The organism is Altericista sp. CCNU0014, from assembly GCF_044923475.1.
Lineage (GTDB): Bacteria > Cyanobacteriota > Cyanobacteriia > Thermosynechococcales > Thermosynechococcaceae > JAAURS01.
Map to the genome: position 1 here is coordinate 5,721,781 of NZ_CP137338.1, position 57,671 is coordinate 5,779,451.

At 52.7% G+C, this 57,671-nt stretch carries 50 protein-coding genes (2 of these 50 only partly in view); 31 read left to right on the forward strand and 19 right to left on the reverse strand.

Going from position 1 to position 57,671, the window contains the following annotated elements:
• The 4 genes from R6H26_RS27170 to R6H26_RS27185 all read left to right on the forward strand — a co-directional run.
• Positions 1 to 894: the 3' portion of a WD40 repeat domain-containing protein gene (locus R6H26_RS27170; RefSeq protein WP_404787112.1), read on the forward strand. 117 nt of this gene lie to the left of the window's left edge; the window shows 894 of its 1,011 coding nt (coding positions 118–1,011); its start codon lies off the left edge, out of view; it ends in the stop codon at positions 892 to 894.
• A 297-nt stretch (positions 895 to 1,191) separates the two neighbouring features.
• Positions 1,192 to 2,550 (forward strand): vanadium-dependent haloperoxidase, encoded by a 1,359-nt coding sequence (locus R6H26_RS27175; protein WP_404787114.1) that lies wholly within the window; start codon positions 1,192 to 1,194, stop codon positions 2,548 to 2,550.
• 703 nt (positions 2,551 to 3,253) lie between these two features.
• Complete coding sequence (locus R6H26_RS27180) at positions 3,254 to 3,502, forward strand: hypothetical protein (RefSeq protein WP_404787115.1); 249 nt, start codon at positions 3,254 to 3,256, stop codon at positions 3,500 to 3,502.
• A gap of 190 nt (positions 3,503 to 3,692) precedes the next feature.
• Positions 3,693 to 5,786, forward strand: a complete 2,094-nt coding sequence (locus R6H26_RS27185; RefSeq protein ID WP_404787117.1) for a filamentous hemagglutinin N-terminal domain-containing protein — start codon at positions 3,693 to 3,695, stop codon at positions 5,784 to 5,786.
• A 181-nt stretch (positions 5,787 to 5,967) separates the two neighbouring features.
• On the opposite strand, the gene R6H26_RS27190 is transcribed toward R6H26_RS27185, so the two are convergent.
• From R6H26_RS27190 to R6H26_RS27200, 3 genes are all read right to left on the reverse strand, one after another.
• Positions 5,968 to 7,746, reverse strand: coding sequence for a ShlB/FhaC/HecB family hemolysin secretion/activation protein (locus R6H26_RS27190; RefSeq protein ID WP_404787119.1), 1,779 nt, complete (start codon positions 7,744 to 7,746; stop codon positions 5,968 to 5,970).
• Positions 7,747 to 7,895: 149 nt separating this feature from the next.
• Positions 7,896 to 8,903, reverse strand: coding sequence for a CsgG/HfaB family protein (locus R6H26_RS27195; protein WP_404787120.1), 1,008 nt, complete (start codon positions 8,901 to 8,903; stop codon positions 7,896 to 7,898).
• Between the two features lie 195 nt (positions 8,904 to 9,098).
• Entirely contained in the window at positions 9,099 to 10,454 is a 1,356-nt protein-coding gene (locus tag R6H26_RS27200) for a tetratricopeptide repeat-containing serine protease family protein (protein WP_404787121.1), read from the reverse strand.
• Between the two features lie 265 nt (positions 10,455 to 10,719).
• On the opposite strand from R6H26_RS27200, the gene R6H26_RS27205 reads away from it, so the two are divergent.
• From R6H26_RS27205 to R6H26_RS27235, 7 genes are all read left to right on the forward strand, one after another.
• Positions 10,720 to 11,310 carry a DUF3177 family protein gene (locus tag R6H26_RS27205; protein WP_404787123.1) on the forward strand — a complete coding sequence of 197 codons (591 nt, stop codon included), beginning with the start codon at positions 10,720 to 10,722 and terminating at the stop codon, positions 11,308 to 11,310.
• A gap of 29 nt (positions 11,311 to 11,339) precedes the next feature.
• The gene (locus tag R6H26_RS27210; RefSeq protein ID WP_404787125.1) at positions 11,340 to 11,639 is read left to right on the forward strand and encodes a hypothetical protein; all 300 of its coding nucleotides are present in this window, start codon (positions 11,340 to 11,342) and stop codon (positions 11,637 to 11,639) included.
• Between the two features lie 22 nt (positions 11,640 to 11,661).
• Positions 11,662 to 12,480 carry a transporter substrate-binding domain-containing protein gene (locus R6H26_RS27215; RefSeq protein WP_404787126.1) on the forward strand — a complete coding sequence of 273 codons (819 nt, stop codon included), beginning with the start codon at positions 11,662 to 11,664 and terminating at the stop codon, positions 12,478 to 12,480.
• Between the two features lie 66 nt (positions 12,481 to 12,546).
• Positions 12,547 to 13,074, forward strand: coding sequence for a tetratricopeptide repeat protein (locus R6H26_RS27220; protein ID WP_404787127.1), 528 nt, complete (start codon positions 12,547 to 12,549; stop codon positions 13,072 to 13,074).
• A gap of 41 nt (positions 13,075 to 13,115) precedes the next feature.
• Positions 13,116 to 13,376 carry a chlororespiratory reduction protein 7 gene (locus R6H26_RS27225; protein WP_404787128.1) on the forward strand — a complete coding sequence of 87 codons (261 nt, stop codon included), beginning with the start codon at positions 13,116 to 13,118 and terminating at the stop codon, positions 13,374 to 13,376.
• Between the two features lie 32 nt (positions 13,377 to 13,408).
• Positions 13,409 to 14,098, forward strand: coding sequence for a Mo-dependent nitrogenase C-terminal domain-containing protein (locus R6H26_RS27230; RefSeq protein ID WP_404787129.1), 690 nt, complete (start codon positions 13,409 to 13,411; stop codon positions 14,096 to 14,098).
• Positions 14,099 to 14,265: 167 nt separating this feature from the next.
• Positions 14,266 to 15,099 (forward strand): metallophosphoesterase, encoded by an 834-nt coding sequence (locus tag R6H26_RS27235; protein ID WP_404787131.1) that lies wholly within the window; start codon positions 14,266 to 14,268, stop codon positions 15,097 to 15,099.
• A gap of 98 nt (positions 15,100 to 15,197) precedes the next feature.
• Here the strand turns inward: R6H26_RS27235 and apcB are convergent, their stop codons facing one another.
• Entirely contained in the window at positions 15,198 to 15,707 is a 510-nt protein-coding gene (apcB, locus tag R6H26_RS27240; RefSeq protein WP_404787132.1) for an allophycocyanin subunit beta, read from the reverse strand.
• 400 nt (positions 15,708 to 16,107) lie between these two features.
• Positions 16,108 to 18,279 (reverse strand): glutamine synthetase III, encoded by a 2,172-nt coding sequence (locus tag R6H26_RS27245; protein WP_404787133.1) that lies wholly within the window; start codon positions 18,277 to 18,279, stop codon positions 16,108 to 16,110.
• A 330-nt stretch (positions 18,280 to 18,609) separates the two neighbouring features.
• Here R6H26_RS27245 and R6H26_RS27250 point away from each other — a divergent pair, with 330 nt between their 5' ends.
• Entirely contained in the window at positions 18,610 to 19,803 is a 1,194-nt protein-coding gene (locus R6H26_RS27250) for a pentapeptide repeat-containing protein (protein ID WP_404787134.1), read from the forward strand.
• A 5-nt stretch (positions 19,804 to 19,808) separates the two neighbouring features.
• Positions 19,809 to 21,179: an FAD-dependent oxidoreductase gene (locus tag R6H26_RS27255; protein ID WP_404787135.1), complete on the forward strand. Its 1,371-nt coding sequence runs from the start codon at positions 19,809 to 19,811 to the stop codon at positions 21,177 to 21,179.
• Between the two features lie 27 nt (positions 21,180 to 21,206).
• Here the strand turns inward: R6H26_RS27255 and R6H26_RS27260 are convergent, their stop codons facing one another.
• Both R6H26_RS27260 and R6H26_RS27265 read right to left on the reverse strand, forming a co-directional pair.
• Positions 21,207 to 21,824 carry an exopolysaccharide biosynthesis protein gene (locus R6H26_RS27260; protein WP_404787137.1) on the reverse strand — a complete coding sequence of 206 codons (618 nt, stop codon included), beginning with the start codon at positions 21,822 to 21,824 and terminating at the stop codon, positions 21,207 to 21,209.
• A 132-nt stretch (positions 21,825 to 21,956) separates the two neighbouring features.
• Entirely contained in the window at positions 21,957 to 22,919 is a 963-nt protein-coding gene (locus R6H26_RS27265) for an alcohol dehydrogenase catalytic domain-containing protein (RefSeq protein WP_404787139.1), read from the reverse strand.
• Positions 22,920 to 23,089: 170 nt separating this feature from the next.
• On the opposite strand from R6H26_RS27265, the gene R6H26_RS27270 reads away from it, so the two are divergent.
• Together R6H26_RS27270 and R6H26_RS27275 are read left to right on the forward strand one after the other, a co-directional pair.
• Positions 23,090 to 25,588, forward strand: coding sequence for a BRCT domain-containing protein (locus R6H26_RS27270; RefSeq protein ID WP_404787140.1), 2,499 nt, complete (start codon positions 23,090 to 23,092; stop codon positions 25,586 to 25,588).
• Positions 25,589 to 25,759: 171 nt separating this feature from the next.
• Positions 25,760 to 27,013 carry a dicarboxylate/amino acid:cation symporter gene (locus R6H26_RS27275; RefSeq protein ID WP_404787142.1) on the forward strand — a complete coding sequence of 418 codons (1,254 nt, stop codon included), beginning with the start codon at positions 25,760 to 25,762 and terminating at the stop codon, positions 27,011 to 27,013.
• Between the two features lie 5 nt (positions 27,014 to 27,018).
• On the opposite strand, the gene R6H26_RS27280 is transcribed toward R6H26_RS27275, so the two are convergent.
• Entirely contained in the window at positions 27,019 to 27,492 is a 474-nt protein-coding gene (locus R6H26_RS27280; protein WP_404787143.1) for a TIGR00725 family protein, read from the reverse strand.
• 191 nt (positions 27,493 to 27,683) lie between these two features.
• Between R6H26_RS27280 and R6H26_RS27285 the strand changes: the two genes are divergently transcribed.
• The 6 genes from R6H26_RS27285 to R6H26_RS27310 all read left to right on the forward strand — a co-directional run bounded on the left by R6H26_RS27285 (position 27,684) and on the right by R6H26_RS27310 (position 36,474).
• On the forward strand, positions 27,684 to 29,228 hold the full coding sequence (locus tag R6H26_RS27285; RefSeq protein ID WP_404787144.1) for an N-6 DNA methylase: 1,545 nt from the start codon (positions 27,684 to 27,686) through the stop codon (positions 29,226 to 29,228).
• Positions 29,225 to 30,580, forward strand: coding sequence for a PDDEXK nuclease domain-containing protein (locus R6H26_RS27290; RefSeq protein WP_404787146.1), 1,356 nt, complete (start codon positions 29,225 to 29,227; stop codon positions 30,578 to 30,580). Before R6H26_RS27285 ends, R6H26_RS27290 begins: the two co-directional genes overlap by 4 nt.
• Positions 30,570 to 31,736 carry a restriction endonuclease subunit S gene (locus R6H26_RS27295; RefSeq protein WP_404791464.1) on the forward strand — a complete coding sequence of 389 codons (1,167 nt, stop codon included), beginning with the start codon at positions 30,570 to 30,572 and terminating at the stop codon, positions 31,734 to 31,736. Before R6H26_RS27290 ends, R6H26_RS27295 begins: the two co-directional genes overlap by 11 nt.
• Positions 31,733 to 32,761 (forward strand): YhcG family protein, encoded by a 1,029-nt coding sequence (locus R6H26_RS27300; RefSeq protein WP_404787147.1) that lies wholly within the window; start codon positions 31,733 to 31,735, stop codon positions 32,759 to 32,761. The genes R6H26_RS27295 and R6H26_RS27300 overlap by 4 nt, the downstream gene beginning before the upstream one ends.
• A 301-nt stretch (positions 32,762 to 33,062) precedes the next feature.
• Positions 33,063 to 35,792, forward strand: coding sequence for a type I restriction endonuclease subunit R (locus tag R6H26_RS27305; RefSeq protein WP_404787149.1), 2,730 nt, complete (start codon positions 33,063 to 33,065; stop codon positions 35,790 to 35,792).
• A gap of 136 nt (positions 35,793 to 35,928) precedes the next feature.
• Positions 35,929 to 36,474, forward strand: a complete 546-nt coding sequence (locus tag R6H26_RS27310) for a DUF3387 domain-containing protein (protein WP_404791466.1) — start codon at positions 35,929 to 35,931, stop codon at positions 36,472 to 36,474.
• 34 nt (positions 36,475 to 36,508) lie between these two features.
• On the opposite strand, the gene R6H26_RS27315 is transcribed toward R6H26_RS27310, so the two are convergent.
• From R6H26_RS27315 to R6H26_RS27335, 5 genes are all read right to left on the reverse strand, one after another.
• Positions 36,509 to 37,342, reverse strand: coding sequence for a hypothetical protein (locus R6H26_RS27315; protein WP_404787151.1), 834 nt, complete (start codon positions 37,340 to 37,342; stop codon positions 36,509 to 36,511).
• Positions 37,343 to 37,375: 33 nt separating this feature from the next.
• A complete protein-coding gene (locus tag R6H26_RS27320) occupies positions 37,376 to 37,732 on the reverse strand; it encodes a DUF5615 family PIN-like protein (protein WP_404787152.1) in 357 nt (118 codons plus the stop codon).
• Positions 37,725 to 38,054 carry a DUF433 domain-containing protein gene (locus tag R6H26_RS27325; RefSeq protein WP_404787153.1) on the reverse strand — a complete coding sequence of 110 codons (330 nt, stop codon included), beginning with the start codon at positions 38,052 to 38,054 and terminating at the stop codon, positions 37,725 to 37,727. Before R6H26_RS27325 ends, R6H26_RS27320 begins: the two co-directional genes overlap by 8 nt.
• 193 nt (positions 38,055 to 38,247) lie before the next feature.
• A complete protein-coding gene (locus R6H26_RS27330; protein ID WP_404787155.1) occupies positions 38,248 to 39,555 on the reverse strand; it encodes a type II toxin-antitoxin system HipA family toxin in 1,308 nt (435 codons plus the stop codon).
• A gap of 32 nt (positions 39,556 to 39,587) precedes the next feature.
• Positions 39,588 to 39,839 (reverse strand): helix-turn-helix domain-containing protein, encoded by a 252-nt coding sequence (locus tag R6H26_RS27335; protein WP_404787157.1) that lies wholly within the window; start codon positions 39,837 to 39,839, stop codon positions 39,588 to 39,590.
• Between the two features lie 136 nt (positions 39,840 to 39,975).
• On the opposite strand from R6H26_RS27335, the gene R6H26_RS27340 reads away from it, so the two are divergent.
• Positions 39,976 to 42,174, forward strand: coding sequence for a DEAD/DEAH box helicase (locus R6H26_RS27340; RefSeq protein WP_404787159.1), 2,199 nt, complete (start codon positions 39,976 to 39,978; stop codon positions 42,172 to 42,174).
• Here R6H26_RS27340 and R6H26_RS27345 read toward each other — a convergent pair.
• The 3 genes from R6H26_RS27345 to R6H26_RS27355 form a co-directional block, all read right to left on the reverse strand.
• Complete coding sequence (locus R6H26_RS27345; RefSeq protein ID WP_404787160.1) at positions 42,152 to 42,286, reverse strand: hypothetical protein; 135 nt, start codon at positions 42,284 to 42,286, stop codon at positions 42,152 to 42,154. The two genes, R6H26_RS27340 and R6H26_RS27345, sit on opposite strands and share 23 nt — an antisense overlap.
• 121 nt (positions 42,287 to 42,407) lie before the next feature.
• Positions 42,408 to 42,593 (reverse strand): hypothetical protein, encoded by a 186-nt coding sequence (locus tag R6H26_RS27350; RefSeq protein WP_404787162.1) that lies wholly within the window; start codon positions 42,591 to 42,593, stop codon positions 42,408 to 42,410.
• Complete coding sequence (locus R6H26_RS27355; RefSeq protein ID WP_404787163.1) at positions 42,590 to 42,934, reverse strand: hypothetical protein; 345 nt, start codon at positions 42,932 to 42,934, stop codon at positions 42,590 to 42,592. Before R6H26_RS27355 ends, R6H26_RS27350 begins: the two co-directional genes overlap by 4 nt.
• Before the next feature lie 31 nt (positions 42,935 to 42,965).
• Between R6H26_RS27355 and R6H26_RS27360 the strand changes: the two genes are divergently transcribed.
• Positions 42,966 to 43,133: an element excision factor XisI family protein gene (locus R6H26_RS27360; protein ID WP_404787165.1), complete on the forward strand. Its 168-nt coding sequence runs from the start codon at positions 42,966 to 42,968 to the stop codon at positions 43,131 to 43,133.
• A gap of 22 nt (positions 43,134 to 43,155) precedes the next feature.
• Here the strand turns inward: R6H26_RS27360 and cobN are convergent, their stop codons facing one another.
• Positions 43,156 to 47,094, reverse strand: coding sequence for a cobaltochelatase subunit CobN (cobN, locus tag R6H26_RS27365; RefSeq protein WP_404787167.1), 3,939 nt, complete (start codon positions 47,092 to 47,094; stop codon positions 43,156 to 43,158).
• A 165-nt stretch (positions 47,095 to 47,259) separates the two neighbouring features.
• Positions 47,260 to 48,570: an ABC transporter substrate-binding protein gene (locus R6H26_RS27370; protein ID WP_404787169.1), complete on the reverse strand. Its 1,311-nt coding sequence runs from the start codon at positions 48,568 to 48,570 to the stop codon at positions 47,260 to 47,262.
• 272 nt (positions 48,571 to 48,842) lie between these two features.
• On the opposite strand from R6H26_RS27370, the gene R6H26_RS27375 reads away from it, so the two are divergent.
• The 5 genes from R6H26_RS27375 (at position 48,843) to gatB (ending at position 54,734) form a co-directional block, all read left to right on the forward strand.
• Positions 48,843 to 50,444, forward strand: a complete 1,602-nt coding sequence (locus tag R6H26_RS27375; protein WP_404787171.1) for a CHAT domain-containing protein — start codon at positions 48,843 to 48,845, stop codon at positions 50,442 to 50,444.
• Between the two features lie 314 nt (positions 50,445 to 50,758).
• Positions 50,759 to 51,631, forward strand: coding sequence for a hypothetical protein (locus R6H26_RS27380; protein ID WP_404787173.1), 873 nt, complete (start codon positions 50,759 to 50,761; stop codon positions 51,629 to 51,631).
• 28 nt (positions 51,632 to 51,659) lie between these two features.
• Positions 51,660 to 52,820, forward strand: coding sequence for a hypothetical protein (locus R6H26_RS27385; protein WP_404787175.1), 1,161 nt, complete (start codon positions 51,660 to 51,662; stop codon positions 52,818 to 52,820).
• Between the two features lie 141 nt (positions 52,821 to 52,961).
• Positions 52,962 to 53,114 carry a lasso peptide gene (locus R6H26_RS27390; protein WP_404787177.1) on the forward strand — a complete coding sequence of 51 codons (153 nt, stop codon included), beginning with the start codon at positions 52,962 to 52,964 and terminating at the stop codon, positions 53,112 to 53,114.
• A gap of 135 nt (positions 53,115 to 53,249) precedes the next feature.
• The gene (gene gatB / locus R6H26_RS27395) at positions 53,250 to 54,734 is read left to right on the forward strand and encodes an Asp-tRNA(Asn)/Glu-tRNA(Gln) amidotransferase subunit GatB (protein ID WP_404787178.1); all 1,485 of its coding nucleotides are present in this window, start codon (positions 53,250 to 53,252) and stop codon (positions 54,732 to 54,734) included.
• 89 nt (positions 54,735 to 54,823) lie between these two features.
• Here the strand turns inward: gatB and R6H26_RS27400 are convergent, their stop codons facing one another.
• Positions 54,824 to 55,879, reverse strand: coding sequence for an amino acid ABC transporter substrate-binding protein (locus R6H26_RS27400; RefSeq protein ID WP_404787179.1), 1,056 nt, complete (start codon positions 55,877 to 55,879; stop codon positions 54,824 to 54,826).
• 187 nt (positions 55,880 to 56,066) lie between these two features.
• Here R6H26_RS27400 and R6H26_RS27405 point away from each other — a divergent pair, with 187 nt between their 5' ends.
• The 3 genes in view from R6H26_RS27405 to R6H26_RS27415 are tightly spaced (at most 31 nt apart) and all read left to right on the forward strand, a layout consistent with a single transcriptional unit that may run on beyond the window.
• Positions 56,067 to 56,363, forward strand: coding sequence for a 2TM domain-containing protein (locus tag R6H26_RS27405; RefSeq protein WP_404787181.1), 297 nt, complete (start codon positions 56,067 to 56,069; stop codon positions 56,361 to 56,363).
• Positions 56,364 to 56,394: 31 nt separating this feature from the next.
• On the forward strand, positions 56,395 to 56,703 hold the full coding sequence (locus tag R6H26_RS27410; RefSeq protein ID WP_404787183.1) for a DUF3181 family protein: 309 nt from the start codon (positions 56,395 to 56,397) through the stop codon (positions 56,701 to 56,703).
• A gap of 26 nt (positions 56,704 to 56,729) precedes the next feature.
• A protein-coding gene (locus R6H26_RS27415) for a hypothetical protein (protein WP_404787185.1) crosses the window boundary here: on the forward strand, positions 56,730 to 57,671 show its 5' portion. The gene runs 765 nt beyond the window's last position; only the first 942 of its 1,707 coding nucleotides appear in the window; it begins with the start codon at positions 56,730 to 56,732; its stop codon lies off the right edge, out of view.

Consider the following 57,671-nt stretch of genomic DNA (forward strand, 5'->3'; position numbering starts at 1 on the left):
TCTTCCAGCTCAACCCCATCGCGCACCCTTCGCGGTCATTCGGCCTGGGTCTATGCGATCGCCTTTAGTCCCGATGGACGCTACTTAGCCAGCGGTAGCTATAACAAGCAAATTAAACTTTGGTCGCCCTCTAATGGCGCTTTGTTGCAAACCCTAGAAGGTCACGGCGATGCAGTGGTCGCCCTCGCTATTTCTCCCGATAGCAAAGTTCTGGCCAGCGGTAGTTGGGACAACCGCATTAAGCTCTGGCAGTTAGGGACGGGACACCTCCTGGGCGCGCTTGAGGGGCACACGGATGACGTGCAGGCGATCGCCCTAAACCACAAAGGTTCCTGTTTGCTGAGCGGAAGTGCCGATCGAACAGTCCGAATTTGGGATGTAAAGACGGGCAGGGAGTTTCGTAAATTTCGAGCTGGGGATCTCGTTAGAACGGTAGCCTTTAGCCCGAATGGAGACATGGCGATCGCCGGGGATGAAAGCGGCACTCTCAAAATCTGGCGCATCGGCGATGGCGCGCTGTTGGCAACCTTGGAGGCCCATTCCAAGGCGGTCCGGGCGATCGCTTTTAGCCCTGACGGGCAGACCTTTGCCACCGGCAGTGCGGACGGGACGATCGCGCTTTGGGATTGGAAAACGCACCTTTGGCGACAAACATTGATGGGACATGCCGGAGCGGTCTGGTCGGTGGCGTTTAGCCCAGACGGACAGACGCTCGCAAGCAGCAGCTATGACAAGACGGTCAAAGTATGGAGCTTACCTAGCGGGCAGATTCTAAACACTTTGACAGGACATGACAAAAGCGTGTGGTCAGTCGTCTTTCATCCTAAAGGGCGATCGATCGCGAGTGGCAGTGCCGACGCAACCATCAAGTTTTGGAAAGTTGGAACGCAGTAATTATTTTTTTTGACCTAATATAACTTTCATTAATTTGGTAGCTCTTTGTATGAATATTTATCACAAGTTTAGATCGATTTCGAGACAGTCAAGACTCGATTGTCAAGCCTTGAAATCAAGAAGTCCTCCAAATTTTCCAAATGAGTTGCTTTTGAAGTTTATGATAGATAACCTGATTTTTCCCTATTGCAGACTTCAGAAATTCGATCAATATTCTGAGTGAACTTAGCATTTAAGTAGGCTCAGTTTTGGTCATAAATACCGTTTAGAAATGTCTTAAAAGTTGGAATATGTCCTATGAGTATCCTTAGCCTGAACGATTTAGCCTTGGAACTAGTTGCCCGAGATTTTAGCGATGGTCACGCACCAAACAATGCTGGCCCCACAAAAACCTCGCGGGCTTTAGCCATTATTCACCTCGCAGCTTACGATGCCTATGCAAAAGTGACCGGAGCTTTAACGCCTCGCCTTGGAACGCTTCCGAATAAACCTTCAGGTCTTGGCAGCGATGATGGGACGGGGACGGTTGCCTTGCTCGGTGCCGGGCTGTTGGCTGCGGAGCAGCTTTACCCCGATTTCAGAGATTTTATTACCGAAGTCGTGACTTCAGGCGCTCGAAAGTTCAATGGCGATCTCCTCAAGATCGATGTCGGCAACAATCCCATTGCGATCGTGTACGGCAGGGCGATCGCCGATGCCTGGCTGGATGCGCGCAAAAACGACAATTCGGATTTGCCGCAGCTAGACAAGCTTTACAGCAATGCGCCAGGCAAACACCGCCCCGATCCGGTCAACCCCGGACAAAGCGCCTTAGGCCGAAGCTGGGGACAGGTGACGCCCTTTGTGCTCAATTCTGTTGTCAACGATGCTCCTTTAGGGAACCCGCCTCCGTTAAATAGCCAAGCCTATGCTGATGCGTTCGACGAGGTGGCTGTTTGCGGGCGAGACGATATCTCGCGGCGCGATCCTGCTTTTCGAGAAAAGGCCGTTGTGGGCATTTTTTGGGGATACGATGGCGCCAATAAATTAGGGACGCCTCCCCGCCTCTATAACCAGGTCGTGCGGGCTATTCCGGAGTTAGCGACGGTTGGCCACCCGCAGCAGATTAAGGTTCTGACCGCCATCAATGTGGCAATGGCAGATGCAGGGATTGCCGCTTGGCACTGGAAGTACGAGTACGATGTGTGGCGACCTGTGGTAGGGGTCCGCGAGGCCGATAAGGGTTGGGGACCGTCGGGAGGCGGCGATGGAAATACAATCCGTTCGGAGGCGAGCAATCCGTTCTGGCTTCCGTTGGGTGCGCCTCAAAGCAATCCGTTAAAGCCGCCTACGTCAAACTTTACGCCTAATTTCCCGGCGTATCCGTCAGGGCACTCTACTTTTGGCTCTGCTTGTTTTGAAACGGCTGCGGCTCTTTTGGGTAAAGCAACCCACGAAATCTTCGTGACGTTTGTCTCCGATGAGTTGAATGGCAAGACAACGGATAATTCGGGTACGGTTCGCCCTAGGCGAGAAGAGTATTTCTCGCTCCAAAAGGCGATCGCAGACAACGGAGACAGTCGAATCTATCTAGGGGTTCACTGGAGATTCGATGCCACAGGCGGGAAAGAAGTGGGGGATGCGGTGGCGAGAAAGGTTTGTGCCGCTTTCATGTAAACGATTGTAACCAAGGCACTATATTTTAATTGAGAAATGTAGTGCCTTGCGATCGCTCTTTCCACACGGAACTAGTCAAATGATGAAAGCTAAAAGGGTGAACAATCATTCTCTAGAAAATACTCAAGCGAACAAGTTGATTTCGTGCTTCTATGAGCCTTGAAGCCGTATTTTGTTAAGTTAACTCAAACGCTCCATGAGTTAGCTCGAGTATCAGGTTTTGCATGATTTGCCGACACTTGACTTTCTCCCATTGCAAACATAATGATCTAAAGGCATTATATCTACATGAGGATACAAGACTACCTTAAGGCACTGTTCCATTAAACCTTGATAAACCCGTTAAGCATGGGTACGTGGAGCTTTGAAGTTTCTTGTTCAAGAGGCCTCAAAGCCTTGCTGAATAATCTGTTTAGACTCCCGATCGCAGACTAACTATTCAGTGCGACTACCCTTTACTCTAGAAATTCAGAATAAATTATACTTTTAAACCTTTTCAGAGCAGAAAAATTAGTGTAACTTACTTATAGGCAATTAGTTGCCAAATTAAGATTCGAAAAATATCTTAACATTATGTAGCAATCCATGGCATATAAATTTATAAGTTATAGGTTAAAACTGCAAAGCGTTAAATATAGTTTTTCGAGTCAAACAAGCTAGCCGTCCGTAGAGTACAGTTCTTAATCATCCTAGGAGTTGAGACATGGGTTGCGAACAAGTCGAACAAGAATTGCTTCAATTAACTCAAGAGCAAAAGGACGAATTTTGTAAGCTTACACTTGACTTTTTTGTAAGAAATGGCCTACAGAAGTACATTCCACATATAACAATTGAAATTAAACAAAAACCTCCTTCTCCTACAAGAGATTCGATTGCGGATTTTACATGTCGAGACACACCAATCCCAGACCCTGGCGATCCCTGTTATCCTCAAATTTGGGCGCCAGGATGACACTTTCGATTTGAATTTTCCAAGGTTAGTTGGCAAACAAGGAGTATCAAGCCTGAAGCTTGATATTCCTTGTTTGCATAATTTATTTTCGAGAAAAGCTCAGATCGAAAGATAGTTTTTTGATTTCATTAGGTCAAAATCTTTGATCGAGCTAAATACTTAAGCTTGACATTATACAGGGTATTCTAATGTGACTCAAAACCATAATTTCAAGTCTTGGAAGTTAAAGTTGTTATTTTCTGCTGCAATGGTTGTGGTATCTTTTGTGCCAAATCACTTTGCTTGGGCGCAAATAAAAGAAGATAACACTCTTGGAAAAGACAGCTCTCGTGTAATACCCGATCCAACGAGTAGTAACGTTCTTAGAGTTGTAGATGGTGCAACCCAAGGATCGAACCTGTTTCATAGTTTTGCTGAATTTAACGTAAACAATAATCAAACTGTCTATTTCAATGTTTTATCTAACATTGATCGTATTATAGCTAGAGTTACAGGTGGAAATAAGTCCAATATTTTGGGAAAACTAGGTGTCAGTGGCGGGGATGCCGATCTGTTTCTACTCAATCCAAGCGGCATCATTTTTGGTCCTAATTCATCTTTAGACCTCAAAGGATCGTTTCTAGCGACGACGGCGAGCAGTTTTGTATTTGAAAATAATACTGAATACAGTGCAATAGATACTCTTGTACCTCAACTTAGTATCAATATCCCTCTCGGTTTGAGGTTTAGAAATACTGGTGGAGTCATTGAAAATAACTCCAACGCAACGGTTGGCAAAATTGGTCTTCAAGTTTTGCCTGGGAAAAGCTTAGCTCTCCTAGGGGAAAATATCCTTTTAAATGGCGGTTTTCTCACTGCAAATAGCGGACATATTGATGTAGGCAGTGTTACTGAAGGTCAAGTCGATCTGATCGATGAAAATCTAACATTTAACTATCAAAAAATTTTACCTCAAAACTTCGGAGATATTAGTATTCTTAGAGCATCTACAATTAATGTGTCTGGCACGAGAACAGGAAGAGTGGTCGGTGGTAGCCTTTATGTGCAAGGTAAAAATGTAAAAATTTCTGATGGTTCAAGGCTGTTTTCCTTGTCATTTTCTGGTAAAGATTCAGGAGGTTCAATTAAGATAAAAGCATCTGATTCTTTTGAGATTACTGGAAATATAATTCGTTCAAGTCTATTATCTACATCCAGTAGTGGACAAGGAGGTGTGGGTGGCGATATAATAATTGATGCTGAACAATTTTTTATGGGAGATTATGCAAATATTCAGACATCTTCTGTATTGTTTCAGAATTCAGTCAACCTCTCAGCAGCAAAAGCAGGCAGTATATTTATTGAAAGTACTCAAGCAAATATTAGTGGTAAAGATACATTCATTAGTGCGTCTACGAATGGAGGATCTGGAGACGCTGGGAATATTACTGTCGTCGCTAAAGGCTTCTTGAAAGTTGGAGGCAGTGCCGAAGTCAGAGCTATAAGTAATGGACAAGGAACCGCAGGGAATATTGATATCTTTGCCCGTTCGGTTTTACTAGAAAACCAGGGAATTATCAGTGCTACAACGACTGGCGGTGAAGGTCGTATTACTTTTCACGATGCAAACGATATTACTCTCCGTAACAATAGTAAGATTTCTGCAAATGCAACTAATAGTGCAAATGGTGGCAACATTATTATAAATACGGCTTTATTGTTAGCAGTTCCCCCAGTAGGATCTAATGGCAGCGATATCACAGCAAAAGCAATTGGGGGTACTGGTGGAAATATTACGATTAATGCTCAGGGGATCTTTGGGATTAGGCCGCGCAAGGCAACTTTAGGCAATCAGACGAATGACATTGATGCAAGCTCTCAATTTGGGCAATCAGGACAAGTACAAATTAATACAACCACCGACCCAAATCAGGGGCTAATCGAACTACCCGCAACAGTTGTCGATCCCAGTACCCTCGTTGCCCAGAACCCTTGCAAACGTGCATCCAGCAGCGAATTTACCCGTAGCGGTCGCGGTGGACTGCCGCCCAGCCTCAGCCAAGACCTCAACGGCCAATCAACCCAGGTCGGCTTAGTAGAGCCAGCCAACTTGAGTGCAGAAAAGCCCGAGTCTAAATCGGACTCAAAACAGGCCAGCTCTCAGCCGCCATCGTCCTCGCAAATACAGCCTGCTCGAGGATGGGTTTATAACGACAAAGGCGAAGTAGTTCTGGTAGCTTATAATTCTGCCGTCACTGGCCCTCAACGTCTTCAGTCAGCTCCAGCGGGTTGCCCCGTACTATAGAGCAAACCAATATCCTGCTGGCTGAAACCAATATCCTGCTGGCTGAGCGGAGCCGAAGCCAGCAGCAGCGAAGCCAGGTTCATCATCCCGCTATCAGGCCGCTCGTTTCGACTTCGCTCAACGAGCTAGAGTAAGATATTCGATGAAAAGCGATTTGATCGCTTACTTTAAGGCAAATCTCTCAAAAAGGGCTGTAATTAATCGAAAAATAAAGTCCCTGCTCTTGGAGCGATGTTTTGTTCGATCGAATATCGACCAACGGAATGCCCCAGTCAAAACGAGCGTTTAAGCTGTCTCCCATCTGCCACTGTAACCCCACGCCCGCCCCCACCAACGTATTCGGGCTGGGGTCAGGAGTGCCTCCGCTATTCCAACCCAATCCAAAATCGAGAAAGGGGACGATTTGCAACAGCCCCTTAATGCTCTTCACCCGCAGAATCGGGAAGCGCACCTCCGCCGAAGCCGAGACGCCATTATCCGTCAGCAGCGCATCTTGCCGATACCCGCGCACGCTCTGCTGCCCGCCCAACGCAAACTGCTCCACAGGCACCAAAGCACCGGGCGATAGTTGCAGATCGGAACGAAACACAAACAAAGTGTCTGGGGCTAATAGCCTCACGTACTGCGCTTGCCCCCGCCAATCAAAAAAACGACCGTCTGGAGGGGTATCGTTAATCGTGGCATCCAACACCCCAAAGCCAGCATTAAATTGAGAGCGCAGCGCAAATACATCTCTCGATCCTCGCCGCGTCCAATCCTGGAAAAAGCGGAGAGCAGAGATCCGCGTTCTGCCATTATCGTCAGACCCCGGCGATAGCTTAAAATCAGGCCCAAAAAACTCAGTTGTCCCAAGAAACTTGTTCCCGCTGTCTTGCCGAGAGGCCGTTATCCCCAAGGCAAACTCTTGTCTCGGCGTTTGGATAATCGGCTGCCGAAAGCTGACCTCGACAGAATAGGAATCTCCAGAAATATCCAGGCTATTAAAAGGCTCTTCAATCACCTCAGTAAAGCTCACCCCTCCCGACAGCGTCACCGCTCCATTTTTGGCATTGACGGGTATCCTGTAGCTCAGATTTAAGGCATTGCTGCCCGTCGTATTGGCGTATTCCAACCCAAATCCATCGCCAAAGCCCAGCACGTTCCCCTCATTAATGCGGATCCCCCGTCGGAAACTACCCACGCTGGGCGCTCTGTTATTGTCGGCAAAAAATTCTGCCTTAAAAGACTTGGCCTCCTGCACCTTGACCGCCAAAATCCCCGTCTCAGGCCGAGACCCTGCCGATAGATCCGCAGAGATGGTCTTAATGAGCGGGTCTAGCTGCAAGAGCTGGAGCGCTTCGAGCAGTCTGTTTTGATTGAGGGGCCGGGTCGTTGCCAACTTTAGGCGGTTGCGCACGTAATTCGGACGCAAGCGCTTTGTGCCGGATACGCGGATTTCTTCAATTCCCCCTTCAATCACCTGAATCTTGACCACCGCACCTGCTGGCGACAGCGTTTGACCTGCTGCAATGACAGCCCCGGAATTGATATATCCAGCTTCCGTATATTTTTTTGTAACTGCCGCTTCGGCTTGCAGTAGTTCCGCAAATGTAAGGGGGCGATTGGTAAATGGCTCTGTTACTGCAACTAATTCTGAATTGCTAAACGCTGTATTCCCGTCAAACTCGAAGCGCGCGACAGTGATGCTGCTCGGAAGCCCTTCTCTCTCCTCTGGGGCGGGCGTGGGGGCAGGAGGGAGGTCTAGTGGTGGCTGGGGAATGGGTTGAGGAATGGGAATGGGTTTTTCTGGCGGTCTTGGCAGAATCGGATTGGGGATAGAGGGGTCGATCCGCGGCGGTTCTGGAGCGGGTGTTTGGGCTAGGGTGCTTTTGGGAAAACAGGCTGTAACAAATCCCAGCTTCAGAGAAAGATAGAGCTGTAGCAGCAAACGCCAAGGGGATTTACTGCGAAATATTAGCATTCTAAATAAGGTTGAGCGTTTATTAAGATTAACTTTTAGATAATACTTGTTTTCTGAATTGTTAACTCGATCTGAAGATTTCCTATTCTCAAATCTTGAAGGATTCTAAATTAAAAGCCCCCCATTTCTGGAGGGCTTTGATGGGCGCTTTACTCGACAGCTTTAGCGCGATCGCCCACCCTAAAGCCACCGCCCTTGCCTGCAATCACCTTGCCTACGGAGGAAGTCGCATCCACCTCCACCAACTGCACCCGACCGATGGGCTGGGAAACCACGCGCAATACCTTGCCCGTAGAGGGATCCTTTACCGATTTAATGACGCGCTCGACCGAGAGCACCATGCCAGGGCGGAACCCATCGCGCCCGCCCTTATTAATGACGACCTGATTGCCCGTAACATCGGCAACCAAGGCATCAATTCTAGGTGCGAGCGTGGGTAGAGAGGATAGTTTGGGGGCTGCTGCGACGAGCTGAGTGCTGACCGCCGCCACCGCTTTCTCTGCCGCTTCCCCCAACACTCGGCCCCGGCTGTCAGAGCTAGAAGTCGTGCCAAACAATCCAACACCGCCCGTAGCGTCTTTCTGTTCGGACTGGCCCGTTCCTTCGGCAACTGTCAAAATCTCTCCAGTTGCAGTATTGATCAAACGCGCTGCAATTTGTACTGTTGCGATTTGCTTGCGCGAGCCACCAAAAATGCCACCAAAGGAAAACCCTTTCGATTTATCCTCCATGTCGAACTTCGTGACCGCGCCGATGAGAACCGCATCTACCCCCAAAATTCTGCCGATTTGGGCTGCCGTAGTGGGTTCGATCCGGCCTGATGCACCCAGGTTTTGCTCGGCGAGAACGGCATCGATCCTGCTGCGTTCGATCAGGATGTAGCTTCCTTCTTTAACCAACTGATTCGTTAAAAGATTGCTAATCCCCTTAGATGCTCCATCCCCCCCAAACCCCGAAAGATAACTCATATCGCTGATGCTAGAAAAATCAAAATCTAGAACGGCAATGCGGCGTTTTTCGCGGGGCTTAATCTGTTCGGTGCCCAGCGCGCCAATGCCTTGCGCGCTAACCTGCATGCGAATATCTAGAGCTGAACTGCATGCGAATCCCGATAGGGCAATGACAAGTCCGACAGTGTTAGAGATGGAGCGTTTCATTATGATTAAGGTTGAGATGATTGAGGTTGAGAATGATAGATGAATGGGACAGATTTAATGGGGCAGATTTAATGGGACGGATTGCTAAAGGTAAGACACTTATAGCACGACTGCTGGGAGCATTAAAGAAGGAGCGAACGTCGCGCAGCAGAACAGCTTTAATCTCGCGGGCCGATCGAGAATGATGGGAAAATTTTAACGATCGCAGATTTTATTGATAGACTGCTGACAGTTTCGGCCTGCAATTTTTAGAGCTTCCATGGCTTGGTCGTAATCCGGTTGATTGTTATTGCTGAGGGCAATGTCGGCAGATTTCTGCAAGTCCGCCAAGGCCGCTTGACGATTGCCCTGGTTGAGCTGGACCACGCCGCGATTGTAGTAAGAAAGCGAGTCGGGGCTGAGCTGAATGGCTTGGGTGTAGTCGGCGATCGCCCCCTCTGGATTGCCGAGTGCAGATTGCGATAGCCCGCGACCTAAATACGCAGAGCCTAACCGCGCATCCAACTGTATTGCCTGACTGAAGTCGGCAACCGCTCCGCTGTAGTCTTGCGTCAGATAGCGAACGCTGCCGCGCAGCGAATAAGCTGCCGCAAATCTAGGGTTGAGCTGCAACGCTCGCGTAGAGGACCTGAGTGCTGAGGGTAAATCGCCCTGAAGGTATTGGTTCATGGCATCCAGAAAGGCGTCGCTGCTGCCTGGATTGGGCGCATCGACGGTGGCGATCGCCAGCGGGGCACCCGCAGAAATAGAAGGAGAAGGACTCTTGTTCGGGGAGCTTTGGAGATTCAGAGGCGATCTGCCGCTGTTCTCTGGCCCTTGGGGCGTTGCGAAGGCAACGGTTTGTCCTGGGGGAGCCTTAGAGCCAACCGCCGCTAAAAAGGAATTGATGGGGATGCCCAGATTGAACCCCGTCTTCATAAAAACCCTAGCGTTTAGCTTTTCTAGGGTTTGGGTTTGACCGTCCGCCGCGCCGTGGATGCCCACCAATCGAGCCTCTCGATCGAACACCGGCCCGCCGCTCATCCCCGGCAAGGTTTTGTTGGTATAGACCAGAGAGTAGCCGCCCGTTTGCGGTTTGCTGGAGAGGGCCGTGAGTTGACCCTCCGTAAAGTTATAGGTGAGAGCATTAATCGTAGAACCTTGACCTGGAAATCCGGTGACGTAGACGGGCAAGCCTTCTTGAAGGGTGCTGGAATTACCTAAGGCTGCAATGTCGTACTTTTCGGGGCTGTTAAATTTGAGCAGCGCTAAATCCAGTCCCGGCAGTTTTTGAACGGTCTGGGCGTGAAGGGGATAGCGTTTACCCGTGACCGTGACCGCTTCGTAGCTGCCAGGCGCATCGATGACGTGGCGCGCCGTCAAAATAGTATAGGTGGAGCCATCCTGACGAATTAAAACGCCCGAACCCGTGTCCGAACCCTGAATTAAGACCGTGACGCTTTTGGCAATTTGGCCGATTTCAGCCACGCTCTTGGCAGAGACTGCGGGCTGCCAGGCGATCGCCAAAACCAGCACCCCGGCCCCACCCCAAATTTTGTAGGTTAGCTCCATGACCTTCTCATCAACCTCTTAAGGCAAATTCAAGCCAACTTTAGCAAAGGAATCTTCGCGGTACAATTGCATCCGCGAGCTGTCCGGCTCCCCAGGTCGGCCTTTGCAGTATCTGGGTTCCAACCTAGCACTGCCGCTATCTGAGTTGCCACTATTGACCCGAACGAGCGCGACAAAAGCGGCCCGTGGCGAACGGTTCTGCTCGAAAACAGACAAAGCCCCTCTATCAAGAGTAGAATTTTGGCTGTAGCGCTCTTTTGTCTGAATGTCCGTTGACCTGTTGCGATCGATTGTTTGGACAGATTATCGTCTGGCTGTTTTGTTTGGCGTCCTCTGTCCCTTGGGCCTAATGGCGTGGGCTATCTATAAAAAAGCCAAGCCCATTACGCACCTGCTCGTGATTTACTGGCGCGTTGCAAGCTTGCTAGCCATCTCCGTCTACTTGGCGATCGGTCAAAGCCCCCTCAGCTTCATCGCTGGCTTTGCAGCGCTGTTATTGATTCCCGTCAGCCTCTGGCTTTGGGTTGACCTCAACGAAGAAATTGAAGATCGGCGCGGCTTGCTGAAGCTGATGTTCAACGCTTGGCGGTGGGCCATGACGTTGTACTGCGCGATCGCTGCCGTACTTCAGGTGCCCTACCTCCAATGCGCTGGCTCTAAGGCAGCCTCCAGCGCGCCGCAATGCCAGGTTTGGCTGGAGCCAGCCCTCTTGTTCAAGTCCATGTTCCACGCGGGGACTCGGGCCGAGAAGTTGGGCTTTTTGGCCATCATGGCATTGGTCTTTTATGGCTTGTACCTCGGGTACTTCCTGATTTTTAAGCTGACCAAGCAAGGCCGTTCTGCCACTGGATTTTAGCGAATTTTACTCTTTCACCGCGCTACGCCATGACGCAACCGATCGGTAAAAGACTGGAACAGTATACCCTGGCCCATCCCAAAGAGGTGCTGCTGGTCAAGGCTGAAGTCGAAGGCGAACCCGACGAAATTAGCATTTTCAAAGGTTTTTCGAGTTCTCTCATGCGTCCGACTGCCTTCGACCCGGACGTGCCCGTTTTACCGGAAGGTGCGAAAATCCATTCGATCGATCGGCTGCTGAGTCCCTACAATCCGGCGCAGCCCCATTTTATTCAGCAGAACTTAAGCTGGGCAGATTTCTTAGCGCTGCTAGAATCCGATGGCCTCTAGGATGGGCCGGAGGGCAGACGCTGTGAGGGAAGCGGGTTCTTGGTGCGTCACCGCTCTAAAAGAACTAGCGATCGCCGCTGTGGCAGGCGCTACCTTGAGTTGCGGCTGCGCGATGCTCGCAGCACCTTCTATTGCGATCGCTGCCCCCCTCGACGCGATTCTCCAGCGGGGACGCTTGGTCGTGGCCGTGAAGGACAATCTGTATCCCTTGGGCTACCGCGATCGCGATGGTACCCTGCAAGGCTTTGAAATTGCGATCGCCAAACGGCTGGCCCAGGATTGGTTGGGTTCGGAGCAGGCAGTCGTGCTGCAGCCCGTTTCCAATGCGGAACGGTTGACGGCAGTCGCATCGGGGACGGTAGACCTGGCGATCGCCAATATCACCCTCACGCAAAACCGCACGCGCGCGGTCAACTTTAGCGACCCTTACTATCGCAACGGCACGGGTATTCTGACCCAAAGCCCAAGGTGGAACAGCCTTCAGGCACTCTACCGCCAGACCGTCGCCGTCCTCGAACCGTCCGTCACCCTCCCCTATCTCAAGTCCGCACTGCCCAAAGCCCGACTGACGGGGGTGCGGTCCTACGCCGCCGGACAACAGCTGCTAGAGGCCGACCGGGTGCGAGCGATGGTGGGCGATCGCATTGTATTGTTCGGTCTGGCTCGTCAAAATCCACGGTACCAATTTTTTTCGACCCAACTGACCGTCCAGCCCCTGGCGATCGCTTTTCCCAAAGGCATGCAGTACGAGCCCTTACGCGATCGGTTAAATAATACCCTGCGGCAATGGCAGCGGGAAGGTTGGCTCGACGCCCAGCGTCAAACTTGGGCATTGCCCTAGCGCGAGCCCCTAAATTTGATAGGCTGAGACAGGACTCCATCGTCATTACAGTAAGCAATCGCAGTTATGGACAACTCTTTAGTCGTTGTATATCTCAGTGTGCTGCTGGTGCTGCTGGGGGCAGCAGGCTGGTTTGTCTTGCGGCAGGTGTTTAAAACCCGTAAGGCGGAACTGTCCCTCAGTCGCCTGCAAAATCAGCTCGGTCAGGGCAAAGGAACTACCCAAGAGCACTTCGAGCTAGGCAGTCTCTACCTCAGCAAAAATCTAGCAATCCAGGCCGTTCAGCAGTTTCAGCAGGCGCTCAAAGCCGCAGAGTCGGAAGGCGAATCCAACCTCGCACCCATCTATAACGCGATGGGCTATGCCTACTTCATGCAGGAACAATTCGATGTCGCCATTCGGAACTACAAAGAAGCTTTAAAGCTCAAGGCCGACTACGTGACCGCCCTCAATAACCTGGGTCATGCCTACGAGCGCAAAAACTTAGTCGCCCCAGCGCTCGATGCTTACGAACAGGTTCTCAAGCACGAACCTAAAAATGGCATTGCCAAGCGGCGGGTGACGTCTCTGCGCAAACGAGTGGCGATCGCCTAAATCCCCCCAATTCTGTTGCAATAACTTGGGAGATAAAGAGAATGCCTGATGCCCTCATGTATTTGCCGGAAGATCACTTTGTCGTCCTGGAAACCAGTCAGCCAGAGCAGTTTTTGAGCGCTGCCGAACTCTTCGAAAAATTGAAGGGCGTCTTGGCGACGCGGCAGCAGGATCTCCCCCCCGATCTCCAAAAATTCCCGACCCTTGACGCTCAAGCGCAGCACCTGATGCAAACGGGCTGCGAGTTTGATTTGGATTCGGATCGCTATTTACAGTGGTATGTCGTTCGCTTAGAAAAATAAGTTAATGCGCTTAACACAGTGAGGAGGATGCTATGAATACCGCACTGCCCGCCCAATATTCTGCCGAGCAAATTGTAGCTTGGCTGCGGGGGTTAGTAACCGTCGCTTGGGCCGATGGCCAGTTTAGCGATACCGAAAAAGCGCTGATCGACCAGCTCGTCGCGACCGAGCTTGCGCCAGAACTCGGTACAGAGATTTACGAACCAATCGCCCCGGAAGACCTCGCCCGACAGCTCGGCCCCGAGGCCTCCGTGGGCGAAAATTTTCTGCGTACCGCTGTGATGGTTGCCCTCGCAGACGGCCTTTACTCTACGGCAGAGGATCGACTGCTGGAGGCATTTTGTCAGGCGCTCGACCTTCAGGTGAGCGCGTTAGAATCCCTGCGGCAGACCTTGGATGGTAAAAAGACCGCAGCAGAAACGGCGGCCCCTGGCTCCGAAGCGATCGCCTACCCCCAACAGGGTATGGACGTGCTGCTGCCCGTCCGTCATTGGCTCGACGAATTAGAGATGCACGACCCTCGCGTTGCTCGGTTTCTCTGCAAGCTCATTCCGCCCCAATGCCCCTTCGAGCGAGACGTGAAGTTATTCGGGCGCAAGGTGGTTCACATTCCGCCCCTATGCAAGCTCAATCCCCTCTACGAGCAGCTCGTCTATCTGAGGTTTAGAGCGCTGTCCTACCTGGCAGACGACTGCAAAGAAGACGTATCCAAGTATTGTTAGCTATTGTTCGCATTCATCCATTTCGCCTCGATCTCGACAACCTGCAAAACAATGGGTGTCTGTAAACTTCGCTTCACGTTGCCATAACCTTTTTCCAGTTCAATAGAGCTTTTGCAGGTTTTAGAAATACGCTGCCGTGGCTCGATCGAGCAGGAGAATAAAAGCCCATGGACCGACTTGCTGGCATGCTGAGCGTCGAACGCATCAAAATTCCCATTCGAGATTTACCCGCTCGTTTGGACGGACTGACGCTAGTACAGCTTTCCGATTTCCACTTTGATGGCGTGCGTCTCTCAGTGCAGCTCCTAGAGGAGGCGATCGCCGCCGCCAATGCAGCCCATCCCGATGCCGTGCTCTTGACGGGCGACTACGTGACGGAAGAACCCCATCCCATTTATGGATTGGCCCAGCACCTTAAATCCTTAAAGAGCAACTTGGGGACCTATGCCATTCTGGGCAACCACGATCTTTGCCAACCGACCTCTCGGCGCGTCGTGACCCACGCCATGACCGAAGTAGGGATTCGAGTTCTATGGGATGAAATTGTCTATCCTTTTGGTGAGGATTTGGCCCTCGTGGGTCTGCGGGACTACTGGTCGCCGCGCTTCAACCCACAACCCGTCTTGGCTCGGGTACCCGAACGAATCCCTCGAATCGTGCTTTCCCACAACCCCGACAGCGCCAAAACGCTGCAGCAGTGGCGCGTTGACCTGCAGCTATCGGGCCACACCCACGGAGGAGAAGTGGTTCTTCCGGGCTTTGGCCCTGCGGTTGTGGGGCTGAAGCAGATCCGCAAACACAGCCACAAGTCACTCCATCGGTGGATGAAGCCTCTCACTAAAAACTGCGACAAAGTCGTCCAAAACTGGGACTGGGCGCAGGGCCTGCATCGAGTTGGCGAGAACGTGCTGTACGTGAATCGAGGGCTGGGCACCCATTTGCCTGGCAGATTGTTCTGTCCCCCAGAAGTGACCGTGATTGTGCTCCAGGCTTGGTCCTAGAAAGCCTGACAATCAAAAAACCGGGTAAACCCCGGTTTTTTGATTCGATAACCGTGCGATGAATGCTTTCGCAAATCTAGCCCGACTTGCGAAAGCCTCTAGATATTTTGCTCGCTAAACTGGCGGCACATGTATTCAAAGGGCTGTGCCACCACGCCTACAGCATCAATGCCCGCAGCACCGACCTGCTCCTGCACGATCGCCTTCATAATTTGAATGCCCCGTACCGTTGGGCCAATGGGAACGCCCAAGGAATTATAGGTTTCCCGCAGTCCTTCTAGGACTCGCTCGTTGAGTACGTCCATGTCGCCTGCCACCAAGGCGTAGCTGGCGTAGCGAAGGTAGTAGTCCATATCCCGCAAGCACGCTGCATAGCGACGGGTCGTGTAGGCATTCCCGCCGGGACGAATCAGCTCGGGATTTTCATCGAATAGGCGCGAACCAGCGGCTTTGACAATTTGAGCTGCATTTGACGTGATGATAGATGCAGCCTGGATTCTGGCAGTGCCGCTTCCAAAGTAGGCCTTGAGGGCATCGATCGCATCTCTATCTAAGTAGCGGCCCTTAATGTCATAACTCCCGATGACAGCAGTCACTGCATCCTGCATGAGTTCTTCTCCCAACAAAGTTCAGTAATAATTATCGTGGCTTACTATACGGGCTTTCCCCTGGTTTCTAATTTTTGCAGATTTAGGTACCTTGCTTCGCAAACTTTGACGCTTAGATTACAGTACCTCATGCCTCTAAATTCAATACCAGCAAGCATTGCAGCGGTTTATCCCTGCTTTGTCGAAATCGTTAAGAATTGCTGCGCAATTCCAGCTTTCTTGAAATAAGGCGATGTCTAGACCAAAGAATACCGAGTCGTAGGGGCGTAGGGCCTTGCGTCCCTACAGAATATTTTGTAGTTTTTATTTCGGGCATAGCCTTAAAAAAGGCGATCGCCGTAAAGGGCGATCGCCGTGCTTTCCAATTAAACTGGATCGAACTGAGCGATCGATCGGGAGCCTACTTCACAAACAGCATTTCCTGATAGGTCGGCAGGGGCCAGAGGTCGTCGGCCACTTCCTCTTCCAGAGCGTCGGCGTATTCGCGCACCTTGTCCATCAAAGGCCGAATCGTCTGGGCGCTGTACTGCATGTGCTCTTCGGTCGTGGCGAAATCGTGTTTCTCCATTGCCGCACCGAGCTTGCTTACGGAATCCATCATCGACTGCACTAAGGCTGCCACTTTTTCAGCCGTTTCCTGCTCCAACGTAATGCCCAATCCTTTGAGGCTGGAAATCGTACCGGACAGTTCGGAGAGGTATCGAACCGCTGCTGGATAGATCATCACTTTTGCCATGTTGATGACGAGCTTGGCTTCCACCTCGATGGCCAGAATGTATTGCTCGGAGTAGACGTCGAATCGACTCTCGAGTTCGACGGGCGTGAGAACCCCCACTCGATTGAAGAGTTCCTCAATGTAGTCTTCTTTCAGGACGGGTAAAGCATCGGCGGTCGTGCGCAGGTTGGCTAAACCTCGCTCTTCAACCGCCATGCGGTGCCATTCTTCTGAATAACCATTGCCGCCAAACACCACTTTGTCGTGCTTTTCCATGATCTCTTTGAGAACATCATGGGAAGCCGTGCTGAGATCGGCACCGGACGACATCTTGCTTTCTAATTCATCGGCAATCCAGGTCAAAGAGTCGGCTAAAACAGTGTTCATGGCCACCAAGGGACCGGACACCGACTGATTGGAGCCGACGGCCCGAAACTCGAAGCGGTTGCCCGTAAATGCAAAGGGAGATGTTCGATTGCGATCGCCCGGATCCTTCGAGAATACGGGTAGGGTATCGACGCCTAGATCCATGAGTCCGCCCGGTTCAGAGCTTTCCGGCTTGCCCGATTTGATTTGGTCGAACACTTTTTCGAGCTGAGTGCCCAGGTAAACCGAAATAATGGCGGGTGGCGCTTCGTTGGCACCCAGACGGTGGTCGTTACTGGCGGTTGCGACCACGGCGCGCATCAGCGGCCCGTATTTGTGAATGCCCCGAATCACAGCGCCGCAGAAGAGTAGGAACTGCAAGTTTGAGTGAGGGGTGTCGCCCGGATCGAGAAGATTACCTTGGGTGGCATTGCCCACCGACCAGTTGACGTGCTTCCCAGAACCGTTAATGCCTGCAAAGGGTTTTTCGTGAAGCAGGCAGACAAAGCCGTGTTTCTTCGCGGTCATCTTGAGGAGCGTCATAATGAGCTGCTGGTGATCGCTGGCAACGTTGGCGGCTTCAAAGAAGGGCGCAATTTCAAACTGTCCCGGAGCCACCTCATTGTGGCGAGTCTTGGCTGGAATGCCCAGACGATACATTTTTTCTTCTACATCTTGCATGAAGACTTGAACGCGTTCGGGAATCGCGCCAAAGTAGTGGTCGTCAAACTGTTGGCCTTTGGCAGCGGGTTTCCCAAAAAGGGTCCTACCCGTCAGCAGGAGGTCGGGGCGATTGTGGGCAAAGTGAGCATCCACCAAAAAGTATTCTTGTTCGGCGCCGCAGCTAGAGTTGACCGGAGCCACTTCTTCGTGACCCAACAACTTGAGGACGCGGGTTGCCGCCTTGCTCATGGCCGCAATCGAGCGTAACAGCGGCGTTTTCTTGTCGAGGGCTTCTCCCGTCCAAGAAATAAACACTGTAGGGATGCACAGCGTGACGCCATTGTCCGTTTCCATCACGTAGGCGGGACTGGTGACGTCCCAGGCCGTGTAGCCCCGCGCTTCAAACGTAGAGCGCAGACCGCCGTTGGGGAAAGACGATCCGTCTGGTTCCCCTTGCACCAAAACTTTGCCAGAGAATTCCGTCAATACCGACCCGTCGCTTTGAACCGAGATAAAGCCATCGTGCTTTTCAGCGGTCGCGTTGGTCATGGGGTAAAAGACGTGGGCGTAATACAGCGCACCTTTAGAAATGGCCCAGTCTTTCATTGCAGAGGCAACAACCCCCGCGACAGACACGTCAAGCTTTCCACCGGTTTGAATGGTTTTTTTGATGGACTTAAAAACGTCCTTGGGCAGGCTCGCCTGCATTTTGCTGAGCGTAAAAACATCCGTAGCCCATAGGGACTCCAATCGCTGGGGGATTTTGGGCGGTAGCGGTTTGCGATCGGTAACCTGGGAAACTGCCTGAACGCGCAATTCGTGACTCATCTTTATTTTTCTCCCTCGGATGCCATAACCAGTGATAGTACTTCGTCAGACTCGATCGAAATGTGCCTTCAATAACGGTTTGAAGTTCAAAATCGTGCCTCGGCTAGAAGGGTGGGCGGGTCCGTTTGCTCCTTCAGGATAGAATCGCTTTTGCTGCGAGCGCGAGGCATTTTTTGACATTCAGAGTTAAAGCGCTTAAATAGATTTAAAGAGCGCGATAGTTGACTAGCCCTTACTGAAGCGGCAGTCAATCCTACTTATGTAAGATTTTACAAAATTAGATAGCGTTTTGTACGGCACCTTTCCCTCACTTGAGCTAGAACATTTCTCATGCCAGATCCGTCAGACTCGAATCCCTCTGAATTTGCACCGCTCGAAAAATCTGCGGTCTCGATGCCCGATTCGCAGGTGGGTTCCGCCCATTCGCCCGTTCTTCCACCTGCTGCCGCTGTCGGTCTGAGCCTTGGAGACGATCTGAAGGAGGTGCGACTGTTTGAAGAGGCCGAATTAGATCGGGCGCTGCTCGATCGCATCCGCCAAGGCGATACCGCTGCGCTACATCAGGTTCTCAATTCGAAACTTGCAGTGCATCAGGCCGAGGTCGTCGAGAGCTCGTTGCGAGGCGATCGCCTCCAGCTCAGCGTTTCAGGACCAGAGGTGCCCGATCGAAACATTCTCGAACCCCTACTGCAGCGGTGGATCGCGCAGCTAGAGCTGGCAAATATCGCGAGGGTCGAGCTGTACGGTCAAAGAAATAGCTCCGATCTGCCCTTTTGGCGTTCGACCTTCAATCCCCTTGAAGTGGACCTCAATCACTATATAGAAGAGATTTCCCAGACGGATTTTTCAACGCCTTCCGCATTTGTCGACCCGCTCCAAGTTGAATTCGAGACAGCACCGTCCCCCAGAGCGTTGGAAGAACCCACCAGCTTGCAGACAGAGCCTCTAATGGGGGAAGAGGCAATACCGGACCCATTCCTCGATCCAGCCCTAGCAACTTCCATCCCTGAGGCACCAGAAATCGATTATTGGACTGCGGTGCCACAGCCTGAGGATGCAGCAGGTACCGGAGGGGAAGCGGCTGCCGCGTCTCAGCCGAGTACTTTGATTGCGATGGCTTCTGCTGGAAAAATAAAAGCCGTAGCGGACTTCTTGGCGCGGTATGCGGCAGGGGAACGGACGTTTCCCAACACGAATCTCAGCGAAGCCAACCTGTCTGGGGTGAACTTAACGCTCGCCGACTTGCACAATTCGGAATTTATTTGGACTAACTTCAAGGATGCTAGTTTGTACCACGTCAACCTCAGCGGTGCCAAACTGCGCCATGCAGATCTTTCTGGGGCAAAACTCCGCAGTTCTAACTTGCAGGGCACCGATTTTTTGAATGCGAATCTGAGCGGTGCGGATTTGAGCTGGTCTAACCTCAATGGCGCGAATTTGACAGGGGCGGATTTGACGGATGCGAATCTCAGCAATGCTATTTTAGAGCGCGTCATCTTGCCCGATGGCACGCTGCTAGACTGACGCCGATGTCGGTAGATTACGATTTAGCGATTATTGGGGCCACTCCGGCTGCTGCTGCGGCGGCGATCGCCGCCGCTCGCACTCATGCCCGCTCGATCTGGCTGCCAGAGGCAACCCCGACGCCAGATCCGTTATTGCTGCTGCGAGAGGGATCGCGCGGTCTGGGCGATCGCCAAGGGAGCGTTACGCCTGGGGACTGGCTGTTGTGGACCGATACGCTGCAATCCGCGCTTGCAGCCGAGCGATCTCCATCGGCAGTGCAAGCCTATGGGGTGGATTATCTAGAGGGTGCGGTGCAGTTTCAGCCGGACGATTCGATCGTAGCGGGACAGCGACGGGTGCGATCGCGCGCCTATCTGCTCGCGATGGATGCCGAAGCAGAACGCCCTGCCATTGAGGGTATCGACCATCCGCAGGTATGGACGATGCCAGTCCTTTGGGATAAATTGCGCCTCGCATCGCGCGACTGGCCCCAATCCATTGCTGTTTTGGGGGACGGTCCTCAGGCGATCGAACTGAGCCAAAGTTTGCGGCGTTTGGGCCGATCGGTTTTGCTCGTAACGGGGACTCATCCGCTCTTGCCGAAGGAAGATGAAGAGACGGCTTTCTTGCTTCAGTCTTATCTAGAAGGTGGCGGCATCCAAATCGCGAACCGAGGGGCGCTGACGGCAATACAGCCCTCCCTCGACGCGCTCCTGCTGGAAGTAGGCGATTGCAAGTACAGGGCTGAAGCCCTCGTTATTGCGACCGAGACGTTTCGCCGCTTACCCGCAACGTTAGCCCCGCTCGGTCTGAGGCAAATGCAGCAGGGCATAGCGGTTAATTCGGCTTTGCAAACCTCAAACCCAAGAATCTACGCAATTGGGTCGCTCTTGGGGGGGTATCAGTTGCCCGGCATTGCCCTGCAAGAGGCGAGACTTGCGGTCCAAAATGCCTTGTTCGAGCGGCGATCGCCCATGCAATACCACCAACTCCCCTACGCCATCTCGAGCGATCCGCCGCTCGCGCGGGTGGGGCTGACGGAAGCCCAGGCGCGACAATACGACCCGCAGGTTCGGGTTTTGCGAGAGAACTATAAGGAATGCGATCGCGCCCGATTCGATCGATCGCCGGTGGGCCTTTGTAAGGTTTTGGTTCAGAAAGATGGAACCGTATTAGGCGCCCATATTGTGGGAGCAGCAGCAGCGGAACTGATTCATTTGTTCGCGTTGGCCATGCAACAAGGGATTCGCCTGCAGGCGCTCGGTCAGTTAGGGTACGTTTCTTTGACCTTTGCTGAGGTGGTGCAGCGCGTTACCGATCGATGGTGGCAGCAACGGCATCGGCGCGATCGTAACGAGCAGTGGTTTTACAATCGCCGTCAAAGGACCCGCTGATCGCGTTAGGGCACACAAGACGCTCGCTTAAAAAAGCGAGCCGTTTTGGAACTGTTGCAATAGCTCCGGCGATCGCCACAACAAGTACCCTATGCCAAACACTGCCGCCGTGATCGCTAGCGTCATCCCGTAGCTCACGCACATCAGCAGACCGTCCGCCTCCAGCATGGCAAATACGAACAGCAAAATGCCGACTGTCGGGATGGGATTTGTGAGGGGAATGGGCAGCATCAGCAAAAATGCCAGCCAACAAATGCAAAGTCCATTGAGCCGCCAGATCGATGGATTGTTAGCCAGCCAGGGCATCCGCGGGCGCACGAATTTCTCGAGAAGCTTTGTAATGGACTGCACCACCTTCAGCAGTTTTTGCATAAAAGCTGGAGGTAGCTTCAGTTCCGCAACCCGTTTGGGAAGCCAAGGGGCTTTCCAGCCCGCCATCATTTGAAGGCCCAGCAAAATACACCCGCTCCCGGAAATGGTGGACACGCCAGGAGGCATGGGCAGTAAAAATGGCAGCGCCAAAAGCGCCATCACGAGGCCAAAGCTTTGCTCTGAGGTTTCTGCCAACAGTTCGGCTAGGGTGACGGATTGAGTTGCCGAACGCTCGATTAACGGTTTCAGTTCTTGAGAAAATTTAAGATGCATAGGTGGCAAAACCCTGGATGTTCCGATCGATTCTGACCGATTTAGCGTAGCAAAAGTGTCGAGGCAAATGGAGCGCACCTTATGCTTCTTGCAATGATTATAGGGTGCAGTCGATCGTTCGAACGGCCCGGATTAGGTTTCGGTATCCATCTCTAGCAAAACTTTTAACACCCCTCGCTGTCGGGCGAGGTTGAAGGCCGTCAAACCATCGGTCAGGGGGTAGCGCGCCTGAATTAAAGCAGAGACGTCCACTTTGCCACCCGCAAGGAGCTGGAGCGCTTCCGGGAAAGGCCCGCAGCGGGAGCCGATCAACGTAATCTCGTCCACCACTATGGCAGATGCATCCAGGCTGAGCTGTCCGGCATAGGTACTTTTGAGGACGAGGGTCCCGCGAGGTCGGAGCGCGCCCAGGGCGATCGCAAAGCCCTCGGGATTGCCCGTACATTCCACTGCAATATCGAAGGTGCGGGATTGGACGGTATCTGCATAGCCCGTTGGGATGCCGCGGGCCTCGAGGTTGGCGAGTTTTTCTGGGTGTCTCCCCACTGCCAACAGATCGCACCCGGTAAGTGCCAGGGTTTGGGCCACGAGCTGCCCTAACTTACCATCGCCGATGACCAAGACGCGATCGCCCGTTTGAATCGAGATCTGCTGCTGAATTTCGAGGGCAGCCGCTAACGGTTCCGTAAAAGTTGCAGCATCTGTGGAGACGGAATCTGGGACGAGGTGCAGATTTTCCTCCGGTAGGCACAGGTACTCGGCAAAAGCGCCAGCTCGATTCACAATGCCCAAAACCGTGCGGTTTTCGCAATGGGTCGAATTGCCGCTGGTGCAATATCGGCAGTGGCCGCATACCGCATTGATTTCGCCCACGACCCGCCGACCTGCCAAGTGCGCGGGTCCCGTTTCGACCACGCCCACAAATTCGTGGCCTAAAACCCCTGCGTAAGGATAGTAGCCCCGCAATAGCTCCAAATCCGTGTTGCAAATGCCCGCCTGCAATACCCGCACCAACGCTTCTCCCGATGCGGGTTGAGGCGTCGGTAAGTCGGTGCGGAGCTGAAGTTGCCGATCGGCAAGCCATAATCCATTCATGGGTGCAGTTCGCGAGTGGGTAAGGTCAATGGCATCAGTTTAATTTTTTTGCAAAACTTTTGCAGATCCTAGCGCTCTTCCAGATGCAATTCAAAGATGGCTGCGCCTAACAGTAGAATAGCCTTAGAAGGGCTACTTCACAGGCGGTTTAAAGCGTCGCAATCAAGGGTATGGACTATCAACTCGCTTCTATTGCTGGGACGATCGCCGTTGCCATCGTATTAATCCTCGGACTCCGATCTCGGAACCAGCGGCAGATCCAGGCCGTACAGTCTTCGCTGGTGGCAGCGGACGCAGAAAAGGCGACGCTGAAAACCAAGGTACAGAAACTCACCCAGGAAACTTCTACCCTGACCGAAGCGCTGAACCTTGCCAAGCAAGTCGTGACGGCTCTAGAACAAGAAGTTGCCACTCTGACGCAGGCCGAGCAGGCGCTCCGGCAAAACGAGCAGTTGCAGCAAACCGCCGTCGCTCGCCTCCAAGCGGAGGTTGCCGACCTCGATCGTCAAAAGCAGCAGGCAGAAACGTCTTTAAGTCAAGCCCGAGACCACCTCGCTACGTCCCAGTCAGATTTAAGTCAAGCCCGAGACCACCTCGCTACGTCCCAGTCAGATTTAAGTCAAGCCCGAGACCACCTCGCCGCGCTCCAGTCAGAAGTCGAAACCTTGAAGCAAGCTAAGGTCGGGCTAGAAACCCAGCTCCAACAAAAACAAGCAGAACTTCAGACCCTTCAGGAAAGCGTTCGGCAATCTTCCCAAGCTCAACGCGAACTGCAAGCGCGGTTGCAGGCTGCGCTCCAGGAGGTCGAGTCGGTCGGCGCGCGCGTACAAAGCTTGACGGCAGAAACGGTCCAAAGCGCAGCGCTTCAGGAGCAAGCCCAAGCTGAAATTGCGGGCTTGCAGCAGCAACTGGCCCAACAGCGCCAGCAAGCCGAAGGAGAGATTGCCGAGTCTCAAGCGGCGCGATCGACTCTTGAGGCGCGTTTGACAGTGCTGTCTCAAGCCGAACGAGAATTGGCACTGGCGCGCTCGACCGTTGCCGAGCTAGAACGGCAAATGGCCCAAGTCCCCCAGGAGCGAGAACAGCTAACGCGCTCGCTTGCCGCAGCCCAAGAACGGGTGCGGGTTCTAGAGTCTGCTGCGGGCGATTTCGATCGACAATGCCAGCAGATGGCGGATGAACTCCAACAGGCCCGATCTGAAGCGGTTGCGCTGCAAGACCGGATTGCAACGCTAGAGCGAGAAGGCCAGCAAACCCTGGCACAATTGGACGAACAGCACCAAACGGCGATCGCCCAGTTGCAGCGTCAGCTTGCAGAACTCGCCCCCTACCAACCTCAGGTCAAGGAACTCCAATCTCAGCTCCAAGCGGCCCAACGAGACAACAAAACCCTTCAGAAACAGGTCGAACAACTCGCTCGATCGCAGGAACGGCTTCAGCAAACGCAACAAAGTGGCGATCGGTCTTTGACTGTTTTACAGCAGCAGCTTCAGGATTTAGAAGCTCGCAACGCCCAACTCGAACGCGACCTGCAAGCGATGCAGGATGCTGCTACCGATACCGAGCGCGAGCGCGGCGACCTGCAAGCGGAACTGGAGGCCGCTCAGCACGTCATCGCCGAGCTGCAACAAACCGCAGCCACCCATCAGGCGCTGCAACAGCAACTCCGCGATGCAGGCCAGGAGCGCGATCGCCTCGATCTTGCCCTCCAGCAAACCCAGGCTTCTCTCGCTCGACAAACCCAGGAGAAGGCGACACTCGAAGCCTCGCTCCAAGCTGCCGAGGCAAAAACGGATGAGTTGCAAGTCCGAGTCCAGCAGCTCGCGCAAGCTGAAGCCCGCACCCAACAGGATGCCCGAACGAGCCAAACGGCCCTAGAATCGCTAACCCAGCAGGTTCGGACCTTGGAGCAGCAGAAGGCGAAACAAGCAGAAACGTTGGAGGCTGCGATCGCCCAAAACAAAGCCCTTGCGCCCCAGCTTCAGGATCTTCAGACAGAGCGCGATCGCCTCTCTGCGGAGCTGCAGGCGGCCCGAGATGCGATCGTTACCCTACAAGCTCGACTCGCCGAAGCACCTACCCCGGACCCCACGGCTCGAGAAGTCCCGACCGACTTGATACAGCAGATCGAATGCTTAACTAAAGAGCGCGATGAGATGACCCTAGGGCTTCAGGAAGCCAGTACCGTCGTCAATACGCTGGAGCAACAGGTGGAGGCACTCCAGAAAGAGAAAGGTCAGTTGACCGAAGCGATGAAGATGGCCAAGGATGTCGTCGCGTTTTTGGAGCAACAGGTCAAAGATTTAAGCCAGCAGGGACAACGGGGCGATCGCGCTGCCAGTCCGCCCCCAACCCCGCCCCCAGCCCCGTCCCCAACCCCGCCAGAACCGCAACCGATCGCAGCAGCCGACGAACCCGATCGCGAGGTTCGCCCAAACAGGCCGTTGGAAGGAAAAACTTTTGTTATTACGGGCAAGCTGGAGGCGCTGAGTTTCGAGCAGGCCAATGGCTTAATTGAAGCAGCGGGGGGACAGATCAACGAGCATCCCAGTTCCCAAACGAGCTACATCGTGGTTGGCAAGAACCCTGGCAAGAAGCTGAAGAAAGCTGAGAAGTACAAAACGCCGCAACTGACTGAGGCGCAATTGCTGGAGCTATTGGGTACCTAGAAACCTCTTGGGGGCAGCGCGGTTGATGCTTTCACAGTCATTAAACTGCGACTCCGCAGACAACAGGCTAATGAATTCACAACGGTAAGATATTACCCAAACGAATAAACCGACAGGGTGATACATTAGGAGCTTCTCAAACATAGCTCGATCGCTCACCAACTCGTTGCGATGAATCTATCGACCGTCATTCTGGCATTCCTGGGCCTTGGAATTCTATTTGGGGCGCTCCTCAATGGCGCATTCCCAGCGGCGATCGCCCCGCTCGATCTCTACCTCCTCACCCCAATCGGCGAAGTTTTTCTGCGGCTGATTCAGTTTGTCGTAGTGCCCATCGTGTTTTGCTCCATGATTTTGGGACTGACCCGCATTCAAAACGCAGCGCAAGTGGGACGGTACGCCGTCAAACTATTGACCAGTTATGTGGTGACTAGCGCGATCGCCACCGCTCTCGGGATGAGCATGGCTTATCTTTTGAAGCCAGGGGCAGGCGTGAAAGGCTTTAGTCTCTCTGAAGGATTGGCCCAAGCAAAAGGGCTATCGCTGCTGGACTGGCTGGTGAGCTTAGTTCCTGTCAACCCTCTAGAAGCTTTAAGCACTGCCAATCTTTTACAAATCATCGTTTCCGCTGCCCTGATTGGCATTGCAATTCAGTTTGTGGGAGATAAAGCATCCAGCTTCTTGGCCTTTATTGAAAGCTGCTATGCCATTTTTGAAAAAGTATTAGCTCTAGTCCTATACGTCGCGCCCATTGGAGTATTTGCGCTGATTAGCTCTGTCATTGCGACCCAAGGACTAGAGATTATCCTGCGGTTGCTGGTTTACGTCCTGGGGTTGCTCGCAACCACCGCCCTCATGATTGGGATTTATACCTGCATTTTATTTGCGTTGCGGGCCAAGCCCCTCCACTTTTTTCGCAGTCTTTTCCCGGCCCTCTCCCTTGCCTTCGGTACCGCCAGCTCCAACGCCGCCCTCCCGATCGCCCTTCAAAACGTCCAAGAAAGCTACGGTCTGCGCCCCGAAATTGCCACCTTTGCCTTGCCCTTGGGTACCGCCCTCAAACGCGATGGCTCGGCAATTTTACAAGGATTCAACGCCCTATTTATCGCCCAGGTCTATCAAGTGCCCTTGACCTCTTCCATGCTGTTGGCGATCGCCGTCAGTACTCTCCTCGTTTCCTTCAGCACTCCCGGCGTTCCCGGTTCCGCATTGATTACCATGACCACCGTGCTGTCGGCAGCAGGACTTCCCATCGAAGGCGTGGCGATCGTGGCAGGCGTGGATCGGTTGACCGATGGATTTAAGACCGTGCTGAACATCGTCGGGAATGCGACCAATGCTATTATTTTGAGCCATTGGGAACCTCAAAGCGCTGCCGTCCCCGAGGAGTCAGTCCCAGAACTTCAGACGAATTTGCGATCTTAGGCTTCCTAAAGGCTCATTTGAGCTGCCACCCAAGCGACCGCTTCCTCTGCCGTTATGGCAATAGGTAGCAATTGCTGCGTTTCTCCTGGTAGAGAGAGCGTCCAACTTTGCAAACCAATAATGGGTTTCTTTGCCCGCAATGCAAAGGCAATTTCAGACAGTGTTCCATAGCCACCGGAGATGGCAACTAAAGCCGCTGCCGTGTTTACGATGATGGTATTGCGGGCTTCTCCCATGCCCGTGGCGATCGCCACGTCCACCCATGCGTTTGCGGATTTAGGATCGTTGCCGGGCAAAATCCCAATCGTTCGCCCGCCCGCCGCTTTTGCCCCCTGACAGGCTGCGGTCATGACGCCGCCGAGTCCGCCGCAGATCAGCGTAAAGCCTTGCCGCGCGAGTTGTTCTCCTACTGCGTGGGCTAGGTCGTAGACAGGAGACTCGCAATTGTTTGCCCCAATGACGGCCACGATGGTTTCCATATAATGCCGCTCTGCTCCATTTGCTGTTGAGTAAGGCTATTCTCGCAACTTGTGCCAGCGTCCTAATGTCGTTCCCGTCCATCATGAGTTGAAGCAGTTATACCGATGGGTGACTGGCCCTAGCTTACGCTATACACTATGGTGCGGCATCAGTTCCCCACCCATCATTGTCTAAAGGAATCGATAGAGTTATGGCTAGAGCTAAGAAAGCCCAAGAAGTCAAGGAAGAACCGTTAGAAAAACAGCTCTGGAAGACTGCCGATAAGCTTCGCAAAAATATTGATGCGGCTGAATACAAGCATGTGGTGTTGGGGCTAATTTTTCTCAAATATATCTCCGATGCCTTTGAGGAGATGTTCGACAAACTGGAAGCGGGTGAGGGCGAGTATGCCGGAGCCGATCCAGAGGATAAGGACGAATACAAGGCGGAAAATATCTTCTTTGTGCCACCAGAGGCGCGTTGGTCGTTTTTACTGGCGAAGGCGAAGCAGCCTGAGATTGGTACCTTTGTGGATGCGGCGATGGATGCGATCGAAGCAGAAAATCCTTCGCTGAAGGGGGTGTTGCCGAAGGTTTTTGCACGACAGAATCTCGACCCGACGAGTTTGGGCGGTCTGATGGATTTGGTGGGCAATATTGCGCTGGGGGATGCGAAGGCTCGCAGTGCGGATGTTTTGGGGCATGTGTTTGAGTATTTTCTGGGGGAGTTTGCGCTGGCTGAGGGCAAGCAGGGCGGGCAGTTCTACACGCCGCGCAGCATTGTAGAGTTGCTGGTGGCAATGCTGGAACCCTATAAAGGGCGCGTGTTCGACCCTTGCTGCGGGTCGGGTGGGATGTTTGTGCAGTCGGAGAAGTTTATTGCGGAACATCAGGGACGGATTAACGATATTTCTATCTACGGGCAGGAAAGCAATCAGACGACTTGGCGGCTGGCGCGCATGAATTTAGCGATTCGTGGGATTGATAGTACGCAGGTGAAGTGGAACAGCGAAGGTTCGTTTCTCAATGATGCGCATAAGGATTTGAAGGCTGATTTTGTAATCGCCAATCCGCCGTTTAATGACAGTGATTGGAGTGGCGATCTGTTACGCAAAGATGGGCGCTGGCAGTATGGCGTGCCGCCAGGGGGCAATGCAAATTTTGCTTGGTTGCAGCATTTTGTCTATCATCTGGCTCCAGCGGGTCGGGCTGGGGTGGTGTTGGCGAAGGGGGCGCTGACCAGTAAAACAAGCGGGGAAGGAGATATCCGCAGGGCGCTGATTGCGGATGGAAACTTGATGGACTGCATTGTGAATTTGCCTGCGAAGCTATTTTTGAATACGCAGATTCCGGCGGCGTTGTGGTTTATGAATCGAGCGCGCAATAATGGGCATCCGCGTAAGGATGAGATTTTGTTTATTGATGCGCGGAATCTGGGGCATTTGATTAATCGTCGCTCTCGCGAGTTATCGGCGGAGGATATTCAGCAGATTGCGAAGACTTACCATGCTTGGCGCACGGGGGAGGCAGGTTATGAGGATGTGAAGGGGTTTTGTGCTTCGGTATCTTTGGAGCGGGTGAAGGAGTTGGATTATGTGTTAACGCCAGGGCGTTATGTGGGGTTGGCGGATGAGGAGGATGACTTTGATTTTGCAGAGCGATTTACAGCGCTGAAGGCGGAGTTTGAGGAGCAGTTGGCGGAGGAGGAGGCGCTGAATAAAGCGATCGCAGAAAATTTGGCGAGGGTGAAGTTATGAGCAAGAAGCTTGTCAAGGATAGTGAGTATCGATCGTTTATACAGGAGGTGAAGCAGCGAATTCAATCGGCTCAGATCAAGGCATCGCTTTCGGTGAATCAGGCATTATTGCAGTTGTATTGGGAGCTGGCTGAGCGGATTGTTGAGAAGCAGCGGCAGGCGAGTTGGGGCGATCGCTTTCTGGAAGAATTGAGCCGCGATCTAAAGGCAGAATTCCCTGAGATGAAGGGGTTTTCGGTGCGTAACTTGAAGTATATGCGCCAGTGGTTTATGTTTTGGTCAGCCAATTCTCTAATTGGGCAACAACTTGTTGCCCAAATTCCTTGGGGGCATAATCTTGTCATTCTCAGTAAGATTCGTGACATTGAAGAAGCACTATTTTATGTCCAAAAGACGATCGAGAATGGTTGGTCAAGGTCGGTCTTGTCACATCATATTGAAACCCGTTTCTATTACCGTGAGGGGAAAGCGATTACGAATTTTGAGCTGCGGTTGCCTGCGCTACAGTCGGATTTGGCGAAGCAGTTGCTGAAGGATCCATATAATTTTGATTTTTTGATGTTGCGAAAGGAGCATGATGAGAAAGAGCTAGAGGATGCTCTAGTAGCTCACATGACACGTTTTTTGCTGGAGTTGGGGGCAGGGTTTTCGTATTTGGGTCGGCAATATCGCTTGGTGGTGTCTGGGGATGAATTTTTTGTCGATTTGTTGTTCTATCATGTACGGTTGCATTGCTATGTGGTGGTTGAACTGAAAGCGGTAAAGTTTAATCCAGAGTTTGTTGGGAAGCTTAATTTCTACATTTCGGCAGTAGATGATTTGCTGCGGACGGAAGGGGATAAGCCTACGATCGGGCTATTGATTTGTAAGTCGAAGAACGACGTGGTGGTGGAGTATGCACTGCGAGATCTCAATAAGCCGATCGGGGTAAGTGAGTATTTGCCGCAAGATTTGCTGGAGAATTGGCGATCGGCTTTGCCAACAATTGAGGAGATTGAGGCGGAATTGGGGAAGGAGGTGGAGGAGCCTTTTCTGTTGAGTGAGTTGAGGAGATCGCACGCCAGTTTGACGGGTGCTGAGGTTGAGATCGGTGGATTAGCGGCGGATACTTTGACTCCGCAAGAGAAGTCGGTGATGCAGTATTTTCAGTCCAATGATTCAATGACGGTGAAGGTTGTGGGCGATCTGTTGTCGGTTAAGGATAGTCGTGCTAGGGAGATCTTAAAGGCGTTGACGGAGAAGGGACTGCTATTGAAACAAGGTATGGCTCGAAGTACTTACTACGTGAGGGTCGCAAGGACGATCGCCCAGGCGCAGGCGCGGCTGGAGTTGAGCGGTGGGGATGATGAGTAAGGGCGATCGGGCTGAATTTAGCGGAGGTGAAGGGATGAGTGAGTGGCGGGAATGCAAGCTTGGTGAGCAAATCAATTTAAAGCGTGGGTACGATCTACCAAATCGTTTGCGTCAAGATGGAGCAATACCGATTTATTCATCTTCAGGTATTACAGGATTCCATAGTGAAAAAATGTGTGAGGCTCCGGGTGTAATAACAGGTCGATACGGAACCATAGGAAAAATTTTCTTTTCAAGTACACATTACTGGCCATTAAATACAACTCTATACATTCAAGATTTCAAAGGAAATGATGAGTTATTCTTTTATTATTTTTTGCAACAATTAGACTGGGAAAAATACAGTGATAAAAGTGCTGTTCCGGGCATAAATAGAAATGATGTACATCAAGAAGATATTGTAATTCCATCCCTTCTCGAACAAAAAGCGATCGCCTCTATCCTCAGCAGTCTCGATGACAAAATCGACCTACTGCACCGTCAGAATAGGACATTAGAGGCGATCTCCGAAACCCTCTTCCGCCAGTGGTTTATCGAAGAAGCACAGGAGGATTGGGAGCAATTTAGCTTGTCTGACATTTGCTCTGGCATTACAAAAGGTACAACACCTACAACATTGGGCCATCAATTTACTGAGTCTGGAATTAACTTCATAAAAGCAGAATCAATTACTGATGAAGGCGATTTTGTTGCTCACAAGTTTGCAAAAATTTCAAAGGAAACTCACCAATCATTAAAAAGATCAATCGTTCAAAATGGCGATCTTTTATGTAGTATCGCTGGAACTATCGGTCGTATTGCAATTGTTGATAATTCAATCCTTCCTGCAAATACAAATCAGGCAGTTGCAATTATACGAGCAAATCGAGAGAAATGCTCTCCCGAGTTCATCTATTTGTTCTTGAAGTCAAGCATGTTTAAAGAACTTATGGATGGAAAAGTTGTTCATGCTGTGCAGCCAAACTTGAGTCTTGGTGAAATTGGGAGTACCACATTACAATTGCCAAATTTAAATATTTTGAATGAATTTCAAGAAATGATATACCCAATCTTTCATAAAAAGAGTCAGAATACACTTCAAATCCGCATCCTCGAAAAACTCCGCGATAACCTATTACCCAAACTCATGAGCGGCGAAGTGAGGGTAGAAATATGAATACACCCCTGTCCCCCGAACTCTTTGAATCCATCCGAAACACGATCGCCCTCGCTCGCGCCAAAGCCCAGCAAAGCATCAACTTCATCATGGTCGAAGCCTACTGGCAAGTCGGGCAACTCATTGTTGAAAACGAACAGCAAGGAGATCCCCGCGCCGCCTATGGCACAGCATTGATTCAATCCCTCAGCGATCGACTCACCGAAGAATTTGGCAAAGGCTTCAGCGAGCGCAACCTGCGGAGCATGAGAAACTTCTACCTAGCCTTCCCGATTCAGCAGACACTGTCTGCCAAATTGAGCTGGAGCCACTATGTACTCCTCCTCAAAGTCGAAGACGCCGCCGCCAGACACTGGTACATCCAAGAAAGCGCCGCCGCCAACTGGAGCGTCCGCGCCCTCGAACGCCAGATCGACAGCCACTACTACGAGCGTCTACTGCTCTCCCAAGACAAACAAGCCGTCATCGACGAAGCCAACCAAAACACCCAAACCCTCAAATACGGCCCCAAAGACTTTGTTAAAGATCCCTACGTCCTAGAATTTCTCAACCTCAAACAAAGCGATCGCCTCTACGAAAGCACCCTAGAACAAGCCATCATCACCGACATCCAACAATTTCTCCTAGAACTCGGGCGAGGATTTGCCTTTGTCGATCGCCAGCAACGCATCAGCGTCGAAGACGACCACTTCTATATCGACCTGGTTTTCTACAACTACCTACTCAAATGCTTCGTCATCATCGACCTCAAAACTGGGAAACTCACCCACCAAGACGTTGGTCAAATGGACATGTACGTTCGCCTCTACGACGAAACCCGCAAAAGCGACGACGATAACCCCACCGTCGGCATCATCCTATGCAGCGATAAAAACGAAACCATCGTCAAATACTCCAGCATCAACAACCAAACCCTCTTCGCCGCCAAATACAAACTTTATCTCCCCAGCGAACAAGAACTCAAAGCCGAACTCGCCTCCCTTCAGAACGCAATCACCCCCCAAATATCCAACGAAGAGCCTTAGCCACAGCTCAACTATCGACGAACTGCTCTGAAACAAGCTACCAGAATGGATGGACGACAAACAAAGAAAAAACAAAATCACGAATTTAATAGGAGAATTTAGACGGAGTGGCAAAATTATCAATCACGGTTCAGATACTCACCCCAAATGGGTTCTTGTAAAATGACACAGATTAAAATTTATAAGAGCAATCCGCCATATCAAAAGGGATATCCTTTGTATAGAAAGGGTTTTCGCTCTTATAAATGGGCATCTTTTATAAGAGCCTATGAGAACCTGCTCATCAAAGAGGTGTACTGAGATGTCCGGCAAACTCACCGAATCTGCGATCGAAGACTTTGCCCTCAAACTATTCGTGCGTCTAGGCTACACCCACCTCTACGCCCCTGACATTGCCCCCGATAGCCTCACCCCAGAACGCAGCCGCTACGACGAAGTCATCCTCACCACCCGCCTACAGCAAGCCCTCCACCGCATCAACCCCAGTATCGCCCCAGACCTCCTGCAAGCCGCTCTCAAAGAACTCCAGCGCATTCAATCCCCAGACCTGTTAACCAACAACGAAACCTTCCACCGCCTCCTCACCGAAGGCATCAATATCAGCACCCAACAAAACGGCAACGAACGCGGCACACTGATCAAACCCATCGACTTCGACAACCCCGACAACAACGAATTTGTCATCGTCAACCAATTCACCGTTATCGAAAACAACCAAAACAAACGCCCCGACCTCATCATTTTCATTAACGGCATCCCCCTCGTCATCATCGAACTCAAAAACCCCACCGACCAAAACGCCACCCTCAAAGCCGCCTACCAACAGCTCAAAACCTACAAACAGACCATCCCCAGCCTCTTCACCCCCAACGCCATCCTCATCCTCTCCGATGGACTCGAAACCAGAGCAGGCTCCCTCTCCGCCGGCTTTAGCCGCTTCATGGCCTGGAAAACCGCCGACGGCAAAACCCAAGCCTCACCCCTCATCAGCCAACTCGAAACCCTGATCCAGGGCATGTTAAACAAAACCACCCTGTTGGATTTGGTACGCCACTTCATCGTCTTTGAAAAAAGTAAAAAAGAAGACCCCAAAACGGGAATCATCAGCATCAGCACCGTCAAAAAGCTAGCCGCCTACCACCAGTACTACGCCGTCAACGCCGCCGTCGCCTCCACCCTCCGCGCCGCATCCCACAATATTCAACCCATTCAACCCATTCAACCCAACCCCGCATCCCACCCCACCACCCGTAGGGGCGAATTGCATTCGCCCTCCATATTCCCCCCAAAATTGCATGCACCCTCCACAAAAGAAAGCCCCACCACCTACGGCCTACCCAACGCCCAAGCCCAACCCCAAGGCGACAAAAAAGCAGGCGTAGTCTGGCACACCCAAGGCTCCGGCAAATCCCTCTCAATGGTCTTCTACACAGGCAAAATCGTCCTCGCCCTCGATAACCCCACCATCCTCGTCATCACCGATCGCAACGACCTAGACGACCAACTTTTCGACACATTCGCCGCCTCCAAACAGCTCCTGCGCCAAGACCCCATCCAAGCCGAAAGTCGAGAACAACTCAAAGACCTCCTCAAAGTCGCCTCCGGCGGCGTCATCTTCTCCACCATCCAAAAATTCCAACCCGAACAAGGCAACATCTACGAAGAACTCTCCAATCGCCGGAACATCATCGTCATCGCCGACGAAGCCCACCGCACCCAATACGGCTTCGCCGCCAAAACCCTAGATGACAAAACCGCCAGCGGCGAAATCATCGGCAAAAAAGTCGTCTACGGCTTCGCCAAATACCTGCGCGACGCCCTCCCCAACGCCACCTACCTCGGCTTCACCGGAACCCCCATCGAAACAACCGACGTCAACACCCCAGCCGTCTTCGGCAACTACGTAGACATCTACGACATCGCCCAATCCGTAGAAGACGGAGCCACCGTCAGAATCTTCTACGAAAGCCGCCTCGCCAAAGTCAGCCTCAGCGACGAAGGCAAAAAACTAATTGCCGAACTAGACGCAGAATTAGAGCAAGAAGATCTCACCACCACCCAAAAAGCCAAATCCAAATGGGTCAGAATGGAAGCCCTCATTGGCAGCCAACAACGCATCCAAAATATTGCCCAAGATATCGTCAACCACTTCGAGGCACGACAGACCGTCTTCGTCGGTAAAGGTATGGTCGTCAGCCTATCGCGCCGCATCGCCGTCGAACTGTACGCCGCCATCATCAAACTTCGCCCCGACTGGCACGACAACGACTTGACCAAAGGTGCCATCAAAGTCGTCATGACCGCATCTTCTAGCGATGGCCCCTTACTCAACCAACACCACACCACCAAACAACAGCGCCGATTGCTCGCCGATCGCATGAAAAATGACGACGACCCTCTCAAATTGGTCATCGTGCGCGATATGTGGCTGACCGGGTTCGATGCCCCCAGCATGCACACCCTTTATATCGACAAACCTATGAAAGGCCACAATCTCATGCAGGCGATCGCACGGGTCAACCGAGTCCACAAAGATAAACCCGGCGGACTCGTCGTAGACTACCTCGGCATTGCCGCCGACCTCAAAGAAGCCCTCTCCTTCTATTCCGACGCAGGCGGCAAAGGCGACCCCACCCTCGCCCAAGAACAAGCCGTCGCCCTCATGCTAGAAAAGATCGAAATCGTATCCGCCCTATATTATGGCTTCGCCTACGAAGACTACTTTGAGGCCGACACCGCCCAAAAACTCACCCTCATCCTAGCCGCCCAAGAACACATCCTCGGACTAGAAGACGGCAAAAATCGCTATCTCAACGAAGTGACCGCATTGTCTCAGGCATTTGCGATCGCCATTCCCCATGAGCAGGCGCTAGATGCCAAAGACGAAGTCGGTTTCTTCCAAGCTGTAAAAGTGCGACTCTCCAAATTTGACAGCACAGACGAAAGCAGCAGCAGTAACGAAGACCTTGAAACCACCATCCGCCAAGTCATAGACCAAGCCCTAGTCTCAGAACAAGTCATCGATGTATAGCACTACGGATTTTGCTTAGGACGCACTGCTTAATCAAATCCTTACTGCTCAAAGCGGGCTATTTACAAACGTCTTAACATGCTCTCGTAGGGCTATATTTGACGCAGCAGGCATCAAGAAACCCGATATTTCCATCCTGTCCGACGAATTCTTAGCCGAACTAAAAGGGTACGAACACAAAAACATCGCCCTAGAAGTGCTCAAAAAATTACTCAACGACGAACTCAAAGTTCGCGCCAAAAAGAATTTGGTGCAAAGCAAAACCCTAATGGAAATGCTACAGAACGCCATCAAAAAATACCAGAATAAGATCGTCACCGCCGCCGAGGTCATGGAAGAGCTGATCCATATCAGCAAAGAAATTGTTGCCTCCGACGTAGAAGCGGAGAATATGGGGCTATCAGACTATGAATACGCCTTCTATACCGCTGTCGCCAACAACAACAGTGCCCGCGAGCTGATGAAACAAGACAAACTGCGCGAGCTAGCCGTAGTGCTGACCCAGAAAATCCGCGAGAACGCTACCATCGACTGGACAATTAAAGAAAGTGTAAGAGCGAAGCTCAAGGTAATCGTAAAACGCATCTTACGCCAATATGGCTACCCGCCAGACATGCAATTGCTAGCTACAGAAACCGTTCTGAAGCAGGCAGAAATGATTGCCCGAGAGTTGACCGTTTAATCGCAAGCATCGTAGGGGTGCGTACTCAGACAAGCTACAGTCCGGCTGCTGCGATCGCCCGTTCCATCAATTCTGCCAAATCCAGCCGCGCTGCCCAGTGGGCCAGGTAGGCAAAATCGAGGGAATCTCCCTGAACTTTTAGGACGCCTAAAACATCGCGCCATTGCTTTTCAGATTGGCTTTGTTGCCCCCACAGCAGTTTTGCCAGAATCACATCTTCGGGAGACACAAAGTTGAATGTACCCACGCCAGGAACATCAATCGGTCGAATCCGTTGAAACTTCATAAAGTCGAAGTCGCTAGTCCGCGATAGAACTAGGTCGGCACGGGAAATTGATTCCATATGGGTGATGCCCAACGATGCCATTCTGCCCGATCGCACATCTTCAGCGCCAGGTACGTAAAAACCTTCAGCTTCCAACGCGGCAACCAAGCGATCGATATCGGTCGGCGCAATGTCCATCACGATATCTATGTCCCGCGTGGTTCTGGGTTCGCCATAGGCAATGGCAGCAACTCCGCCTGTGATGTAGTAGGGCACTTCTAATGTGGTAAGAATCCGATGCAGGATGGTGGCGAGTCCGGTCGAATCTTGAATCCAGGTCATTGGGTTGAGATGGGGGGTGTAGTTGGGAGGCAAGTCTTCTTGCAGCCATGCCAAGGCAACTTTCTGGGCAAAAGCAGTTTCTGAGAGATTTCCAAAGCGCGATCGCAGGCTGCTCAAGGAAAATTGTCGCGCCGAACGAATCATGTCATTGCCCATGATGAGCCGCTGTAGGGGCGATCGCTGTCGGAGCAGGTGAAAGAAGAAGCGATCGGATTCGACTGAGGTATCAATGGATTGGGGTTGGTAGACGGAGTCGGACATACTAGCTGGCTTACCCCCAATGGATGGCCTTTCTTAGAGAGGGATATGAACAATGCGATCGCAAAAGTCATTCGGTTCATCAACCTCTGCAATCAGAATGAGATCGTCTAAGATCTCTTTGAGGGTAGCCTTTGGTCGCAATACGAAAATACCGGGAATATGGTTATTTTTGTCAAGGCGATCGCTTAAATGAGTTGGCATGGAGCGGCGATTATTCGTGACAAGAATAAATTGATGCTGTTCGCACCACTGTAAGATCTCTGGATCGAGGGTTCCTTTGGGCGGTGTGCCAGGATCGCCAATGGCCCAAACGGTCAAATCTGGTTTCCGAAGCAATAACTGAGTTTGGTAGGTAGGCGGTAGATTTTCATCAATCAAGTATTTAACCATTGGCCCCCACCAATGATGCGGCCTTTAATTCTCTCAGTTTAAGGACGATCGCAGGCGGGTTTTCGTCTTGGGCACGTTCTGCTTCGGCACAGTAATTGAGCCAGTTGGTCAAATATTGCTCGATTTTGGCGCGATTTTGCAGGTAATACAGAATGGTGGCGTAAATCTGCTCTAGGGTGAGTTGGGGAAAGGTTTGGGCGATCGCTTCGGCGGATTGCTTTTGGTGAATGTAGGCATAGAGAATGGTTTCAATGCCAATGCGAGTACCTTGGAGGCGAATGTCGTCATCGGAGAGAAAGGTAAAGTAGGATTCTAGTGCCATAATGCGATCGTTCCTCTAGCTGGCTTCCCTCACCTCTATGGTGCCATTGTAACGCTCCTCATTACCCACCGTAGAAACCTCAACATCTAACCATCCGCTTTTAGTTCGACTGCTGCGATCGCTCTCTGGATTGCTTTACAACCCTGGCCGAAAGACTGTTTTGTTGGAGGACATAGATGCTGCGATCGCCCCTCTAGCTAACAAAGCCGAAGGCTCCCATCAGATCGAGTTGTTGCTTTGCAAGTCTCGTCATACCTTGTAGGATAGGCTCGCCGATCTTGCGGGGAAAGCTTGATGGCAGTGTTTTGGCAACCTGCATTGCGACATCACTGGTTTGTTCGAGCATTTCGATCGAAATTTGCTCAGCTTTTTTGGGAGAAAAATCGATCGCTCTAGCCGTCGATAAAAAATGTCTAGGCTGAATTTTAGACCAAAGATAATGGTTTTTACTGGTTCCGCGCAAAGCCATCGCCATCTTCGCCTTCTGTCTAGGAATTGCATTAGATTGCATGAGGGGATAAACAGACAGCACATCATAGAGTGGCGTCAAGCGATAGCTGCCTCCTGCTTCAAGATAAATGCTGAAGTTTTTGGCATGACCATCCGTTGCCGCTAATAACCAGAACAAGACCTGACTGCGAAAAAATGTCTCTCTATCTGCCTCTGCCTGTCTTGACCCCAGCAATGCCTGCATAATTTCAGCCATCCCTGGGCCTCCATCCGATTGATATTTTAAACTTGGGGAGATTCCGAGTGCCTGACACATGTCCTCCTGAGGGAGTCTCATGAGCCACGTTCCATCTCTCGACCAACGCCGATCGAATCGCTCTACCACTAATACTTTTACCTCCTCAAATTGCTGAATTTGGGCCTCTGCGGTCGGTAAGCCAAATGCGCTTGCAATTTTCAGGCATAACCATTCATTTTCACAACTGTCCCTTAAATCAATACCGCTATGGTCAATAAATCCAATGGGTAGCTTGAATATGTGGCTGGTTGGAGTTGCACCCGTGGGACGGCACCATTGTCCTTCATGCCACAGTAAAGCTGTTTTTTCCTGAGCGCCTGCAATTGAGATCCGAAAATCGTCTGCCTCTTCGGTCATCCCTAGGGGAACTGTTCTATACGCTTTAAGGAGCTTTGCAATTTCCTCGCTCGAAAGCGTTTGAGCGGTAGTCACATCTACTCGACGGGGTGGCTGCTCTTCTTGGCAAAGTTGAATTGCACCGACGCAGTCATTGCCAATGGCACTTAACAAATCAAAAGGTCGATTGGTCGGGATCTGGAACCTTGCCTGGATCCTGGCACGGATTTGTTTATTATCAGGGAGTAAATTGTCAAAGAAATTGTAGACCTGCTCACCTTCATACGCTTCATATTTCAGAGGCAAGGAGAGCGAAATAGGACGAACGCCTGATGTTTCTAGCCACGCCTCATCGTACTGAAAGTTCATTGCGCCACTGGAGAGTTGGCGCAAATAGCCAACTAATCGACCATTCATCAGCACATTGAGCGTTGTAATACGCTTCGGCCTTACCACTCCTCATCCCATCCTATGGTGGCGCTATTGGGTTCTGTTTTTGATACGAGCTGTAGCTCTAAGTCCAACGCAGAGAGCAATCTGAAGAATGTTTCTAATTTTGTACTATCTGGCCTGCGCTCAAAGGCAGACACCGTCTTTTGCGGAAGCCCAACCAGATCGCCAAGCTCTGTCTGACTGAGCTTCTTTCTGCTGCGATAATCTCTCGCAAACTCAGCTAATTCTTTTGAGGAGCGAACGATCATACAAAGTCAACCTTAGGTGTTATAGGTTATAAAATTAACTTTAGTCGCTATAAGTTATAAAGTCAACTTTAGGTGTTATAGGTTATGAAATCGGAAGCAACCGATGTTGGTCAATTCATGCTAATTTTTGAGCACCATGAACGATCTCACTTCTCAAATATCGTCAGGGCAGCTCCACGAGGAAGTACAGCGCTGGATTTGGTCGCAGGGCTGGGATAAGCTGCGCCCCATTCAAGAACAGGCGCTCGCCCCCATTCTCTCCGGCAATACCGACCTCATCATTTCCGCCGCCACCGCAGGCGGCAAAACTGAAGCCGCCTTTCTGCCTATTTTTTCAAGGCTTTTGCAAGAGCCAGCGCCAGGCATTCGGGTATTGGGGATTAGTCCCCTCAAGGCGCTGATCAACGACCAACATCGCAGGCTTTCGGAAATTGGCGATCGCCTCCACATTCCCGTCACTCCCTGGCATGGAGATATTGCTTCTAATAAAAAACAAAAAGTTCTCAAAAATCCAGCCGGAATTATTTTAATTACGCCGGAGTCCTTGGAAGCACTTCTGACCCTACGGGGTTCTACCTTGCCAACCTTGCTGGAAAACTTGTATTACATCACCATCGATGAAATGCACTGCTTCATTGGCAGCGAACGAGGTAGCCAGTTGCAATCCCTCATGCATCGGTTGGAGATTGCCCTGGATCGTTGGATTCCTCGTATCGGTCTGAGCGCCACCTTAGGGGACATGTCCCTGGCGGCTCAGTTTTTGCGTCCCGGTCAGTCAGAGGCGGTGCGGTTTATTTCTCCCCCCAGTAGCGGCGGCGCGCTCAAGATTCAGGTGCGCGGCTATCGCAAAACTCTCGCAGATTGGGAAACGCTCCAAACAGGCGCTACCGACGCCTCCCGCGACGAATTGGAAATCAGCCAGCATTTATTTACGCACCTGCGCGGCACCCGCAATCTGATTTTTATGAACGGTCGCGGCAGCGTTGAAAAATATGCAGACCTCCTGCGCCGCCACTGCGAACAAGCCCGAGTCCCCAACGAATTTTGGCCCCACCACGGCAGCCTTTCCAAGGAACTCCGGGAAGAAGCCGAAGCGTTTCTCAGAAGCGATCGCCCCTCTAACCTCGTCTGTACTACCACCCTGGAAATGGGCATCGATGTCGGCGCAGTGCTTTCCATCGCTCAAGTGGGCGCGCCGTTTTCCGTCGCCAGCATGCGCCAGCGGATCGGACGGTCGGGACGGCGAGCTGGGGATCCGGCGATCGCCCGTTTTTACGTTACGGTACCCGATGCTGAGTTCGAGCTAGACCCCCAGGACGCGCTGTACCCAGACTTGGTACAGGCGATCGCCATTCTGAATCTCTTGCTAGCAGGCTGGTGCGAACCGCCGATCGTACATAAGCTGCATCTCTCCACCCTAATTCAGCAGGTGCTGTCGCTGATTGCCCAAGAGGGCGGCACGCGTGCGGATCGGGCGTGGCAGATTCTGTGCGAGACCGGGCCGTTTCAGTCGGTGGATCGGGGGATGTTTATCAAGCTCTTGAAATGTTTGGGACAACACGAACTGATCCGGCAGAGCCAGGATGGCAGTTTGTTGCTGGGAGAAAAGGGCGATCGCATGGTCAGCCACTACAGTTTCTACAGCGCCTTTGCAACCCCTCAGGAATATCGGGTGCTGCACCAGGGCAAATCTTTAGGGACTTTGCCTACTAATATTCCGCTCCTTGCCAATACGCTTTTTATCTTTGGTGGCAAGCGATGGCGGGCGCTAACAGTAGACGATTTTCAGCGGATCGTCGAAGTAGAGGAAGCAGCGACTGCAAAGCTGCCCAAATTTAGCGGCGGTGTCGGGCAAGTCCACGATCGCATTCGCCAGGAAATGTTTCACCTTTATTGCAGCGATGAAGTACCTTCCTTTTTAGATAAGACCGCTCGAGTCTTACTAGCAGAAGCCCGCGCTAACTTTGCAGCCTATGGGTTAGAGAAAACGGCTGTTATCGATCGGGGTCAGCAAACGCTCTTGTTTTGCTGGCAAGGGGATGTGGTGCTCAATACGATTCTGGTGCAGTTGGTGGCGCGGGGGCTGAAGGTGGGGCGAGATGAAATGGCGATCGCCGTTCGCAAGATTTCTCCCTCAGAGTTAATGGTGCATCTAGGCGAGCTGGTCGATGAAGGCCCAGCAGATGCAGTGGAATTGGCGGCGACCATTGTTAACAAGCGTCTGGAGAAGCACGACCAGTTTTTAAGCGATGAGCTACTGTGCTTTAACTATGCGGCCAGTCAGTTAGATACGCAAAAAGCTTGGGAAACGCTCAAGAGAACGGTCGATCTTTAGGTGGATGATGGATGGGTTGGGGCGATCGCTCTTCCTGCATTTGAGCGACCAATTTAGGCTGAGTAGCAGTGGGAGCTGCTAGGTGGTGCTTAATGCCCTGCGGTCGCCTCATCAATCAGATCCACCGCTAGGGGTCAAATCACTGCACCGGATGGCTGGGCTTGGTCTGTGCGATCGCACCTTATTTTATTTATCGTTAAAGTTAGCTCGATCGCTTTCGAGACTGCGGCGATTTATTGACTCTGCTGTAACAGTTTTCTTAACTGTTGCTTACGCCGAGTTAAATTTTCTTGTTCGAGTTTGACAATAACTTCTTCTAGCTGAATTCCTGCTAACTCTATTTCCTGGCAATTCCGATGCGCTTTTGCCAAAGTCTGCTTAATCTTTTCTGGATCGGGGAAAGTAGGCAGAGAAGTCATTGCAATCTCCAATCAAGCTTAATTTCTTCTAAACTGCGATCTAGAGCCGGAATCCGATTCTGGATATTTGTTATCGCCTCATTCATCAACTTTAGCAGATCGGCAGGGATACTGGGTTGTGCTTCAGCAATACGCAAGTGAAGGGTTGACAGTTGAGAAAGTCGAATCCTGGCTTGTTCGACTATTTCTGTAAGTTGTTCCAAGGTCGGGAGTGTCTGAGAATTTTCACCAGAACCCTCTAAAATAATGAATTCTAGCGATTTTGCTTCATCGATTAGATCCAACAGTTGTTCTTTTTGGCGGCTCAAAGTTGCTCGGACTTCTGGAGATAGTTTTGCCATAATAACTTACAACTTTAGAGAAGTCGCACTATTGCCCATTCACCGCGATCGCAACCCCTTCAGACAAAAGCCCAATGCCCTGCGATCTCCAAGATGTCACGCCGCAGATTTAGAACGGGCTGGTATTCCAAAGGAAGATATCATACTAGGGTTTCGTCTGCCAGAGCTGAAGCCGTACATGGGTTATGCAGTAGCGTAACAAGCGCAATAAATCTCTGAATCTACTGCCCTGGATGCTGAGACTCGATCGCCCCTTCCGCCTGATTCGCGATCGCCCGCAACCGTTCTAGAATCTCCGCATCCACCTTTTCCCATAACCCGCGTTGATGGGCCTCTAGCAACCGCTCCGCCATATCCCGCAGCGCCCAAGGATTGCTGCGCTGAATGAAATCCTGTACTGCTGGGTTAAAGAGATAGGCTTCAGCGACGCCCCGGTACATAAAATCTGCAACGCAATGGGTCGTGGCATCGTAGCCAAACAAAAAATCCACCGTTGCCGCCATTTCAAACGCACCTTTGTAGCCGTGGCGCATTACTCCCTCAATCCACTTTGGATTCACCACCCTAGAGCGGTAAACGCGACCGATCTCTTCCGTCAGTTTGCGTACTTTGGGCTGCATCGTGCGGGAATTGTCGCCGAAGTACACTTCGGGCGCGGTCTCTGAGACGGAGCGCACCGCTGCTGTCATGCCGCCTTGGAATTGGTAGTAATCGTCGGAGTCGAGCAAGTCGTGTTCGCGGTTGTCTTGGTTTTGGAGTACCACCTGCAGCGTGCCGAGACGCTGGGCGAAGGCTTCTGGAGCGGATTTGCCTTCGGCTTTGGCGGTGTAGGCGTAGGCGCTCCAGTTAATGTAGGCGCGGGCGAGATCGGCTTCGCTTTCCCAGTTTTGGGAGGCAATTAAGCCCTGGAGTCCGGCACCGTAGGCGCTGGGTTTAGAGCCAAAGATGCGGTACCGCGATCGCCCTTTAGCTTGTTCCGCATCCAACCCCTCCGCCATCCAACGCGCGGCTTCTTGACGGGATTGCGCGGCTAGGGGGTTTTGGTCGGCGGGTTCGTCCAGACTGGCAACGGCGTTGACCGCACTGTCAAACAAGTCAATCAGGTTCGGGAAGGCATCGCGGAAGAAGCCGGAGATTCTCAGGGTGACATCCACGCGGGGACGGCCTAAACTCGACAGCGGTACGATCTCAAAATCCGTCACGCGCCGCGAGACGCCATCCCAAACGGGCCGAACGCCCAGTAGCGCTAGGGCTTCGGCTAGATCGTCGCCGCCCGTGCGCATGGTGGCGGTCCCCCAAATGGACAATCCGAGGGTTTTCGGGTATTCGCCGTTGTCTTGGGTGTAGCGTTCCACGAGGGTTTCGGCGGCTTTGCGGCCAATCTCCCAAGCCGTTTCGGTCGGGATGGCGCGGATGTCTACGGAGTAAAAGTTTCGGCCCGTGGGAAGTACTTCAGGTCGGCCCCGCGTAGGCGCGCCGGAGGCCCCGCTGGCGATGTACTGTCCGTCTAACCCGCGTAGGAGGTTGATGAGTTCTCGATCGGTTTGGCGAAGGGCGGGGAGAAGGCGATCGTTTATCCAGGTGAGTTCTGAGTGGGTGTGGATACCGATGGGGGGAGGGTTTTGGGTTGCCGTATCTTGAATTGATGTTGATATATCGGTTTTAGCAACAGACATTTCACTGGCCCCCCTAGCCCCCCAAGATTGGGGGGAAATTGACCCGAGACTTTGCATTTCTCCCCCCAGAATTGGGAAGCCACTTCCGTGGGCGGGTTCCCCGACTTGAGGAAAGTGGCGCGGGTCGGGGGGGCTAATGCAGGGTTGACGGAACGCAATCGCCCCCGATTCTTGCATGAGCTGTTCTACAAGTTCCGCTGCATATTCTTCCAAAACTTCAACAACATCTCCCATCGTGCGGCAATGCTGAAGTCTTGGCTGTTGCGTTGCGGAGCAAGGCTCTCCTAGTTCTGCGGTGAGGGGGTCTAGGTCGAGCTGCCAGTCCAAGGCGATCGCCCTAGTCAATCCCACTCGTCCGGCATTGGGATTTCGAGCGATCGCCACTGCCAGATCCCGCAGTTGCCGCCCTTGGGGGCAATGCCCGAAAACATGAAGTCCATCGCGAATTTGAGCTTCCTTGAGTTCGCAGAGATAGCCGTCTGCGGAGGTTAAAACGGCAGCAATTTTTTCGTCGGAGAGTTCGCTGTCAAAGCCCAGGTCTTGGTGCAGGTTTTCTTGACGGATGAGTTTGACAAGGCGATCGCGCACGAGTCTCACCCGCCCCGGATCGAGGGTTTGGGCTTCGTAATATTCGTCGATCAGGCCCTCTAACTGGTGCAAACTGCCGTAGAGTTCCGCGCGAGTCATGGGCGGCGTGAGGTGGTCTAGGATGACGGCCTGCGATCGCCGTTTGGCCTGAGAGCCTTCCCCCGGATCGTTGACGATAAAGGGATACAGGTGCGGCATCGTGCCAAACACCGCTTCGGGATAGCAGGTTTCCGACAGGGCCACGCTTTTGCCAGGGAGCCATTCCAAGTTGCCGTGTTTGCCTACGTGAACCACTGCATTTGCGCCAAACCGATCGCTCACCCAGCGGTAAAACGCTAGATAGGGATGGGGCGGTTCCAGGTCGGGAGCGTGGTAGTTGAGGCTGGGGTCGCGATCGTAGCCGCGAGCGGGCTGAATGCCCACAAACACATTCCCGAACTGAATCCCCGCAATCGGAAAGAAGGCTTCTTCAGATTTGCCCCAACGGGTTTCAATTCCAGTTCGAACGGTAGCGGGTAAGGTTTCAAAATGAGCTTGGTAAGCTTCCTTTGATAAAGACTGGCGGACAGCCCGTAGTTCTAGGGCTTCCGGATCGTTGGTCACGCCCTGAGTCAGCGCTTGCATGAGCGCATCGCTGGTTGCAGGGATATCGCCGACCTCATAACCCTCTGTTCTTAACGTTTTAAGAATTTCGAGACAGCTTGCGGGGGTATCGAGTCCCACGCCGTTGGCCAGTCGGCCATCGCGGTTGGGATAGTTGGCCAAAATGAGGGCGATTTTTCGTTCGGAGATGGGGGTTTGCCGGAGTTTGACCCAGTTGGCGGCGAGTTTTGCTACGAAATTAATGCGCGATCGCTCGGGTTCGTACACCACTACATCGGTCTGGAGGGCAGCGTTTTGAGTCTCCACCGTCTTAAAGGAAACTGCCCGTGAAATAATCCGTCCGTCCACTTCTGGTAAGGCTACGTTCATCGCCATATCGCGCGGCGTTAGCCCTTGGGAACTGCTTTCCCACATCTCCCGCGAGCCGCCGCTGAAAATCACTTGGAAGACAGGCACATTCAGGGTTTCCCAGAGATCGACTTGGGGCGTATCGGTTTCCAGGCTGGCCAAGGAAAAGCTGGTGGTGTTGAGCAGTACCTCCACGCCCTGACGGCAGTAATGGATCAATTCTTTCTGCACGTCCGGCTCTTTGAGAGAAGAGACAAAAATCGGCACGGGTGTTAAGCCCTGCTCCGCCAACGCATCGCAGAGGGCATCGATCGCCGCCGTATTGCCTGAGAGGTAGTGCGCGCGGTAAAAGAGGATGCCTGCCCCAGAGCTGAGGGGTTGGCTGAGGTCGAGGTTGACGCCGTAGATGCCGACGCGGGGGACAGGTTGTGGGGTTCGATAGGCAATAGGATGGTCTAAAAACTGCGCGGCCACAAACTTCAGCAGGTTTTGATAATTCTCGACCCCTGCCTCGATGAAATACTGCCAAACTCGATTGACTACGTTCAGCGCTGCGGTGGAATGGCTCGCCAGCGTGGGGTCGGGTCGCTCATCGCCAGGCAGGACGATCAGCGTTGCCCCGGTTTGTTGGGCCGTTTCTTTCACGACCTCTAGTCCATAGCTCCAGTACGCCTGCCCGCCAATGAGGCGCACGATGATAATCTGCGCGTGTTTGAGGACATCTTCGGCGTAGGTATCGATGGTTAACTGCTGCTGAAGCTGAAGCAAGTTCACCACGCGTACTGCTGGGAAATTCTCTGGCAGTTGTGCTGCTGCCGCTGCCAGGGTTTGGATGTCGGTATCTGCTGCGGTGATGACTGCAATGGGCGCGGGCTGCTGTTCTACAAAAATCACGCCATCGGCGGCGGGATTCCAGCCGCCGGGGATGGTAGCAAGACGATGCATGGCGCTCTGGGGTGATGGGCAATGGCTCCCATTATGGCAGGGGAAGGCCGCGACGGGGGAAAGCAAAGGGGTTTGACTATTTTTTGCCTTTTTCCGCGCGCAGTTCAACCCCTAGTCGCGCTGAAGGGTCTGAAATCTCTGGGGTCTATGCTTGTTCGGCAAGCCCTAGTTAGAGGCATATTCTTGATTCCAGGCTTGCTCTGCCTCCTTTAGCGCTTGCTCCGTCGTTTTTTGCTGTAGCATGACGGCCTGTAAATTTTCGTAGAGAATTTTTTGCAGGGATTTAATGTCCTTGATCGTCGGAATCAGCACCTCCGCTGCCTTCATTTGCCCCGCGCTGACGGCTCTCGCCTTATCGATGGGGGTCGCATCTGCGGCCACCTTGTTGAAATAAGGATCTTTTAGAGAGGCCGTTGTTGAGGGCAATACATTGGCAGCCTTAGCAAAGCTCAACTGATTCTCAGGATTGGTCAAAAATAGCGCGAATTTTACGGCTGCATCGGGCTTGTTGGTATCTTTGGGAACGACGACGTTCATCACCGCCACGTTTTTCTTGCCCGTAGATCCGGTAATTTGCGGAGCGGCTACGGACACTTTGGCAATATCCGGCGCATCGGTGGCAATGTTGCCCAAAAATTCGGGACTTGAAGACATCAATGCCGTCTGGCCTGACTGGTATAGCTCCACGCTATGGCGGTGCCCCTCGGTCGTCATTTCCGGCGGCAGCAGCTTTTGCTGGTATAGGTCAGCCCAGTATTGAAACGCAGCTTTTCCTTCTGGGGTATTGAACGCAGCTCGCCCTTGGGCATCGATGAGTTTGACGCCCATCTGCACGAGAGATTCTAGAATTTCTCCAGAGTCGCCGGGCGCAGCGGTTACGAAAAAGGCGTACTTGCCCGTTTTCTCTTTCATGGTTTTTGCCACCGTTGCCAGTTCGGCGTAGGTTTTGGGCGGGGCAGCAATACCCGCTTTTTGAAAGAGATCGCTGTTGTAAATGGCAATTCGCGAGGTGAGATACCAGGGAATACCGAAGGTTTTGCCGTTGAGGGTGCTCGCTTTCCAGATGTTGGGCAGGTACTCGCTTTGGACTTCGGGGGCTACCTTGTCCGTCAGATCGAGCCAAGCATTGCGTCCGGCCAGTTGCGCCGCAAAGTCTGGGTTGAGGTTGACGACATCTGGGGCTGTTTTAGACGAGACTGCCGCTAGAATTTTGCTTTGCATTGCAGTCCAAGGGACGTCGACCCACCGCACGGCGATCGCCGGATTTTCTTTCTCGAAGGCCGCGATCAGGCCGTTGAAATAGTCAGTGAACTTAGGCTGAAGCTGCATCGTCCAAAATTCGATGGTGGCTTTGCCCTCCGGATCCTTAGCTTTCCCTGTTTCCGGGGGACTGTTGCCGCAACTTATCAGCCAGCTCAAACACAGTCCTAAGAGGCCGAAGATCGCCCAACGTTTCCAATTTTTGAGACCTATCATGGCAAAAAATGCGATCGCAGTAAGTGTAATCTGTGGAAGTCGAGATCAGTGTATGTCGAAAGCGTCCCGCCCGTAGCGAAACCTGCGAGGAAAGTTAGCAGGTTTTGCTCCAAGGTGCAAATGTTTTGAGGCAGAACGGGCGACTTTGTCGCGTTGCATGAAGATGTATTGCCAACACGCTCTTCCAGTGACGCAGATCGCTGAGGAAAGGATGCGGAAATCTTACACTAAAGGTATTCAATTATTTTTCTGTGCGATCGAGAGGCCGACCGATGCGAGTACGGATCTTCAACTTGCTTTGTTGTGCTGGATTAGTCGCCCTGGTTTGGCCGATGCCAGCGACCGACGCCCAGTTTAATTTCGGCTCTGGCAGTAACAATCCCTCTGGAGGACGGCAAACGCCCGATCGAGGTGATTCTTCCGATTACCCCCGACGACGCCAGGGACCTTCTTTGCTCGACCTCGATTTCTTTTCCCGCCCCTCCCCCCGCGCTCCCAAGCCGCTCTCCAAGCGCGAAGCCTTTGAAAAACGATTTCAAGAAGCCACTCCTGCCGAAGCCGTTCGCGAATTTGAATCACTCCAACTGACGGAATTTAGCGAATATCTAGAAATGCCCGTGGGGAATCAAGCCCCTACGGCGGAGCAGATTTCGCAACGGCTCGGTCAAATTGCGCGAGAAACGGGCAAAAAACCAGCCGTGCTCTATGCCGTCGCGCTGAAAAAGCAAACTCATCTCCTGCTGGTCCTGCCATCCAGCGCCACCTTGGGGCAAGCGCGACCGATGGCGATCGCCTCCCTACACCTGTCTCCAGCGATGATGGCGCAGGCCGCATCGACCCCTCCCGTGATTCGGGAAGTGCTGCCGGAGGTTTCTCGAGATGACGTGCTGGATGCTGCAAAGGATTTTCGCAAAGCCGTCAGCGATCCGACCAAGCTAGATAATCCGAAATATCGCGAGACTTCCGAGGAGCTCTATCGCTGGATTGTCGCGCCCCTCGAACCGCAGCTTAAAGCCCAGGGCATCGATACGCTGCTATTTTCAATGGATGACGGTCTGCGAACCATTCCCATCGCCGCGCTCCACGACGGCACCCAGTTTTTAGTCGAAAAGTATAGCAGCGCCCTGATTCCAAGTTTTGGATTGACCAATACCAATCGATCGCTGGCACTCAAACAGCAGCCGATGTTGGCGATGGGCATTGCCAAAAGTACGGAAGGTTTAGCGGCCCTTCCCGCCGTCTCGGTCGAAATTGCGGCCATCACGGGACAGTTTTGGTCCGGTCCGAGCCGCAATACCTTAGATGAAGATTCGACGCTCTCTAACCTGAAGGCGATGTATCTCCAGCAGCGCTTTGGCGTGCTGCACTTAGCAACCCATGCGGTTTTTAACGCCGGGCAGGCGGACAACTCCTACATTCAGTTCTGGAACGCCCGACTCCCCCTTTCCCAAATTCGTAAAGTTGCCGATGACCTTCAGTGGAAAAGTGCTTTACCGCCCCTCCAACTTTTGGTGCTGAGCGCCTGTCAAACGGCGTTGGGTAATAAAGAAGCGGAGCTGGGCTTCGCGGGAACCGCCATTAATGCAGGGGTCCCTTCGGCGATCGCCAGTCTCTGGGCCGTGGATGACGAAGGTACGGTCGGTCTGATGACGGGATTTTACGGGGCGTTACAAAGTTCTCCCACGAAAGCGGATGCCCTGCGGCAAGCGCAACTGCGCATGCTGCGCGGGGAAGTCAGCGTCCGCAACGGGCAGATTTCTGCGCCCAACCAACCCCCTATTGCGCTGCCTGCCTTAGGTCGGACCGGTCAAGATGCATCATTAATACATCCCTATTTTTGGTCTGGCTACACCGTGGTCGGCAATTGGGACTAAACTCAACCGAAAACGACGCGATAAAGATCTACTTTTGGCGCCGCAACAGGGCATCCTTAAAGAATAAGAACTCCGGACCTAGAGGAAATTGAGACTTAGCGCTGTGCTGCGCCCGGTTGTATAGCACTACGGATTTTGCTTAGGACGCACTGCTTAATCAAATCCTTACTGCTCAAAGCGGGCTATTTACAAACGTCTTAACATGCTCTCGTAGGGCTATATCGCCTCAAGCGGGGAAATCGACCTGGCAATGGTTGACTTTTGGGCGAGTTCCTATTTACTGTCTGGAGCAGTTCGGTCTTTTTTGATTTGGGATGCATACATCTTTTGCCTACGGTTTGCTGATTCAGTCGGAGTTGCCTCTAGCACAACCCGTTCTGGATGCTGGCACGCCAGATATCGTGGTTCGGTTTGGGTCTCTTGGTCAGGCCGTAACGGAACCCGAGCGAGGCAATCGGATTTCGATCGACTTGCCGCTGGGGGTAAAACTCCTGATTCGCGACGGCTGCGAAGTCACGATCGACGCGCCAGCCGAGACCGATCGGGCAGTGCTGCGGGCCTATGTTTTGGGTGCGGCCATGGCGTTCGTGCTGCGACAGCGGGGGGCCTTGGTGCTCCATGCAAGTTGCGTCGCTCGCGGCGATGAAGCGGCGATCGCCTTTCTGGGCGGCTCTGGGTGGGGCAAGTCCACCTTGGCCTCTGCTTTCCATCGGCAAGGCTATCGGCTCATTACCGACGACGTGATGGCAATTGGCTTGGATGCCTCCAGCCCTCAAGTCATTCCCAGCTTTCCCGAAGTTAAGCTTTTGCCCGATGCCATGGCGGCGATCGGTTCCGGGAGCGACGAACTGCAACTGCACTCCCTCAGCCACAAGCAAATTCAGCGATTGGAAAGTCGGTTCGATCGGGGACCAGTCCCCTTAAAGCATCTCTTCGTCCTGCAAGCTGGGGAGGTCAACCGGATTCACCCGCTCCCGCGAGCCAAAGCTTTTCCCGAGCTGATCCAGCACTCGCGGGCAACCAAAATCTTGACCGACCCGACTTTTCGACTCCAGCATTTTCATCAGTGCAGCTGCCTTGCGAAAGCAGTTCCGATGGCCTACCTCCAACGACCGCGCTCCCTAGAGCAACTGCCCCAGCTCATTGACTTTATCGAATCTTATTTAACAAATTTAACAAACCTTTAACTTCGGTTGCTGCGGGCTACCCTCATTCATGACCTATCGCTGTTGCCCTATTCCCTTTGCAAAGGACGCACTGGCCCGCTACGGGCAGCAGCTAGGGCTGGCAACAGTCGAGCAATCGCTCCACCATGTGGCTCAGGCTGTCGCCATTCATCCCCTCTGGCAAGACGTATCCCAGGGCATTTGTATCGTTCGCGCCCATCCTGCGCCAGTTTTAGCCCTTCTGGGTACGTTTTCTGCTAAAGTCCTCGGACAGATCGGCCTTCAGGCTCCTTTGCTCGATCGAGCCTGCGAGCGACTCCATTACGTGTCTTATGCCGAGGCGATCTCCGCCTGCGAGCTGCTTGCGGAGCAATTGCAGCGGGCCTTCGGCAAAAAAGCTTTGGGGCAATTTCAATTTTATGGCGTTCCGAGGGGCGGACCGATCGTATTGGGGATGCTGTCCTACATCCTTGACCTGCGTTCGGAGCAATTGCACGCCCCGTACGCCTGCGACGCGCCCTTAGTCGTCGTAGACGATTGCGCCCTGAGCGGCTCTCGATTTTACCGCGTGCTTCAGCAATATCCCCAGCAAGACCTCATTTTTGCCCCCCTTTACGCCCATCCAGACTTCCGACAGACCCTCATCGCCCGCGAGCCAAGGGTGCTTCATTGTCTCAGCGGTCGAGATTTACACGACTGCGGTCCCGACGCAATGGGGCCTGACTATGCGGCCTGGCAGGCTCAAAGTCAAGCCCGTCTGGCAGGGCATCGCTACTGGCTCGGTCTGCCAGACTACCTTTGCTTTCCGTGGAACGAACCCGACCACTTGCTGTGGAACCCCGTGACGGCTGCTTTAGAGAAAAGCTGGCATATTTTGCCGCCCGCACTCTGTCTCAAAAACCGTCCGCATGAGGGGGAACCTTTGCCCGTTCAGATCCAACCGACCGTACGGGGATGGCTGCAACCGACCGATCGCATTGTTTTTGGCGAACTCGACGGTCGAATTTTAATCGGAGACCTGTCTGCAGGCGAAACCTTTGGTTTGTCGGGCAAGGCGGCGGTCTTTTGGCGCGCCATCCTGCACTCGGAAGGGATGGACGCGGCGATCGCCCAATTATCCCAGCAGTACCCCACCAGCAACCTATCTCTGGAACTGACAGGATTGATCGATCGGCTCATCGACCGACAGATTTTGCAAGAATCGCCTTGACGTCTGACGGAGCGGGGCAGATTTAATTGCTAAAATTTAAGTCAAAATCCCAAAAAAATGGGTTAAATGCGCTCGAGGCATTTCCTTTCTTAAGGGTTTGCACTATGCTGATCGAATTCGTGTTAATGGGAGATCTTGAAGATGAAAAAAACGTGGAATGTGCCAAAACTATTCAACTACGGCACCGTTGAAACCATGACCCAGGTGCTGGCATCCGATCTGCAGCAAATCAATAAGTTTACTGACAATGGTTTAGCTGCGTTCGATTTATTTGCTTCTTTAGAAGGAATTTAAGGGTCGAATATTCCAGAAGAGGGGGGTGCGGTTCTCGGCTACCTCGATCGATCTGGCTGTAGCTGCCCGTTTCCGAGTGCAGCGCAACCGATTACAATGGAAGTCCGATCCTCCGCAATGGCAAGCACTTAAGGCATGGTTACCGAGGCTCCTGTCAAAACTAAATACGAAGCCATCATTGGGTTAGAAACCCATTGTCAGCTCAGTACGGCTACTAAAATTTTCTGCAACTGCTCCACGGAATTTGGGGTGCAGCCCAATCACAATGTCTGTCCCGTCTGCATGGGCATGCCTGGCGTGCTGCCCGTTCTCAACAAGACGGTTTTAGAGTACGCCGTTAAGGCTGGGACGGCGCTGAACTGCAAAATTGCAGACTACAGCAAGTTCGACCGCAAGCAATATTTTTATCCCGACCTGCCCAAAAACTATCAGGTTTCTCAGTACGACCTTCCCATTGCAGAGCACGGCTGGCTCGAAATCGAGCTGGTCGACGATCGCGGTCAACCCGTCCGCAAGCGCATCGGGATCACCCGCTTGCACATGGAAGAAGATGCGGGCAAGCTCGTGCATGGTGGCAGCGAACGGCTTTCCGGCTCGGCATTTTCCTTGGTGGACTACAATCGCACGGGCGTTCCCTTGGCGGAAATCGTATCCGAACCGGACATCCGCTCGGGCCAAGAGGCTGCTGAATACGCCCAAGAGCTGCGACGCATCCTGCGCTACATGGGCGTGTGCGATGGCAACATGCAGGAGGGATCGCTGCGCTGCGATGTCAATATTTCCGTGCGGCCAGTCGGTCGCGAGAAGTTTGGCACGAAGGTCGAGATCAAGAATATGAACTCCTTCAACGCCATCGGACGGGCGATCGACTACGAAATCGACCGCCAAATCGAGATTCTCGAATCCGGTGGCATCATCGTTCAAGAAACTCGCCTTTGGGAAGAGGGCACTCAACGCACCATCAGCATGCGGACCAAAGAAGGGGCCAGCGACTATCGCTACTTCCCAGAGCCAGACCTGACCCCCATTGAAGTCACTCCGGCCCAACTGGCGCAGTGGAAGGCCGAGTTGCCCGAGCTTCCCGCCCAAAAGCGCCATCGCTACGAAGAAGATTTGGGGCTGTCTCCCTACGATGCGCGCATCCTTACGGACGATCGCGCGGTTGCCGAATATTTTGAGGCTGGCTTGGCTGCGGGCGCTCCGGCCAAGCAGGCGGCCAATTGGCTCATGAGCGATATTACCGGGTACCTCAATAGCGAGAAACGGACGATCGCCGATATTGCCCTCACGCCTCAAGCCTTCGCGGAACTCCTGAACGCGATCGAAAGCAATACCATCAGCTCCAAAATTGCGAAAGACTTACTGCCAGAGCTGTTGGCCCAGGGCGGCTCGCCAAAGGAACTGATCGAGCGCAAGGGACTGACCCAAATTTCGGATCCTTCTGTGCTAGAGGCCTTTATCGACGAGCTTCTTGTCGCCCATCCCAGCGAGCTAGAGCAATATCGCAGCGGCAAAACAAAGCTTCAGGGCTTTTTTGTGGGGCAGCTCATGAAGAAAACGGGAGGGCGAGCCGATCCCAAGCTCGCCAACCAGCTCCTGATTGAAAAATTACAGGGATAGCAAACATTTCGTAGGGGCGGCGCAAGGCCTCGCGCCCCTACAAGGCATCCCGGCCTCGCGTCCCCACAGGGCGTTCCAGTCTTTCGCCGCTATCGAAAGGGAGGTGAGAACATCAATCCGCCCTGGGTAGATAGCTTGTTGGGACCCCGCTCCAGTTTGAGCGGCGTTTTGGAGCCGAGGTTGCGCTCGTAAATTTCGCCATAGTTTCCGACGTGCTTGATGGCGCGCGCGGCAAAATCTTTGGGCAATCCCAGTCCTTTGCCCAGCTCCCCTTCTAGTCCTAAAAAGCGGCGGATGACCGGATCCGTAGAGTTGGCAAACTGACCGATGTTCTGAGACGTAATGCCTAAGGACTCGCCTTCTATGAGGGCATATACCACCCACCGCACCGCCGCCGCCCATTGCATATCTCCGCTGTTTACGGCTGGGGCTAAGGGCTCCTGGGAGAGCAATTCGGGCAGGATAATATTTTGTTCGGGTTGGGGTAGCTTCGTGCGTCGAGAGACCAGCTGGGAGCGATCGGATGTCACGCCATCGCAGCGCCCTTGCGCGTAAGCCGAAAAGGTCGCGTTCACGTCTTCAAACGTGACGGGCTTGTACTGCACCCCAAATTTGCGCATTTGGTCCGATAGGTTTTGCTCGTTCGTCGTGCCCGTTTGGGTGCAAACGGTTTTCCCCTGGAAGTCTTTGAGGGTCTTGAGGCCGCTGTTTTGGCGGACCATCATGCCCTGCCCGTCGTAGAACACCACGGGCGCAAATGCAAGTTTATTTCCGGTCTCCCGGCTGAGCGTCCAGGTTGTATTGCGGCTGAGGACGTCGATCTCTCCGGTTTGGACCGCTGTGAAGCGCTCTTTCGCGTTGAGCTGACGGTACTCGACCGCATCGGGTTTGTCGAACAGGGCAGCGGCGATCGCCCGACATACATCGACATCCAGCCCGGAGTATTTCCCCTGAGTATTAAGAAAGCTAAAGCCGGGCAGCTCTCCGCTGATCCCGCACTTCAACTGAGCGCGACCGAGAATAGCTTGGAGTCGTCCGGTCGCGCCAGAGGTGCCCGAGGGAGGTGCCGTGCTGCTGCAAGAGGAGAGCGCTCCAGCCAGGAGCAGCACGCTGCTTAATTTCAGCCAAACGGGTTTCATGGTCATGATGGAATATCTGAAAGGACAGAAACTTGCGGCGGGCTTCCTACGCCTTTCGGATTTTACCTCGAGCGCCCCTGCGAGGCGTACCGGACTCAATCGAGAATTGCAACAACGATACCCGCCTGTAAAGGTCTAGCTATAGGATAGAGTTGTGAAACCGTAAACTACCCCGCACTTTAGGTTTAACAAAATGCCTCCTCGTTGGCCCCGAGAACCCGACCGTCGCGATCCTGCCTTTCGGCGCTTAGAAGATCGCATCAATTTTGCCGTCCATGTCGCGCTGTTTGCCGCCGTCAACTCTGGAGCTTGGTTTTTTAGGATCCTGAAAGAAGCGACGTGGCCTTGGACGCTCTGGATGACTGGGGGGTGGGTTGCGGTGCTGCTCGTTCACGGGCTGTACGTTTTTGGATGGGCTGACTACAGCGGAGCCGATGCGGCTCAGCCCCAAGACCCGTCCGCAAAAGATCGCAAACCGGAGCAAATTTAAACGCCATAGAACGCAAGGGGCGGACTTAATCATGACTAACGCACTTTCTGCTAGCGACTTAGAAGCCTTAGCTTCAGAAATTGGGAAGAATATTTATATTGACGTGGCCAAGTGGCACCTCTATCTTGCCGACGCCCATTTGGATGTGGTTTTGGCAAAGCAGCTGGCTCCGTTGCTGTCGGCTGGAACCCTTGAAGAGTCTCAGGTGATGCAGGTCCTTTCTGCCTTGACGGTTTCGTTGGGCGGAGGGAAGCGGGAACTGCCGCTCATAGAGCTGTTGCCCATGCAGTGCCAGGTTAATTTGATGGATTTGCTAGAAGACTTTCAGCGCCGTCTGTAGCCCCCTATTCGACCGTCGTAAAACTTGTGAGTTCACGCCAACCGTTTCGGCGAAAGGCGCGAAAGCCTAAGCCATTTGCCTATGTTGCGAGTTCTCCCGCTCTTGGCACTACTCCCCTTCGCGCTAGCAAGGTAGGTCTTCGCCTGTCCTGGCTGATATTGTTGGGCAGCTTTGGGGCGATCGCTGCGGCTCTATGGCTGAGCTTTCAGTACCTCGTCAATCCAGATTTGGCATTCTGGGTCGACCGCGAGTTATTGGGTACAACGCATCCCCGCCAGCGCGATCGCTCTACGCCCCAAACCCTCGATCGAATCCAAGCCGCGCTGAACCAAGAGGGGTTTGCGGCAGGTCAGCCTATTGTATTGAAGTCCGAATTTGCCCTAGGAGGCGAGGTCAAGACCGCCGACGACATTGCAATGCCGATTTTAGCGAAGGAAACCGAGGGGGCGAGCTGTAGCGACTCCTGCCAGAGCATTCGCCAACTTCGGATCTATCGCGCTTTACAATTACCGTGGCTGATTCGGTTGGTTCTCAGCAAACCCTACTTCCGCCTGACGGAAGTCATTGCAGTTAAGGGACCCTCTGGCGCAGATCTCTTGGCCTTGGACCAAAATCCGTCAGTTTCCGTTGGGTCCAGCCAGCCCCTGCCCCTCACTCAATCTGAGGTTTACAACCCCGCACCCGAGCCAGGGCTGTGGCTGCGGTTGACCGGACTCCAGACCAAGGGCAGCAGCGTTGCGACCTACGGACAAATTTTTTACTTCAACCCGCGTCGCGAACGCCTGGATCTCATGCTGAACTGGGTCAGCCCGTCGGGAGAGGTGCCTCAGTGGCAGCAGGTTACGGGGGACAACTTGCCGGAACTGGTGGTGAACCAAACCGTTGGAATTGAGCCTCAGTACGCGATCTACCAGCTCAAGATGGCCGATGGCGTTGCCCGTCAACTGCGGCCCATTACCCTGACGCAG

Coding starts and splice junctions, on each gene's coding strand:
- R6H26_RS27250 (WP_404787134.1), top strand. CDS start 18,610: ATGCCAGATCCGTCAGACTCGAATCCCTCTGAATTTGCACCGCTCGAA.
- R6H26_RS27265 (WP_404787139.1), bottom strand. CDS start 22,919: ATGAATGGATTATGGCTTGCCGATCGGCAACTTCAGCTCCGCACCGAC.
- R6H26_RS27280 (WP_404787143.1), bottom strand. CDS start 27,492: ATGGAAACCATCGTGGCCGTCATTGGGGCAAACAATTGCGAGTCTCCT.
- R6H26_RS27270 (WP_404787140.1), top strand. CDS start 23,090: ATGGACTATCAACTCGCTTCTATTGCTGGGACGATCGCCGTTGCCATC.
- R6H26_RS27405 (WP_404787181.1), top strand. CDS start 56,067: ATGCCTCCTCGTTGGCCCCGAGAACCCGACCGTCGCGATCCTGCCTTT.
- R6H26_RS27210 (WP_404787125.1), top strand. CDS start 11,340: ATGACGCAACCGATCGGTAAAAGACTGGAACAGTATACCCTGGCCCAT.
- R6H26_RS27220 (WP_404787127.1), top strand. CDS start 12,547: ATGGACAACTCTTTAGTCGTTGTATATCTCAGTGTGCTGCTGGTGCTG.
- R6H26_RS27245 (WP_404787133.1), bottom strand. CDS start 18,279: ATGAGTCACGAATTGCGCGTTCAGGCAGTTTCCCAGGTTACCGATCGC.
- R6H26_RS27175 (WP_404787114.1), top strand. CDS start 1,192: ATGAGTATCCTTAGCCTGAACGATTTAGCCTTGGAACTAGTTGCCCGA.
- R6H26_RS27410 (WP_404787183.1), top strand. CDS start 56,395: ATGACTAACGCACTTTCTGCTAGCGACTTAGAAGCCTTAGCTTCAGAA.
- R6H26_RS27190 (WP_404787119.1), bottom strand. CDS start 7,746: ATGCTAATATTTCGCAGTAAATCCCCTTGGCGTTTGCTGCTACAGCTC.
- R6H26_RS27275 (WP_404787142.1), top strand. CDS start 25,760: ATGAATCTATCGACCGTCATTCTGGCATTCCTGGGCCTTGGAATTCTA.
- R6H26_RS27260 (WP_404787137.1), bottom strand. CDS start 21,824: ATGCATCTTAAATTTTCTCAAGAACTGAAACCGTTAATCGAGCGTTCG.
- R6H26_RS27200 (WP_404787121.1), bottom strand. CDS start 10,454: ATGGAGCTAACCTACAAAATTTGGGGTGGGGCCGGGGTGCTGGTTTTG.
- R6H26_RS27355 (WP_404787163.1), bottom strand. CDS start 42,934: ATGGCAAAACTATCTCCAGAAGTCCGAGCAACTTTGAGCCGCCAAAAA.
- gatB (WP_404787178.1), top strand. CDS start 53,250: ATGGTTACCGAGGCTCCTGTCAAAACTAAATACGAAGCCATCATTGGG.
- R6H26_RS27335 (WP_404787157.1), bottom strand. CDS start 39,839: ATGATCGTTCGCTCCTCAAAAGAATTAGCTGAGTTTGCGAGAGATTAT.
- R6H26_RS27345 (WP_404787160.1), bottom strand. CDS start 42,286: ATGAGGCGACCGCAGGGCATTAAGCACCACCTAGCAGCTCCCACTGCT.
- R6H26_RS27330 (WP_404787155.1), bottom strand. CDS start 39,555: ATGAATGGTCGATTAGTTGGCTATTTGCGCCAACTCTCCAGTGGCGCA.
- R6H26_RS27300 (WP_404787147.1), top strand. CDS start 31,733: ATGAATACACCCCTGTCCCCCGAACTCTTTGAATCCATCCGAAACACG.
- R6H26_RS27400 (WP_404787179.1), bottom strand. CDS start 55,879: ATGACCATGAAACCCGTTTGGCTGAAATTAAGCAGCGTGCTGCTCCTG.
- R6H26_RS27375 (WP_404787171.1), top strand. CDS start 48,843: ATGCGAGTACGGATCTTCAACTTGCTTTGTTGTGCTGGATTAGTCGCC.
- R6H26_RS27205 (WP_404787123.1), top strand. CDS start 10,720: ATGTCCGTTGACCTGTTGCGATCGATTGTTTGGACAGATTATCGTCTG.
- R6H26_RS27180 (WP_404787115.1), top strand. CDS start 3,254: ATGGGTTGCGAACAAGTCGAACAAGAATTGCTTCAATTAACTCAAGAG.
- R6H26_RS27340 (WP_404787159.1), top strand. CDS start 39,976: ATGAACGATCTCACTTCTCAAATATCGTCAGGGCAGCTCCACGAGGAA.
- R6H26_RS27370 (WP_404787169.1), bottom strand. CDS start 48,570: ATGATAGGTCTCAAAAATTGGAAACGTTGGGCGATCTTCGGCCTCTTA.
- R6H26_RS27390 (WP_404787177.1), top strand. CDS start 52,962: ATGAAAAAAACGTGGAATGTGCCAAAACTATTCAACTACGGCACCGTT.
- R6H26_RS27230 (WP_404787129.1), top strand. CDS start 13,409: ATGAATACCGCACTGCCCGCCCAATATTCTGCCGAGCAAATTGTAGCT.
- R6H26_RS27235 (WP_404787131.1), top strand. CDS start 14,266: ATGGACCGACTTGCTGGCATGCTGAGCGTCGAACGCATCAAAATTCCC.
- R6H26_RS27320 (WP_404787152.1), bottom strand. CDS start 37,732: ATGGTTAAATACTTGATTGATGAAAATCTACCGCCTACCTACCAAACT.
- cobN (WP_404787167.1), bottom strand. CDS start 47,094: ATGCATCGTCTTGCTACCATCCCCGGCGGCTGGAATCCCGCCGCCGAT.
- R6H26_RS27225 (WP_404787128.1), top strand. CDS start 13,116: ATGCCTGATGCCCTCATGTATTTGCCGGAAGATCACTTTGTCGTCCTG.
- R6H26_RS27315 (WP_404787151.1), bottom strand. CDS start 37,342: ATGTCCGACTCCGTCTACCAACCCCAATCCATTGATACCTCAGTCGAA.
- R6H26_RS27285 (WP_404787144.1), top strand. CDS start 27,684: ATGGCTAGAGCTAAGAAAGCCCAAGAAGTCAAGGAAGAACCGTTAGAA.
- R6H26_RS27290 (WP_404787146.1), top strand. CDS start 29,225: ATGAGCAAGAAGCTTGTCAAGGATAGTGAGTATCGATCGTTTATACAG.
- R6H26_RS27295 (WP_404791464.1), top strand. CDS start 30,570: ATGATGAGTAAGGGCGATCGGGCTGAATTTAGCGGAGGTGAAGGGATG.
- R6H26_RS27350 (WP_404787162.1), bottom strand. CDS start 42,593: ATGACTTCTCTGCCTACTTTCCCCGATCCAGAAAAGATTAAGCAGACT.
- R6H26_RS27305 (WP_404787149.1), top strand. CDS start 33,063: ATGTCCGGCAAACTCACCGAATCTGCGATCGAAGACTTTGCCCTCAAA.
- R6H26_RS27325 (WP_404787153.1), bottom strand. CDS start 38,054: ATGGCACTAGAATCCTACTTTACCTTTCTCTCCGATGACGACATTCGC.
- R6H26_RS27255 (WP_404787135.1), top strand. CDS start 19,809: ATGTCGGTAGATTACGATTTAGCGATTATTGGGGCCACTCCGGCTGCT.
- R6H26_RS27380 (WP_404787173.1), top strand. CDS start 50,759: ATGCATACATCTTTTGCCTACGGTTTGCTGATTCAGTCGGAGTTGCCT.
- R6H26_RS27195 (WP_404787120.1), bottom strand. CDS start 8,903: ATGAAACGCTCCATCTCTAACACTGTCGGACTTGTCATTGCCCTATCG.
- R6H26_RS27385 (WP_404787175.1), top strand. CDS start 51,660: ATGACCTATCGCTGTTGCCCTATTCCCTTTGCAAAGGACGCACTGGCC.
- apcB (WP_404787132.1), bottom strand. CDS start 15,707: ATGCAGGATGCAGTGACTGCTGTCATCGGGAGTTATGACATTAAGGGC.